The 57671-nt window shown below is 53.2% G+C and carries 56 protein-coding genes, 2 tRNA genes, 1 pseudogene, 1 riboswitch and 1 other annotated feature (1 of these 61 running past the window's edge); of the genes and pseudogenes, 6 read left to right on the top strand and 53 right to left on the bottom strand.

Going from position 1 to position 57671, the window contains the following annotated elements:
- The 3 genes in view from I2G61_RS03865 to I2G61_RS03855 are tightly spaced (at most 59 nt apart) and all read right to left on the bottom strand, a layout consistent with a single transcriptional unit that may run on beyond the window.
- Positions 1–88, bottom strand: the 5' end (the start) of a protein-coding gene (locus I2G61_RS03865) for a CPBP family intramembrane glutamic endopeptidase (RefSeq protein ID WP_083538520.1). 611 nt of this gene lie to the left of the window's left edge; 88 of the gene's 699 nt are visible here — the first part of the coding sequence; the start codon lies at positions 86–88; its stop codon lies beyond the left edge, outside the window.
- Positions 85–1230, bottom strand: a complete 1146-nt coding sequence (mnmA, locus tag I2G61_RS03860; RefSeq protein ID WP_072684473.1) for a tRNA 2-thiouridine(34) synthase MnmA — start codon at positions 1228–1230, stop codon at positions 85–87. The genes I2G61_RS03865 and mnmA overlap by 4 nt, the downstream gene beginning before the upstream one ends.
- A gap of 59 nt (positions 1231–1289) precedes the next feature.
- Positions 1290–1721: a Spx/MgsR family RNA polymerase-binding regulatory protein gene (locus tag I2G61_RS03855; protein WP_039865115.1), complete on the bottom strand. Its 432-nt coding sequence runs from the start codon at positions 1719–1721 to the stop codon at positions 1290–1292.
- 234 nt (positions 1722–1955) lie between these two features.
- Positions 1956–2169 (top strand) — a binding site (T-box leader).
- Positions 2170–2201: 32 nt separating this feature from the next.
- On the opposite strand from I2G61_RS03855, the gene trpS reads away from it, so the two are divergent.
- Entirely contained in the window at positions 2202–3212 is a 1011-nt protein-coding gene (gene trpS / locus I2G61_RS03850; RefSeq protein WP_072684571.1) for a tryptophan--tRNA ligase, read from the top strand.
- A 10-nt stretch (positions 3213–3222) separates the two neighbouring features.
- Here trpS and I2G61_RS03845 read toward each other — a convergent pair whose 3' ends face one another.
- The 7 genes from I2G61_RS03845 to I2G61_RS03815 all read right to left on the bottom strand — a co-directional run bounded on the left by I2G61_RS03845 (position 3223) and on the right by I2G61_RS03815 (position 8452).
- Positions 3223–3399, bottom strand: a complete 177-nt coding sequence (locus I2G61_RS03845; protein WP_195547937.1) for a hypothetical protein — start codon at positions 3397–3399, stop codon at positions 3223–3225.
- A gap of 114 nt (positions 3400–3513) precedes the next feature.
- Positions 3514–4374, bottom strand: coding sequence for a YitT family protein (locus I2G61_RS03840; protein ID WP_072684474.1), 861 nt, complete (start codon positions 4372–4374; stop codon positions 3514–3516).
- A gap of 80 nt (positions 4375–4454) precedes the next feature.
- A complete protein-coding gene (locus I2G61_RS03835) occupies positions 4455–6224 on the bottom strand; it encodes an asparagine synthetase B (RefSeq protein ID WP_195547936.1) in 1770 nt (589 codons plus the stop codon).
- Positions 6225–6271: 47 nt separating this feature from the next.
- Positions 6272–6700: a competence protein ComK gene (locus I2G61_RS03830; RefSeq protein WP_072684476.1), complete on the bottom strand. Its 429-nt coding sequence runs from the start codon at positions 6698–6700 to the stop codon at positions 6272–6274.
- Positions 6701–7051: 351 nt separating this feature from the next.
- On the bottom strand, positions 7052–7534 hold the full coding sequence (locus tag I2G61_RS03825) for a RidA family protein (RefSeq protein ID WP_006060666.1): 483 nt from the start codon (positions 7532–7534) through the stop codon (positions 7052–7054).
- A 51-nt stretch (positions 7535–7585) separates the two neighbouring features.
- The gene (locus tag I2G61_RS03820) at positions 7586–7747 is read right to left on the bottom strand and encodes a hypothetical protein (RefSeq protein ID WP_159432785.1); all 162 of its coding nucleotides are present in this window, start codon (positions 7745–7747) and stop codon (positions 7586–7588) included.
- 39 nt (positions 7748–7786) lie between these two features.
- Entirely contained in the window at positions 7787–8452 is a 666-nt protein-coding gene (locus I2G61_RS03815) for a hypothetical protein (RefSeq protein WP_072684477.1), read from the bottom strand.
- A gap of 61 nt (positions 8453–8513) precedes the next feature.
- Between I2G61_RS03815 and I2G61_RS03810 the strand changes: the two genes are divergently transcribed.
- Positions 8514–8768, top strand: a complete 255-nt coding sequence (locus I2G61_RS03810) for a DUF3892 domain-containing protein (protein WP_020223481.1) — start codon at positions 8514–8516, stop codon at positions 8766–8768.
- 159 nt (positions 8769–8927) lie between these two features.
- On the opposite strand, the gene I2G61_RS03805 is transcribed toward I2G61_RS03810, so the two are convergent.
- The 12 genes from I2G61_RS03805 to I2G61_RS03750 form a co-directional block, all read right to left on the bottom strand.
- A complete protein-coding gene (locus I2G61_RS03805; RefSeq protein ID WP_072684478.1) occupies positions 8928–10073 on the bottom strand; it encodes a VWA domain-containing protein in 1146 nt (381 codons plus the stop codon).
- The gene (locus I2G61_RS03800) at positions 10073–12283 is read right to left on the bottom strand and encodes a DUF5682 family protein (RefSeq protein ID WP_072684479.1); all 2211 of its coding nucleotides are present in this window, start codon (positions 12281–12283) and stop codon (positions 10073–10075) included. Before I2G61_RS03800 ends, I2G61_RS03805 begins: the two co-directional genes overlap by 1 nt.
- Positions 12283–13371 (bottom strand): AAA family ATPase, encoded by a 1089-nt coding sequence (locus I2G61_RS03795; protein WP_195547935.1) that lies wholly within the window; start codon positions 13369–13371, stop codon positions 12283–12285. Before I2G61_RS03795 ends, I2G61_RS03800 begins: the two co-directional genes overlap by 1 nt.
- Positions 13371–15290, bottom strand: coding sequence for a hypothetical protein (locus I2G61_RS03790; protein ID WP_072684481.1), 1920 nt, complete (start codon positions 15288–15290; stop codon positions 13371–13373). Before I2G61_RS03790 ends, I2G61_RS03795 begins: the two co-directional genes overlap by 1 nt.
- Positions 15291–15302: 12 nt before the next feature.
- Positions 15303–16727: an SWIM zinc finger domain-containing protein gene (locus I2G61_RS03785; protein ID WP_072684482.1), complete on the bottom strand. Its 1425-nt coding sequence runs from the start codon at positions 16725–16727 to the stop codon at positions 15303–15305.
- A 252-nt stretch (positions 16728–16979) separates the two neighbouring features.
- Entirely contained in the window at positions 16980–17570 is a 591-nt protein-coding gene (locus tag I2G61_RS03780) for a hypothetical protein (protein WP_159432786.1), read from the bottom strand.
- Positions 17555–18064 carry a tRNA (cytidine(34)-2'-O)-methyltransferase gene (locus tag I2G61_RS03775; RefSeq protein ID WP_006060655.1) on the bottom strand — a complete coding sequence of 170 codons (510 nt, stop codon included), beginning with the start codon at positions 18062–18064 and terminating at the stop codon, positions 17555–17557. The genes I2G61_RS03780 and I2G61_RS03775 overlap by 16 nt, the downstream gene beginning before the upstream one ends.
- Positions 18061–18759, bottom strand: a complete 699-nt coding sequence (locus I2G61_RS03770; RefSeq protein ID WP_072684484.1) for a TIGR01906 family membrane protein — start codon at positions 18757–18759, stop codon at positions 18061–18063. Before I2G61_RS03770 ends, I2G61_RS03775 begins: the two co-directional genes overlap by 4 nt.
- Positions 18746–19336: an XTP/dITP diphosphatase gene (locus I2G61_RS03765; RefSeq protein ID WP_072684485.1), complete on the bottom strand. Its 591-nt coding sequence runs from the start codon at positions 19334–19336 to the stop codon at positions 18746–18748. The genes I2G61_RS03770 and I2G61_RS03765 overlap by 14 nt, the downstream gene beginning before the upstream one ends.
- Positions 19321–20979, bottom strand: a complete 1659-nt coding sequence (locus tag I2G61_RS03760; RefSeq protein WP_195547934.1) for a B12-binding domain-containing radical SAM protein — start codon at positions 20977–20979, stop codon at positions 19321–19323. The genes I2G61_RS03765 and I2G61_RS03760 overlap by 16 nt, the downstream gene beginning before the upstream one ends.
- Before the next feature lie 122 nt (positions 20980–21101).
- Complete coding sequence (locus tag I2G61_RS03755; RefSeq protein WP_072684487.1) at positions 21102–22082, bottom strand: hypothetical protein; 981 nt, start codon at positions 22080–22082, stop codon at positions 21102–21104.
- Positions 22082–23158, bottom strand: coding sequence for a M42 family metallopeptidase (locus tag I2G61_RS03750; protein WP_072684488.1), 1077 nt, complete (start codon positions 23156–23158; stop codon positions 22082–22084). The genes I2G61_RS03755 and I2G61_RS03750 overlap by 1 nt, the downstream gene beginning before the upstream one ends.
- Positions 23159–23300: 142 nt before the next feature.
- Between I2G61_RS03750 and I2G61_RS03745 the strand changes: the two genes are divergently transcribed.
- Positions 23301–23375: transfer RNA gene (locus I2G61_RS03745), tRNA-Gln, on the top strand.
- Between the two features lie 232 nt (positions 23376–23607).
- The gene (locus I2G61_RS03740) at positions 23608–23988 is read left to right on the top strand and encodes a YkvA family protein (protein ID WP_072684572.1); all 381 of its coding nucleotides are present in this window, start codon (positions 23608–23610) and stop codon (positions 23986–23988) included.
- 102 nt (positions 23989–24090) lie between these two features.
- Here the strand turns inward: I2G61_RS03740 and I2G61_RS03735 are convergent.
- Positions 24091–24165 (bottom strand) — tRNA-Gln (locus tag I2G61_RS03735).
- A gap of 518 nt (positions 24166–24683) precedes the next feature.
- On the opposite strand from I2G61_RS03735, the gene gltX reads away from it, so the two are divergent.
- On the top strand, positions 24684–26144 hold the full coding sequence (gltX, locus tag I2G61_RS03730; protein WP_072684489.1) for a glutamate--tRNA ligase: 1461 nt from the start codon (positions 24684–24686) through the stop codon (positions 26142–26144).
- 68 nt (positions 26145–26212) lie between these two features.
- A complete protein-coding gene (locus tag I2G61_RS03725; protein WP_072684490.1) occupies positions 26213–27499 on the top strand; it encodes an adenylosuccinate synthase in 1287 nt (428 codons plus the stop codon).
- A gap of 143 nt (positions 27500–27642) precedes the next feature.
- On the opposite strand, the gene I2G61_RS03720 is transcribed toward I2G61_RS03725, so the two are convergent.
- The 30 genes and pseudogenes from I2G61_RS03720 to I2G61_RS03580 all read right to left on the bottom strand — a co-directional run.
- On the bottom strand, positions 27643–28521 hold the full coding sequence (locus I2G61_RS03720; protein ID WP_072684491.1) for a helix-turn-helix domain-containing protein: 879 nt from the start codon (positions 28519–28521) through the stop codon (positions 27643–27645).
- A 75-nt stretch (positions 28522–28596) separates the two neighbouring features.
- Entirely contained in the window at positions 28597–29280 is a 684-nt protein-coding gene (locus tag I2G61_RS03715) for a hypothetical protein (RefSeq protein ID WP_072684492.1), read from the bottom strand.
- 99 nt (positions 29281–29379) lie between these two features.
- Entirely contained in the window at positions 29380–29979 is a 600-nt protein-coding gene (locus I2G61_RS03710; protein WP_072684493.1) for a hypothetical protein, read from the bottom strand.
- Between the two features lie 141 nt (positions 29980–30120).
- Positions 30121–31014 carry a radical SAM protein gene (locus tag I2G61_RS03705; protein WP_072684573.1) on the bottom strand — a complete coding sequence of 298 codons (894 nt, stop codon included), beginning with the start codon at positions 31012–31014 and terminating at the stop codon, positions 30121–30123.
- A gap of 97 nt (positions 31015–31111) precedes the next feature.
- Positions 31112–32083 (bottom strand): YafY family protein, encoded by a 972-nt coding sequence (locus I2G61_RS03700; protein WP_072684494.1) that lies wholly within the window; start codon positions 32081–32083, stop codon positions 31112–31114.
- A 107-nt stretch (positions 32084–32190) separates the two neighbouring features.
- Entirely contained in the window at positions 32191–33063 is an 873-nt protein-coding gene (locus I2G61_RS03695; RefSeq protein ID WP_072684495.1) for a hypothetical protein, read from the bottom strand.
- Complete coding sequence (locus tag I2G61_RS03690; protein WP_083538521.1) at positions 33063–34493, bottom strand: glycosyltransferase; 1431 nt, start codon at positions 34491–34493, stop codon at positions 33063–33065. Before I2G61_RS03690 ends, I2G61_RS03695 begins: the two co-directional genes overlap by 1 nt.
- Positions 34490–35212, bottom strand: a complete 723-nt coding sequence (locus tag I2G61_RS16735) for a HEAT repeat domain-containing protein (protein WP_195547933.1) — start codon at positions 35210–35212, stop codon at positions 34490–34492. Before I2G61_RS16735 ends, I2G61_RS03690 begins: the two co-directional genes overlap by 4 nt.
- A gap of 80 nt (positions 35213–35292) precedes the next feature.
- Entirely contained in the window at positions 35293–35601 is a 309-nt protein-coding gene (locus I2G61_RS03680; protein WP_195547932.1) for a hypothetical protein, read from the bottom strand.
- A 12-nt stretch (positions 35602–35613) separates the two neighbouring features.
- The gene (locus I2G61_RS03675) at positions 35614–37749 is read right to left on the bottom strand and encodes a hypothetical protein (RefSeq protein ID WP_195547931.1); all 2136 of its coding nucleotides are present in this window, start codon (positions 37747–37749) and stop codon (positions 35614–35616) included.
- Positions 37750–37764: 15 nt separating this feature from the next.
- Positions 37765–39255 (bottom strand): CotH kinase family protein, encoded by a 1491-nt coding sequence (locus I2G61_RS03670; protein ID WP_072684497.1) that lies wholly within the window; start codon positions 39253–39255, stop codon positions 37765–37767.
- 14 nt (positions 39256–39269) lie between these two features.
- Positions 39270–39947 carry a DUF4956 domain-containing protein gene (locus tag I2G61_RS03665; RefSeq protein WP_072684498.1) on the bottom strand — a complete coding sequence of 226 codons (678 nt, stop codon included), beginning with the start codon at positions 39945–39947 and terminating at the stop codon, positions 39270–39272.
- Between the two features lie 25 nt (positions 39948–39972).
- Positions 39973–40668, bottom strand: coding sequence for a polyphosphate polymerase domain-containing protein (locus I2G61_RS03660; protein WP_083538522.1), 696 nt, complete (start codon positions 40666–40668; stop codon positions 39973–39975).
- 268 nt (positions 40669–40936) lie between these two features.
- Positions 40937–42019, bottom strand: a complete 1083-nt coding sequence (locus I2G61_RS03655; RefSeq protein ID WP_072684500.1) for a glycosyltransferase family 2 protein — start codon at positions 42017–42019, stop codon at positions 40937–40939.
- Positions 42020–42121: 102 nt separating this feature from the next.
- Positions 42122–42463 carry a hypothetical protein gene (locus tag I2G61_RS16350; RefSeq protein ID WP_229056866.1) on the bottom strand — a complete coding sequence of 114 codons (342 nt, stop codon included), beginning with the start codon at positions 42461–42463 and terminating at the stop codon, positions 42122–42124.
- Between the two features lie 212 nt (positions 42464–42675).
- The gene (locus I2G61_RS16345) at positions 42676–43383 is read right to left on the bottom strand and encodes a hypothetical protein (protein ID WP_304441005.1); all 708 of its coding nucleotides are present in this window, start codon (positions 43381–43383) and stop codon (positions 42676–42678) included.
- A 224-nt stretch (positions 43384–43607) separates the two neighbouring features.
- Positions 43608–44951, bottom strand: a complete 1344-nt coding sequence (locus I2G61_RS03645) for a collagen-like protein (protein WP_369802555.1) — start codon at positions 44949–44951, stop codon at positions 43608–43610.
- A gap of 986 nt (positions 44952–45937) precedes the next feature.
- The gene (purB, locus tag I2G61_RS03640) at positions 45938–47233 is read right to left on the bottom strand and encodes an adenylosuccinate lyase (protein WP_072684502.1); all 1296 of its coding nucleotides are present in this window, start codon (positions 47231–47233) and stop codon (positions 45938–45940) included.
- Between the two features lie 13 nt (positions 47234–47246).
- Positions 47247–48650, bottom strand: a complete 1404-nt coding sequence (gene purF / locus I2G61_RS03635) for an amidophosphoribosyltransferase (RefSeq protein ID WP_083538524.1) — start codon at positions 48648–48650, stop codon at positions 47247–47249.
- Positions 48647–49369: a phosphoribosylaminoimidazolesuccinocarboxamide synthase gene (gene purC / locus I2G61_RS03630; protein WP_072684503.1), complete on the bottom strand. Its 723-nt coding sequence runs from the start codon at positions 49367–49369 to the stop codon at positions 48647–48649. The genes purF and purC overlap by 4 nt, the downstream gene beginning before the upstream one ends.
- Before the next feature lie 176 nt (positions 49370–49545).
- A riboswitch (purine riboswitch) is annotated at positions 49546–49644 on the bottom strand.
- 74 nt (positions 49645–49718) lie between these two features.
- Positions 49719–51458, bottom strand: coding sequence for an ABC-F family ATP-binding cassette domain-containing protein (locus I2G61_RS03625; RefSeq protein ID WP_072684504.1), 1740 nt, complete (start codon positions 51456–51458; stop codon positions 49719–49721).
- Positions 51459–51476: 18 nt separating this feature from the next.
- On the bottom strand, positions 51477–51689 hold the full coding sequence (locus I2G61_RS03620) for a hypothetical protein (protein ID WP_229100666.1): 213 nt from the start codon (positions 51687–51689) through the stop codon (positions 51477–51479).
- Positions 51655–52530 (bottom strand): GDSL-type esterase/lipase family protein, encoded by an 876-nt coding sequence (locus I2G61_RS03615; RefSeq protein ID WP_072684506.1) that lies wholly within the window; start codon positions 52528–52530, stop codon positions 51655–51657. Before I2G61_RS03615 ends, I2G61_RS03620 begins: the two co-directional genes overlap by 35 nt.
- A 189-nt stretch (positions 52531–52719) precedes the next feature.
- Complete coding sequence (gene scpB / locus I2G61_RS03610; RefSeq protein WP_072684507.1) at positions 52720–53262, bottom strand: SMC-Scp complex subunit ScpB; 543 nt, start codon at positions 53260–53262, stop codon at positions 52720–52722.
- A 2-nt stretch (positions 53263–53264) separates the two neighbouring features.
- A complete protein-coding gene (locus I2G61_RS03605; protein ID WP_072684508.1) occupies positions 53265–53990 on the bottom strand; it encodes a ScpA family protein in 726 nt (241 codons plus the stop codon).
- Positions 53991–54045: 55 nt separating this feature from the next.
- Positions 54046–55410: a spore germination protein gene (locus tag I2G61_RS03600; RefSeq protein ID WP_072684509.1), complete on the bottom strand. Its 1365-nt coding sequence runs from the start codon at positions 55408–55410 to the stop codon at positions 54046–54048.
- Entirely contained in the window at positions 55407–55757 is a 351-nt protein-coding gene (spoVAE, locus tag I2G61_RS03595; RefSeq protein WP_039865245.1) for a stage V sporulation protein AE, read from the bottom strand. Before spoVAE ends, I2G61_RS03600 begins: the two co-directional genes overlap by 4 nt.
- Positions 55757–56755 carry a stage V sporulation protein AD gene (gene spoVAD, locus I2G61_RS03590; RefSeq protein WP_072684510.1) on the bottom strand — a complete coding sequence of 333 codons (999 nt, stop codon included), beginning with the start codon at positions 56753–56755 and terminating at the stop codon, positions 55757–55759. The genes spoVAE and spoVAD overlap by 1 nt, the downstream gene beginning before the upstream one ends.
- Positions 56752–57192, bottom strand: a complete 441-nt coding sequence (locus I2G61_RS03585; protein WP_072684511.1) for a SpoVA/SpoVAEb family sporulation membrane protein — start codon at positions 57190–57192, stop codon at positions 56752–56754. Before I2G61_RS03585 ends, spoVAD begins: the two co-directional genes overlap by 4 nt.
- Positions 57193–57343: 151 nt before the next feature.
- Positions 57344–57671 (bottom strand): annotated as a pseudogene (locus I2G61_RS03580) (hypothetical protein); the annotation flags it as partial.

Here is a 57671-nt window from a genome sequence, read left to right as displayed (position 1 = left end):
TCAACAGGGGATAAAGAAACAGGTAGCCCGCGAAATAATTGAACAGGATGACCTGCACCCGGCGCTTTGACAGCATGACTCGGTTCATGGTTCAAAGCTGCGGATCCGGTCCGTCAGCGATTGTCCGCGATGCCAGACTTCCTCGATCACGCCCCCGCCCAGGCACTGCTCGCCCAGATAGAAGACCGCCTGCTGCCCCGGGGTCACCGAAGCGACCTGTTGGGGATAGGTCAGTCTGACAGTCGTTTCATCGAGAAATTCCAACGTCACCGGATTATCCTTCTGACGATAGCGGAACTTCGCGCAGCAGGACAGCGCGCCCTGCGGTTTTGTCCTGGCCAGCCAGTTGACGCCGCTGACCAGACAGGTATCGCTTAAGAGCCAGTCGTTGCTTTCGCCGCTGGCCACCAGCAGCTCGTTATGGACGACGTCCTTGCCGACGACAAACCACGGTCCGCCCTCACCGCCGATCCCCAAGCCTTTGCGCTGACCGATAGTGTAATACAGCACGCCCTCATGGTCGCCTAAGACGCGGCGGCTGATCACGTCGACGATCTTGCCGGATTTGGCCGGCAGGTAGTTCTTCAGAAATTCCCGAAAGTTGCGCTCGCCGATAAAACAGATTCCGGTCGAATCCTTTTTCTCCGCGATCGACAGCCGCAGTTCCTTCGCGATCCGCCGCACTTCCGGCTTTTCAATTTCGCCTAACGGAAACAACGTATGCCGCAGCGCATCGGACGCAACCTGGCAAAGGAAATAGCTCTGATCCTTATTCAGGTCGTGCGCCTTGTATAAACCGCTGAAGTCTGCTTCGTGCCGCACACGCGCATAATGGCCGGTCGCCAGCGTATCGAAGCCGCGGCTGCGGGCGAAATCGAGAAAGCTGGAAAACTTGATGTATTTGTTGCACAAAATATCGGGATTCGGCGTCCGCCCCTTCTTGTATTCCTGCAGGAAGTTAGAGAAAACGTTATCCCAATATTCCTTGACAAAATCCACGCGCAGCAGTTCTAATCCCAGACTGTCGGCGACGCTTTTAGCGTCCATCCAGTCCTTTTCCTGCGGGCATACGTCGTCGTCCGCATTCGGATTGCCTAAGAAATCATTGTTGGCCATTGAATCCCAGTTGCGCATGAACGCGCAGGTCACGTCCAGCCCCTGTTGTTTTAAAAGATACGCCGCGACGGCGGAATCAACGCCGCCGGACAAACCGACTAAGATTTTCATCATTCATCCTCCCTTTGTTTCTTTTGGATTTGAGGAAAAAAACAAGCATCCGCAGATGCTTGTCAGGCTTCTTCCCGGATCTTGCCGCAGCCGGCGTAATTCGGACAGCTGGCGTTGCAGGACAGCCGGGCCAGAGAGCGCAGCTGCTGCGGGACGAACGCGTCGATCTCCTCCTCGTCGTAGCCGACCTGGAAGTTCCGTTCATTCAGGATGATCGGCCGTTTCAGCACGGATGGATTTTCCTGGATGAAATGCACCAGCTCGCTGATCGTCATGTCGTCCAGGTCGATCGCGTTCTGCTGGATGATTTTTGAGCGCTTGGAGATGATATCCTCCGAGCCGTTTTCACTGCGCATCAACAAATGCCGGATCTCCGTTTCGTTGAGCAGCGTCGTAAAAATGTTCTTTTCTATATACGGCAGATTCCGCTCTTTCAGCCATTGTTTGACCTTTCGGCAGGAAGCACAGCCGGGTGAAGTATACACTACGATCATAAATTGCACCGCCATTTCTATTGCGCACAGCCGGGCTGAAATCAAGCTCAACGCCGTTGTGAGTTCTTTTGAGCTTTTATCATACAATGAAACAGCCGGAAATTCAATCCGGCCCTGCCGATTCTCGGATGAATTTCATGATTTTTTATGACCGTGCAGTTCGCTGCTGCGTCTCGGATTGACAAGATCCAGTCCGATCCGGCTTGCATGTTCGATCGGTTTGTGCTTAAATTAAGAAAAGCAACGAAGAAAAAGCAGTAGCGGGATTTTGTGACATCCAGAGAGATGAGGAACGGTGCGACTCATCCGCAGAAATCTTTCGTGAATTGGGTTTTTGGAGCCTTGGAAAGCGTCAGTTTTCCAACGGAACAGGCCGTTATCCTGCATGAGCGGTTTTTCAGGCGTCTGGAAAACAAGCTGGGTGGTACCACGCGGAAGCGTCCCGGTGATCGGGACGTTTTTATTTTAGGAGGAGAAATGATGGAAAACACTGAAAAAAGAAAAGTCATGCTCAGCGGAATCAAGCCGAGCGGACAGTTGACGCTGGGCAACTATATCGGCGCCCTGCGCAATTTCGTCAAGTATCAGGATGAATACGAAATGCTTGTGTTCATCGCCAACCTGCACTGCATCACGGTTTATCAGGATCCCAAAGAACTGAAAAAGAATCTGAAGGACGCGGTGGCGCTGTATCTGGCGTGCGGTCTGGATCCGCAGCGGGCGACGATTTTCTTACAGTCCGACGTCAAGGAGCATGCGCAGCTGGGCTTTATTATGAACTGCAACAGCTATCAGGGCGAGCTGAACCGGATGACGCAGTATAAGGATAAGGTCGCAAAAGGCGAAACAAACCTGACGGTCGGCCTGTACACTTATCCGTGCTTAATGGCGGCCGATATTCTGATCTATGACGCGGATTACGTTCCCGTCGGCGAGGATCAGAAGCAGCATGTCGAGCTGACCCGCGATATTGCCAACCGCTTCAACAACCGCTATGGCGAAACGTTCCGGATTCCGGAGCCGGTTGTTCCAAAGGTGGGCGCGCGGATCATGTCGCTCAGCGATCCGTCAAAGAAAATGTCCAAATCCGACAAAGGCGACAAGGGCTGCATCTATCTGCTGGAAGATCTCAAATCGGCCCGCAAGAAAATCATGTCGGCCGTGACAGACAACGAAGCGTGTGTGCGCTTTGATCCTGAAAATCAGCCGGGCATCGCCAACCTGCTGACGATTATGTCTTCGCTCTCAGGTGAAGCGATCGAAACGATCGTCGAGCGTTTCGCGGGCAAAGGCTATGGGGAATTCAAAAGCGCCGTGGCGGACGTCGTCTGCGCCGAGCTGGAAAGAATTCAGGCCCGCTACAACGAGATCATCAATTCGACCTTGATCGAGGAAACGCTGGCCGAGGGCGCCGTCAAGGCGCAGCGGCTGGCCAGCCGCAAGCTGGAAAAGGTCCAGCGCAAAATCGGTCTTGAGTTCCGCAAACGATAAACGGACAGCCTCAGCTGTCCGCAGCCTGGGATGATGGTAGTCCCAGGTTTTTTTTATCCGCGTGCTTCCACCCCACGCTTTGCCAGTAGCGCTGCAGCCGGCTTTCCTGGCGGGTTTTCGGCTGGATGACATTGTCCGCCAGATCCAGCTTTCGCTGCAGTTCAGGATCGTTAACCTGATAGTCCATGTGCTTCGCCCCTTCCGTTAAGCTCAGCATACCCGCTTAAAAGCGCAAAGCTTGTTTAACTTCGTCGAAAAGCGGAAAAAAAGACGTTCTGATGAAAGAACGTCTCAGGCTGGGTTAGTCCAGCGGTTTCTGATAATAGTTGCCGATGATTTTATCGGTTTTGGACACGTTGATGAACACCTTCGGATCGACCAGGCGGATTGCTTCGATCAAGCCGTGAACCTGATAGGCGTTGACCGTCATGAACAACAGACACCGCGGCGTATGCGAGAAGCCCCCTTCGCCCCACAGCTTGGTGATGCCGTGACGGCAGTAATGAAACACCGCGTCGCAGACTTCTTCTGGCTTCTCCGTGATGATAAACAAGGAATTCAGCTTGTAGCGCAGATGCATCGTCTGCACGACCTGGGTGCTGCAGAACTGATAAATAATTGAATACAGCGCCTGTTCCCAACCGAACAGAATGCCTGCCAGCACTAACATCGCGGCGTTGAAATACATGACGTAGGACCAGGTCGGCGCGTTGTATTTCGTCGAGGCGTAAATCGCGATGAAATCGGTGCCGCCGCTGCTGGCATCCGCACGCAGCGCGATTGAGATTGCCAGACCGCCCAAGATACCGCCGAACACGGCGATCAAAAGCATGTCGCTGGTGATCGGAAAGGTCGGAAGCAACTCTGTAAACAAGCTGGTTAACGAGTATTGCAGCACGGAAAAGATCGTGAAACGGTGGCCGACATATTTGTAAACTAACAACGTCGGCGGAATGTTCAGCAGGAAGTAGAAGACGCTGAACGGAATCGTAATCCCGCCGAATTTCGACAGCGACATGCTGAACATGCGGGACAGGCCGGCGAAGCCGCCCGGGAACAGATTGCCGGTCTCGACAAAAGCTTTCATCGCCAGCGCGTAGACAAAGGCGGAAATAATGACTGCAATCAGTGTTTTACAGTCTTTTTTGGCTTGGTTTGACATAAAATCTCCTCTTTTTTTCCATTCCTCATTTTATCATCTTTATTTTGTCTTTCAAGCCAAAAAGACAGGAATCTGAAATCTTAGAATTCGATGCGGATCTGGTAGCGGCGCAGCCACAGTTCCAGCTGGATAAAATACGCCAGCAGCTGCGGTCCCATCATCAGCTGACCGAACCACGGTTTGGCAAAACTGCCGCCGTCGGTGTCGATTAATTCCTGCAATCCCGCCGGCTCCAGCAGCTCGCACAAACGACACTCAGGATCGTTGATCAGTGCCTGCAGACGGTCCTTGACACGCTGGGTATATTCCGGATGATAGGTCTTCGGATACGGGTTTTTCTTGCGGTGCGCGACCTTGGCCGGCAGGACGTCTTCAAACGCCAGCCGCAAAAGTCCCTTCTCCTCGCCTTTATAAAATTTCATCGACCACGGCACGTTATACAGATATTGGTAGAGCTTCGCGTCGCAGAACGGCGCCCGCACGGTCAAGCCCGTCAGCGCGGCCATCGCTTCCTGACGCTGCACCAGCGTCTGCATAAACCAATGCACGGTCAGATATGTCATGAGCTTGGCCCGCTGATCCTGTTCGCTGTCAAACGGATCCTTCGGAGCCCGCTGAACGGTCGCCCAGTAAGCGGAACGCATCGCGCCCTCATAGTCCAGTTCGTTCATCGGCGCGCGCAGCAGCTTCACGCGCTGCGGCAGCGACTGCAGCCATGGAAAAGACTTCAGACTGACCAGATCGCTGCGGTAAAACCACGGATACCCGCCGAACAGCTCGTCCGAGCATTCGCCCGTCAGCACCGAACCGTTCTGTTCCCTGACCTTGCCATACATCCATAACAGGCTGGAATCGACATCCGCCATGCCGGGACCATCACGGCCGATCATCGCCGGTTCCAGCAAGTCCGCGCATTTGCGCTGGGCGATGACTAGCGGATGGTGGTCGAACGCATACCGTTCGATCATCGCGTCGATATACTCGTTGTCGCGCGTCGTCTGATACGCGTAGCCCTTGAAATACTGCGCGTTGCCCTCATAATCCAGCGAATACGTCGTTAATGGTCCGCGCTTTGACGCCAGCGCGCACAGAATGCTGCTGTCTAAACCACCGGAAAGAAACGCCGCGTGCACGTCCGAGGCTGCGCACTGGCGGTTCAGCGAATCGCTGACCATCTGCCGGACATGCGCCGCCGTCGCGGCCAGATCCTCGTTGTGCCGGTGCACGTTCAGCTCAAAGTATTCGTGCAGGCTTTCCTTGCGGTCGCGGATCAGCAGCGCATACCCCATCGGCAGCTCCGCGATGTTCTTATAAAACGTCTGCCCTTCGGTATGCGACGGCCCTAACGCAAACAGCTCCAGAAGCGCGGTCCGGTTGACGACCGGCATGCGGCTGCCCTCGGCAAACAACCCTTTGATCTGATCGGAGAACAGCCATTCCCCATCCGGCTTGCGCGTATAATACAACGTTTTCACGCCCATCGGATCGCGCACGATATGCAGCTGATGCCCCTGGACAAACACGATCACGAAACAGCCGTCGAGCTTTTCAAACAGCTTCTCACTTAAAATTTCATACAGCTGCGCCAACATTTTCGCACTGTTGCCTGTGCTTTGCGGCCGGTACTGAGCCCATAACGACCGCAGCTCGTCCTCGTTATCAAGGACGCCCGACCAGAAGCAGCCGCACTTGCGCTGGCTGTCGTAGTAAATTTGATCTGGTTGTGCCGAAGCGAGAAGATGCTCGTCGCTGACGATCGCCAGTTCGTCTTTCAGCCCCATTCGTTCAAGCCGGGACTGTTCTTTTTGAATATTCCGATTTTCGTTGAATATCAGATTGATCTTCGTCATAATTTCCTCCTCATCGTTTCATTCTATGACAAACATCATCGTCTGATTCATCGCAGGCCGTTCAACATTTCCAAATATTGCAGGCTGCGGTTGCGCTGCTGACGCAGACTGCGGGCGCAGACCGGTATCCGGTAAACAACGCCGGTATCAAAACAAACCACGGCGATCCCGTCATCGCTCATAATCTTGCGAATGCGGTCAGCCCGCAGGTAAAGACAGTCATCGCGCTCCATGGACACGGTCGGAATAAAGATCTGGGGCGGATAGCCGCCGATATAAAGCGCCGGTTTCTGGATGATTCCCATTTTCTTACGGTAACCATCCAGCCGCCCTTCCAGGCTGCTTCCCGCCTCGACGCACCAGCGGCGCAGCCATTTTACCGGTTTGTCCGGCAGTGCGCTGATTGTCCCATCGAAATGGACCGCAATCGTGCAGCAGTTTGCTGAATCGTAGTAAAGTAGTAATAAGTCTCTCATAAATTCCCCTTTTTAATGCTTTGGTGAGTGATCCGTCACTAGTAATCATTGCAGAAAATTTAAAAAATCCTGTTTTTTTCTCGTTCTTCGTAAATATTTCTGTTACACACTGGGCAGGCAAATTTTTATTTTATTCGCATAATTCATACAAACCCGTCAGCTCTATTTATACCCGGCTGGCAGTTTTAACATTCTATTTTCAATTTATTCTTACCACTTGAAAAAAACATAAAAAAACTCCCGCAAAGCGAGAGTAAAAACCGGAATTTCTGCTGCAATTTCCCTGTTTTTTGATTGTTCAAAGACAAAACAATCCTTATAGAGAAGCCTCAGTCCAATTTTTGTGTTAGGTTATTCTCCGCAGCAGTCGCCGCCGCAGCAGCCGCCTTCATCCGAGGAGCAGCCCCCGCCGCAGCCTCCGCAGCCGCCCTGCATCTGGCGTTCATAGACGAGCGTGTCGATGACCAGGCATTCGATCTCAACCTTCGCGCCTTTCGGCAGCGCGCCGACCTGCACTGTGGAACGGGCTGGATACGGCCGGTCAAAATACGTAGCGTAAATCTCGTTCATCGCGTTGAATTCGCCCAGGTCGGTCATGAAGACCGTCGTCTTGACGATGTGGCGCATTTCCAGATTCATCTCCGCCAACAGCGCTTCGATATTCTTTAATACCTGGTGAGTCTGTTCCTGGATGCCGCCCGCGACGATTTCGCCGCTGGCCGGATCCACCGGAATCTGGCCGGACATATAAACAAAGTCGCCCAGCTTCACCGCCGGGGTGTACGGGCCAATCGCTTTCGGCGCATTGGCAGATGTAATTTCCTGAATCAGCATGTTTACCTCCTGTACGTTTGCCGTTTTGAGTCTGATTTTATGATCGGATTCCTATTCGTCTTCTTCAAAATCCTGGATATAGTAATCCCGCTCCAGATCCATAATCCGCCGCGCGTGGCGCGAGCTGAAATGCTTGACGACCTGAAACGCCGCAATGATTAAAAGAAGCGCGAGAAAGGCAACAGATAAGAAGTCATTGACGTTTTCGATCATTTTCCATCACCTCTGACGCCTATTATACTGGACTTCAGGTTAATTTTCAAATAGAGAACCCTCGGCGATGAAAAAAACCGGCGTCGTCAGGATCAGCGCCTTCCCCTGCGGCCGGATCCAGAACCGTCCGCCCTCGCACAACGCTAACGCCGGACCGGAAAGCAGTCCGTCTTTCCGCAGGCAGGCATAGGCGCACAGCGCCCCTTCCGCACTGCCGCAGATTCGTCCCTGCACCGGCACGCTGGAATCCAGATAAAAGGACTGCGCGTCGATCAGCCGCCAGCGATGCACCGCATGATCCGGCGGATCCCAGGGCAGAATCCCCTCCCCGCGGCATTCATGCTGACCATAATAGCCGATGAAGTCGTTGGTGGCCTGCGGACGCGGCAGGCACAGCGCGATTCCATTTTTCTCGATAAACCAGCTGATCCAGCGGTCCGGCGTCCGAATCGTGCCCTGAGCTTGATTCTGCATGCGTTTCTGCCAGGCTGCCTTGGCCAGCACCGCGGACAAGAGCGAGGGGCCGTCATTGCCCTGCGCATCGAGCAGAACGCTTCCTTCTTCAGCCTGTTCGCCAACGCCCGCCAGCTGATCGCCGCCGATGCCCAGCCCCCCGCTCAGAATCCGGGACGCCGATTCGGCATGGGGCGGCTGATCGATCAGTACTGTCGACAAATCCGCAGCCGCAAATTTCCAGAATTTCACAATATCACCTCAAGTATATTTATGCTGACCGGGCTCAGAATAATGTCAGGAGGCGATAAATATGGCAAGAAAAAACGAGAAAACTGAATCCGGCAAAGAACGTTTCGTCGCTGTTCGTAAGAACAACGAAGGAAACCTGTGTGAATTCAAGTCCAACACAGGCAAGGTCTATGACTATGAGATGGCGATCGAAGCTATCGAACAGGGCAAGATCGAAGGCGCGATGCTGTTTACAGGCCGTGACGGAAAGCAGCACATCCGTTCTAAGAACGATGGCGATCCGAACACGAAGTTCTCTAACCTGAAAGAGTTCTAAGTTTTCCTCCTTAACTCTAAATCAGGACTGCCGGATTCTCTCCGGTACTGAAAAAAGCAGGGAAAAATCCCTGCTTTTTTCTATTTTTCCACGCAGAACAAAATTAATCACCAATGCCGCGGAAAGGATCGTCGCCAACCTTGCCGCTTTTTAAGTGAATCAGCCGAACCGGGCCAGATCCTGTTTCTGGAAAACCGCCTGAAGCAGCTCCGGCAGCCGCTGGGGCGTGCAGGCAAAACAGGGAATCGCGAGATTGGCCACGCGCTGCGCCATATCCTGGCTGTAATACGGCTTGCCGCCATCCTGAATCGCCAACAGGCAGATCACGGTCACACCGCTTTCCTTCATCGCCTGCAGCCGGTGAAGCAGTCCGGCGTGATTGCCGCCTTCATCCAGATCGGAAATCAAGAAAAAAATTGTTTTGTTCGGCTCCTCAATCAGCTGTTCACAATATTTTACCGATTTATGGATATCGGTTCCCCCGCCCAGCTGGAAACCGTAAAGCAGCTCGACCGGATCGCTGCACAGCTCGCTGAGATCCACAATCGTCGTATCGAATGCCACGACGTGCGTGCGCACTGCGTTCATACTCGCCAAGATGCAGGCTGTGACGGAGGAATAGAGGATCGAGCTGGACATGGAACCGCTCTGATCAATATCCAGAATCACATGCCAGCGGTTGCTTTTCTGCTTGCGGTCAAAAAAATAGACGCGTTCCGGTACGATCGTCTGCAGCGCAGGCGAATAGTGCTTCAGATTTTTGCGCACGGTATAAGGAAAATCAATCGCCGCGGCGCTGGGCAGCGGGGAATGCTCCTGCTTCGCCAGGGCGGCATGCACGCACCGCTGCAGCTGTGAGGCCAGCTGACGGTTGATCAGTTCGACAATTTTACGGATGTAGGCGCGCGCCTGATCCTTCGACTTCGCCGGGATCAGATCTTTTAACGTAAGCAATACGCTGGCCATTTCCAAATCCGGTTCCAGCTGTTCCAGCAGCTCCGGCTCCATCAACAGCTGCTTCCAGCCTTTCCGTTCGATCGCATCCTGCTGAATGACTTTGACCAGATCCGGATCAAACAGCGAGCGGATGTCTTTGAGCCACTTTGTAATCTGCGGATGGCTGGGGCCCAGGCCGGCTCCGCCGCCCGCAGCTTCCCCGATTCCGCCATACACCGCCGCCAGCGCGGCATCCAGCGCCAGACCGCGGCGGTCCAGCTTAAAATCGGGATCCAGCTTCTGAAATTCAGACTCTGTTTGAGCGCCGAGGATTAACCGCCAGCGCGTTAGTTTTTGTTGAGTATCCATCAGAATTCACCAAAATCAAAATCTTCCAGTTCGCTCAGAAGATCTTGTTCCTCTTGTTTTAACTCGTCGTTGAGCACTTCCGCAACGCTGTCTTCATCCAGCTGCCACAGACTGCCCAGATTCTGCGCGACCGCTTGCTTTTCCGCGGCGCTGTATGTGCCGAACGCCCGCCGCAAAACCAGCAGAATACGCTGGAAATCGGGATCGGGCAGACTGGCGATGTATTCGTCGAGCTGCCGCCACAGATACGCGCGGGCGATCAGGGCGTAGTGATTGCGCAGCATCAGGCCCTCAAAGCTGGCCGCCGCGATTTCCGCGGGCACCCCCGGCGACAGCCGGTAGCTTATCCACTGCTCCAACTCCGCTTCCGCTAACAGTCCCCGTTCCAGCCGGATCGCCGCCGCATAGCCGCCTAACAGCGGATGGACGTCGTCGCGGCCGGACAATTCCGTTAAGACGTCCAGCCAGGTTTCCTCCATGTAATGGTCGTGCAGGATCGACAGCTCATTGATGGAACCCAGCGCTTCCATTACGCCGCGGGCGGCTTTGCCATCGCACTGGCAGCTGCCCGGACAGAGCAGCAGCGCGCGGTAAAACAGCTGGTGAAACAACGGCTCAATCGCCGTACTGTCCATCCGCCGCAGCGAACCAAACCGCAGCAGCGTGCTCAGCCGGCGCGCCGTCCTGACGATTTCCTCCAGCGCTGAGGAATCGATCGCCAGCGCCTGCACCGCTTTTAACGCATCGTCAAGACTTTCCTGCAAGCCGCAGAGAAACGCTTCTTCCATGACCGCCGCGCATTCGCTGAGCTGCTGCGCCTGAGTCAATTGCCGGCGCAGCACAAACTGAGCGGCGGAGGCGACGCTGTCGCCGGAAAGCGATGCTTCAATCAACGTGATCTCCGCCGTGCTGCTCCACTTCAAATCCCAGCTTTCCTTCCAATCGCCGCGGGCCTGAGTTCCCGGCCGCAGCGTGCCAAACGGAACGCCGAGTATCCGCAGCCGATGCAGAAACATCGACCGGCGCAGATCGAGAAACGCGGACGCTTCCGTCTTCACCGTGGTCTTCTCCCGCAGATCCAGCTCCAGTAAATTCGCCGTCAGCGTGTTGTAGCGCTGCAGCTTCAACGTCCGCAGCGCATGATAAAAATCATTCTGAATCGCCGTCTGCGACAGACCCTGAGGCAGACTTCCGATCGCTGTGCCGATCTCCGTATCGACAAACGCTTCCATTAAAACCGCCGGCCGGCCCTCACCCATACAGGCCATCGCGGCATCCTTTAAATCCTGCAAAGAAGGCGTCGCTTCCTGCCGCAGCGCGGCCAGACTCTGGGCCAGCTGCAGCGCTTCGATGACCTGGGCGGTGGAACAAGGATAGCCATGTTTACGTTGATAAAACGATAATTGCGACAAGTAAGCCGCGGCCGCCTGATCAGGGTGCCCCTTGCGTCCATACTGCCAGAGTTGTTCATAGTAGGCCGGCGCTTTGTTGCCGGCGCCATACCCTGAGAGCGAGGCCAGCCGGAAATAGGAATACGGCATGAGCGTTCGCCGGACGGACAGCGCTGGAAGCTTTTCTGCTTGTTCTGAGGCCGCCGGTGTTTCAAGACCTTCGCCATGGTACGCGCCGCAGATCACCGCAATTCGTTCTTCGTCGATTCCGCTTTCAATATAATGATCAATGACCCCGCGCATAAACGCCTCACGGCGCAGCGTCAGCGCAACCGGCGGCTGAAGCTGGCGCAGATGATGCGCGAACAGCGCCAGCGCTTCGGCAAACTTCGCCCCGTCCGTTTCATGCTCAAACATCCGTTCCCAACGATCCTCTTCATCCAGCTTCAAATCCATGGCCTGATCCTGCGCCTGATCGTTTTCCTGCGGTTTGTCCGGCGTATCATTCTCCAGAAACGCCGCGGCAGGCAGATCCATAAATGCGCACGGTACCTGATGGGCATGCGCCCATTGCATCGCGACATACTCTGGCGAATAGCACGCAAACGGATATAAAACCGAGCGGACCGGCGTTGAGTCGGTATACGCCATGATCGCAAACGGCGGCGTCAGTTCGGCGCTGACGATCGCTTCGATGAAATCGCTGCAGTCACTCGGACCTTCGATCAGGACGACCTGGGGCTGAAGCTGATCAAGAAACGCGCTGAGATGGAGCGAACAGGCCGGCGAGAGATGACGGACGCCGAAAACCGCAGCCATTATTTATTCAGCTCCATGCATGCGTGATAGAGCTCATAATAGGCCAGGCCTTTCTTCTTCAGAATATTTTCCAGATAGTCCTTCCACGCCACGCCGTCTTTCGCTTCATCCTTGACGATCGCTCCCTGCAAGCCCGCGGCCACATCCGCGGCGCGGATTTTTCCATCCCCAAAGCTCGCCGCCAGCGCCATACTGTTCGCCAAGAGCGAAATCGCCTCGGCAGAGGACAAGACACCGGAGGTCGTTTTCACCTTCAGCTTACCATCCAGCGTCGCCCCGCCCCGCAGCTCGCGGAAGATCGTGACGACCTGTTCGACAATGTCCTGATCCGGCATTTTCGCCTGCAGGCCCAGCGATCCCGACAGCTGGCCAACCCGCTGGGTGACGATGTCCATCTCCGTCTTCAAATCGCCCGGCGCCGGCAGCACAACGATGTTAAACCGCCGTTTTAAAGCCGCTGACATCTCGTTGACGCCCTTATCGCGGGTATTCGCGGTGGCGATCAAAGAGAACCCTTTCTGCGCCGGAATTTCCAGATTCAGCTCCGGCACCGACACCCGTTTTTCCGACAGGATCGAGATCAGCGCATCCTGGACCTCGCTGGCGCAGCGGCTGATTTCCTCAAAGCGCACAAGACTGCCGCTTTCCATCGCGTGCAGCAGTGGACTTTTGACCAGGGCTTCCTCGCTGGGACCCTTGGCGATCAGCATCGCGTAGTTCCACGAATAGCGGATTGCTTCCTCGCTGGTGCCGGCGGTGCCCTGGATCACCTTTGTCGAATCGCCGTTGATCGCCGCGCACAGATGCTCGCTTAACCACGACTTCGCCGTGCCCGGCTCGCCGATCAAAAGCAGCGCCCGGTCGGTGACCAGCGTCGCAATCGCGATTTCGACTAAGCGCGGATTGCCGATATATTTCGGCGTGATCTCGAGCTTGCCGCTGCGCCCGCCGCAGATATAGGTGAAGACGGAACGGGGCGACATGTTCCAGCCGGGCGGAACCGGGTATTGTTCGTTGGCGATTAACGTATCCAGTTCCGTTTGATACAAGATCTCGGCCGGCAGCCGTTGAAATTTCTGATTTTCCATTATTCATCCTCGCTTTCTTCACATTGCGTGATCGCACTTTCCAGCACGTAGAACTCCCACAACTGGGCGTTCGGCCGTTTCTTCTTCCAATAGTCCTGCAGCTCGTTTAAGACCGGAATTGCTTCGCGCGGGCGGCAGAAAGCACGCGTCATCATCGCCATCTGTCCCGGGCCGAAAGCGCTGTGTTTTAAATAGGCAAGCAGCTCTTCCTGCAGCGGCAGTCCGTAAACTTGTTTAAAATACAAGTGCCCTGCCGTCTGGCGGCGTTGATCAAAATAATCGAAAAGCTTCTGCTTCAGGAGGGCATTTTCCGGATCGGCCAGATGCACCAGCACACTGCTGCCTAACGGATCCTCCGCCCCGTAAACCGTGGCCATGGTTTTCTTGAACAGTCCCTTCTCCACGTTCCGCTGTCCCGTTAACAGGTCGATCCAGCGCAGATCGAATGTCTTCCCTAACGGAATAACTGCCGTGTCTTCCTGAAGTGGATTGGCGATCAAGGCGCTGCGGTAAACGTATTGCTTTAAAGCCTCATCGTATTCCACACAGGCCCAGAGCTGATTGAAAAAGGAACGCGGCTGACCGGCAAACGCTTCCGTCAATTCCTCGTATGCCTGCTCAAAGTTCTGAATCAGACGCATCCGGGCGTACAGCGCGGCGGTTTTGTCCGGCCAGCGCTGAACAAGCGTCTTGATCAATGCTTCGGCCGCGTCGTTTTGATCCGCCAGCCAGCTGGTGAACACGATTTCCAAAACGGTTTCACTCAACGTCCGCTCGCAGCTGCCGGCGACCAGATAGGCTAACGGCTTGACCCGCGCAAAGCGGATATGCGTGCGGAATGGCTTTTTTTGATGATCGCGGACCGCGCTGAACGCAGCGTCCTGATCGAGAATCCAGCTCACCAGCTCCGTGATGGCCGGATCGGTTTTATAGGCGAGAAGCTTCAAGGATTCGATCAGCGCCTTTTCCGCATCGAGCGTAGGCAGCGCCTGAGCTTCCAGCACAGACTGCAGCTGTTCCTTCACGCTGGCGCAGACCAGCGCGGTGATCTCAGGATCGTTGGTATAGCCGGCATAGTGCAGAAAACGGCTGTTTTTACGGATCTTTTCCAACAAAAACGCGTCGACCTTCGGATCGCGGATGCGTGTCAGGGCGTACAGCGCAGTTTCTTTCAGCTTCCCCTTTTCGTTATTGGCAATCTGCATCAACAGATCACAGTTGTCCGGATCGCAGGCCAGTCCCCGGATGATTTCCTTCAAAATCGCCGGCTGGGCCAGCGGAACCATCGTCCGGTAGAATGCATTTTCCCGGTTTCCCGCCAGATCGACGATCAGCCGGATCCGCCGCAGCATCGCCTTCTTGCCGGCGGGATCGAAGCCTTCCTTTAAAAACGGAACGATCCCCGCCCCGCAAGAACGCAGAATCTGTTCGTTAAGTTCAGCCAGTTCGCCATACGCGTCGTCCAGGTCCGCGATCAGCGCCGGCAGCACGCGGTAGTCCGCGAACCGTTCAGGATGATGCTGATACGTTTTTTCAATAATTTCGTAGCGTCCGCTTCCGGTTGTCGTCAAAGCCTGAATCAACGGTTTCAGCTGGGAATAGCGGATGTCGGTATAGGCTTTTTCTGCCGGCAGAACGATCGCTTCACCGGCGGCTTCCGTTTTCCAATCCGCCTGGGTGATCAGCAGCGCTTCCAACAGCGACAACGTTTCCAACAGCCGGTCCGCGAACAACTCGGGATCGTCCGCCAGACTTTGAAGCAAATTGTAAAGCCGCTGGAACACTGGGGATTTCGCGGCGAGCACGCCGACCTTTTTCTGTAATTCTGGCAGCCGCGGGTCGCTGAGCAGAATCATGCCGCCCGCCGCCAGTCCCGTCCGCAGCCGGGTTTGCAGATCAAATAAAAGTTGCAGAATCATTTCCGCCACCTCCTAGTACAACAGCCGGACGATGTGTTCGGCGCTGATTAAACTCATCGGCTTCGCGATGAGCCGGTGGGTTTGGGCTTCGTAGGAAAACAAGAGAAGCGCGCATTGGTCTGCCAACAATTTCTGTTCAGGCAGTGCCGTCAGCGCCATCAACGACATTCCCTCCAGCGGCGAAAGCGCAAGCGCCTCGCCCTGCCGGTCCAACATCACAAACTCCTCGTCCTGGCGGCGGATCTCGGCATACGCGACAAGCGCCGCGACTTCATTTTTAACGAAGGGGTTTTTCAGCTTGTTTTTAACGTCCTTGATCACCGTTTCCAGCGTTTCGCCGGCGGCTTGCCGGATCCGGGCATAATCGTCCCCGTTCAGCGGCTCGGTTGTCCTTGTTTCTTCATAGCGCAGCCGGCGGTTGCCGGCGCCGGGGTACAGGTAGACCGTGGGCGCCTTGATTTTCATCAATACGCTGTCTTCTTCCCGGATGTATTTCTCCGCCTTTTTCGGCCGGATATGAATTGTTTTATGAATTTCATTGAGCGGATGGACAAACCAGAACCCTTCCTCCACGGTTTCCAGATGCGCTGAATCATAACGCACGCGGAAGCCGAGCTGAATCAGAGACTGTTCCCCAATCTCAAAGCCTTGTTCCTTCAAGTCGCTGAGATTCCAAATCGTGCCGAGTCCCTCTTCTATTCCCTTTTCTTCGGGAGTCACCGGCTGATCCTGAAGCTTCTTGTTCAGATACTGCCGGCCCTGCTTTACCGTCTGATTCAGCCGCAAAAGTTCGGTAAACACCGCGTCGTAAGTTCCCTCTGAAGTCTGAGCGGTGCGCGCTGCCGCGATCAGCGTCACAAGCTGGCGCTGAATGCCGGGCAGATAATAATCGTTCATCTGCTTCGCCAGCGCTTCGTAATCCTTAAGCGAATTGTTGACAAACGCGCTTACGCCGCTGCGCACGAGATCCCGCAGCATTCTGTCGCAGACGTCCAGTCCCTCCATCTGCTTCAGCCAGCGTTTTTTATTCGCCGTCTTCTTCGTTTTCTTCGGCTTTGCCTGCGGCGGCTCGGCATCCGTTTCCGGCTGGGTGCTCCGCTTCGCCAGCCGCTCGCGCTTTCTGAGGATATCCTCCGGAATCGCGCACGTTTCAAACGCCGCTTTCTGGGCTATCGCGTACAACAAGCCGAGGCTGTGCTTGCACGGAAACTGCCGGCTCGGACAGCTGCACCGGAATACCGGATGCGCCGGGTCCAGAAAATCGGCGGACGTCGTATAATTAGAGCTGCCGCTGCCCTGGCATTCTCCCCTATAAAAAGTATCGTCCTCGCTGCGAACCAGCCTGACAAATTTGCCGCTCTGAACAAGCGCTTTCGCATTCTTCAGTGCGTTCGCGTTGACAGCCTGTTCCGCGATCCAGCTTTCTTTGATCTCCATACCGTTCCTCCTGACTTTGTGATGCTTTAATTTTACCATAGATGAGGAAGAACGCAGTAAGAGATCGTCCGATTTACGAAATTCTTCATCGTTAGAATCCCGCCCCAGTTTCCCCCGCCCTGCTCAACGATTGCCGGATACGGAGATTGTAGGATAAAGAATAAAAAAAAGCCCGAAAGCAAAGCAGCGAACCGGCTTAAGGACTTCTTGAATTTCTTATGATCTATGCGAATTGTTTTTCGCTGGAACTCACTATGACTTCACATTCTCCGGCGCCAGAAAATCGCGGTAGAGCGCTAAGGGAATCTGAATCAGCGCCAGCATCAGCTGCAGCGTTGCCAACGACCCCACGGCGATTCCGGCATAGGCAAACTGCTGGATCGCTTTGAGCGTAGTGAGGGAAAAATAGCTGCGCGTTACAAAAAAACCGCCGGCGATCACCATGACCAGCTCGCATCCGATCAAGCAGCCTAAGCCCCTACGTTTACGTCGGAGATTCTTATCCTTGCCGCGCTGGGTGAAAAACATCGCGGCGACCAGGAGAAAGCCGATCTGCGGCCAGGCCAGCGCCGTTACCGCACTGCTCAGCCAGTCGGAAAAGGCCAGCGGCGTCGCCAACAGATTCAGGATCGTCCGCCCCAGCCACGTTCCCTCTACCCAGGGATGGTGCGTCAGCGCCAGCACATCCTCAATGCTGCGCAGCTGGACTAACAAATACCCCATCCGGGCGTTGGCGAAGGCAAACACAGCCGCGCACGCACAGCCGGTGCAGAACAAAATACAGATCCGGCGTTTTTCGGTTTGAAGCAGACGGTTGAACAACGTGATCATACCAACAGCCAATCCTCTCCCTTGATGTGCTCCGTTTTGCTTAAGCCCGGATAATCGAGCTGGCGCAGCACTTCATAAACGCAGATCGCGACGCAGTTGCTTAAGTTCAGGCTGCGGGCGTCGGCAACCATCGGCAGCCGCGCGCAGCGGTCGAGATGATCGCGCAGGATCGCCTTGGGAATACCTGTGCTTTCGCGGCCGAACACCAGATAAATATCCTTTTCCGTCCGGGTATAGTCGAAACTGGCCGGCGGCTGCTTGCCATAGCGGGTTAAGAAGTAAAACTCCCCGTCCGGATTTTGCGCGCAGAACGCCGCCCAATCCGGATAGACGCTCATCTGCAGCTTTTCCCGGTAATCCATCCCGGAACGGCGGATCTTCTGTTCGTCTAACGAAAAACCCAGCGGCTCGATTAAATGCAGCCGGCAGTTCGCCGCGACGCAGGTCCGCATGATATTGCCGGTATTCTGCGGAATCTCCGGCTCATATAAAACAACGTGAATCACGCTTGAACACCTCCTTTGCTTTCAAACCAGGCCAAGCCCAGGCAGACCAGATAGCCCAGCCCGAACCCGCCGAGAATCCGGAATACCAGATTGAAGAAAAAGGTTTCCGGAACCATCATGATCAAGACGTCGGTATTGGGATCGAGCAGCCACAGGTCATTGCGGAAAAAGATATGATGGAACATCGTCCAGAATTCATTGAAATCGAGAAACGCGTAAAACGCCAGCGCCCCCGCCAGGCCCATCAGCACCGCCGAGGTTTTTAAAAACATCTTCGCCGTCTGCCGCCGCAGCGCCTTATCCTTTTTCATCACCAACAGACCCAATCCCACGATCACGATCGCCGCCGCCAAGTTCCGCACGCTCATCGCGTTGAGATAGAGTGCCTGAACGTCGACCATGTGGTCTTTTTCCCGCTGATTGAAAACCTCCTGCACCTGACCGTTGATGACAGCCTGCACGTCGAGATTTTCACGCTTGCCCTGGGTGTAGTCCAACAGCACGTCGGTCGTTAAATCTAGATCTTCCTCGCTCATGCCGATCGTCTGCGCGGTGTTCAGCTGGCGGTATTGATCGGCGTAAAACGGCCGGCTGAAGCAGTTGAGATCAACCGACGTCAAAATCAGCACGGCGATGAGTGCCACCGACCAGACCGCCTGCAGCGCCTTGACGAGAAACGAATCAGTTTTCTTCATGATGTAAATACTCCATTAACAAGCGCATCGCCTTGCCGCGGTGACTGACCTGATTCTTTTCTTCCTCACTTGCCTCAGCAAGTGTTTTGCACAGCGGCGGATAATAGAAAATCGGATCGTAGCCAAAGCCCTTACCCCCGGCGGGCTGGAACGCAACCGTTCCTTCGACCGTCCCCTCAAACACCTCGGTCGGCCTGTCCGGGCGCGCCAAGGCGATCGCGCAGACAAACCGGCAGGTGCGGTCCGCCTGGCCGCTGACGCGCTCGATCAGATTCCGGTTCTTGATTTCATAGCTTGTATCATGGCCCAAATATCGGGCTGAATACACGCCGGGTTCCTTGTTTAACGCGTCGATTTCCAATCCGGAATCATCGGAAATCACAGTGCAGCCCAGCTGCGCGCACAGCGCTTCGGCTTTGATTACGGCGTTGGCCGCAAATGTCGTTCCGGTTTCCTCCGGCTCGGCAAACGTGCCGCATTCCTTCATGCCGATCACGGTGATCCCCAGCGGCGCAAACAGCGTGCGGAATTCCTCAATCTTATGTTGATTGCCCGACGCAATTACGATTTTATCCATTCTTGTTGTTCCTCCTCACTGAGCCAGATCCGCCGCACCGGCTGTCCGGGAACGGCCAGCACGATCTGAATCTGAATCCCGCCGGCCTGCCAGCCGACGTCAATTTGGGTATAATTATAAACCTGCTGCTCGTCAAAATCCATCCGCTGAACTAAATTCCTGCGGATTTCCTTGCGCTCCTCGGCGCTGAGATGCCGGATCGCCAGCGGCTTCTGGCGATGGGCAGACTGCATCAGATAATCGGTATTGACCCGCGCCTGCGCTTCCGATTCTCCCAGCAGCGGCGTTAACACCTCGATCAGCAGCTCATAGAGATCTTTCAGCTGATACGGATGGGGCAGCGCTTGCAGCCGCGCCCCGGCCTGCGCCATCAGGGCATAAGCGCTCAACTGGGGATGCTCCGCAAAGACGCTCTGTAAACAAGCCCGGCAGCGGCCGCTGTTGAGCAGCTTTTCCGTCGCCAGATGCACCCGCTCCACTTCCGCCAGATCCGCTTCGCTCAGCCACGCTGTCTTCGTCACGGTATACGGCGTCTGCGCTTCAAATTCCATACCCCAGCCCGGCGCGCGTGCGATCATCGCGGTCCCCTTTAATAATTTCAGGATGCCGACCTGCAGCTCGCTGGGACACACGGCGAACAACCCGTTGTAGGATTGTTCAAAACTGGCCCGATCCTCATACGGCAGCCCCGCGATCAGATCCAGATGACAGATGTAGCCGCGCTTTAACAGCCGGCTTGTGACCTCAAGCAGACGCTGGTTGTCCTGCCGCCGGTCCACCGCTTCCAGGGTTTTGGAATTCAGCGACTGCACGCCGATTTCAAAGCGGTAGCGGGCCGGATCGGCTTCCTGTTCAAAAAAATCCAGCATCGCTTCGCTGATCGTATCGGCGACGACCTCAAACTGGAAATTGATCGAAGGCGGCAGCGTTTCAATAAACCGCGCAATCCGCAGCGCCCGCTCGGGCATCACGTTGTACGTCCGGTCTAAAAACTTCACCTGCTTGACTGCCCGCTTGGCCAGCGGCGCCAGCTGCCGCAGGACATACGCTTCCGAGAACATCCGCACACGGTTGTCCGCCGAGGACAGGCAGTACGCGCAATGATACGGACAACCCCGCGAGGTTTCAAGATAGAGGTAGCGATGCGCCATTGCTTCCTCGTCCATCGCCAGCCAGTAAGGACTTTCCAACGTTTCCAGCCAGTTCAGGTCCACTCGTGCGTAAGCAACCGGACTGACGTAATCGCGGCTGACTAACCCGTCGATATCCGCTTCCCGGCGCACCGCCTGCCAGAACGTCTTCTCGCCCTCGCCCCGCAGCACCGCTTCAATCCCGGTGTCCAGCCAGTCTTCGCATTGATAGGAAACCTCCGGCCCGCCGATCAGAATTCGGACATGGGGCAGCTTGCGCTTGAGAATCGCAATCCATTTCCGGGTCAAATCCGCATTCCAGATATAGACCGAAATTCCGATCACCTCCGGCTGCCGCGAAGCGATCAGATCGCTGATCCGTTCCAGATCATCCTTGATCACAAACTCCATCAGCTCGACATCCGCCTCCGGAATCCGGCTGACATACAGCCAGCGCAGCGCCAGATTTTTATGGATATATTTGGCGTTGAGCGTGGTTAGCACAACTTTCATGTTTTATCACCTTTGCTATTCTAGCAGAAATCCCCTCGCTTTTCTATCCCCGGATCCCGCCGCAAACCGGTTTCGACAGAAAAAAAACTTTCCTTATGCCCAAGCCTAAGGAAAGTGCAATTTCAAGCGTTCAGTTCTTCTTCAATCCATTGAATCGCCGGGTTTTCGCTCAGTATCTGATCGATCAGCCGGTTCATCTCGTCGACGCTGCGGCCGCTGTTGTGCGCGGAAACCAACGTGACCCAGCGGTCCGGTTCGTCACTGCGCTGCGCCTGCAGCAGCATCATCGGCATCTGGAAACTCTCAAACCGACGCCGGCAGCGCAGCCGCAGGATCGGCGCCAACGTCTGGAAATGGAGCGTTTTCCCGGTCTCCAGCAGCACGCCGTGATGGACGATCAGCTTGAACGAAGGATAATAAGCCGCCTGTTCAAAGTCGTCCGCCAGGCGATCGTACAGGCCTTTTTCTTCGGCTTCTTCCAGCTGCTGACGAGCGGTTTTCTTGTTATAGCGGCCGCTTAAGATCAGCAGCACGCCGGCCCCGCCCAGACCGATCAAGATCAGAACGTTAGCTAAGGGAAAGGAATGCTGCGCACCCTCGACTAACATCAGCGAACCGATTTCATCCTGCAGCGTCGTCGGATCAGCGTTCTCGTCGATCAGTATCTGCACGACTTCCAGCGCATATTCCTGCAGCTGTTCGGGAATCGCCGCGCTTAAGCCTTCGACCACTAACGGCAGCGGCGCAATGTCCGTATCACCGTAGCTGTAATCGATGATCGGCCCGCAGCGCTTCGCCGTCGCTTCGCTCAGCATCACAATCCGCCAGGATAACCCGTCGGACGCTAAATAATAATGATTGGTCTTGTAGCCGTCGCTGCTGCTGGCAAACTCCTCGGTGCACAGCTGGATCTCATATTTCGCCTGTTCGTTGATCAGCGACGTTTCCGTTAACGGCTTCGGCCCGGAGGGCTTAAATATCGTATTGATGAGGATCGGATAAAGCACCGCGCCCGCAAGCAGAACCGCGCCCAGAAGCATCCGCAGATGATTGCGCTTAAAGACCGCGTCGACCGGTCCCAGCGTTCTCCATGGGGATTCCATTACAAACCGTCCACGTCAGCCGCGCTTACGGTATCGACAACGGCTTTCGCTAACGCCACTGCGGCTTCCACATCCGCCAGACAGGCGATGCCGTGATGTGAATGAATGTAGCGGACCGGAATCCCCAAGACGACCGTCGGAATGCCGCGCTGACTTAACTGAATCATCGCGCCGTTATTTCCGCCGCCGCTGCGTACCGATTCCTGAACCGGAATACCGCGGTCATGAGCCAAGTTCAAAACCTGGCGCATCCAGCGGGGATTGGCAATGATCGAGCGATCCATGTGCCGCAGCATCGGCCCTTTTCCCATCGCCGTCTGGCAGAGCCAGTCTTCCGTAAACGTATCGTCCGCCGGACAGCCCTCGAACACGATCGCTACGTCCGCCTCCAGCTGATGCAGCGCCGTCTGGATACCGCGGTCGCCGACTTCCTCCTGACTAGACAGACAGGCTGCGACATGATTGCGGTGAACGGCTGGATCGATTTGATCCAGCGTTTCCAATAGCGCCGCCACGCCGATCCGGCAGTCCAGCGCCTTGCCGATAATCAAGCCCTTCTCCCTCTGGATTTCGCATGTCACATCCGGCACGACCGGCGCACCGATATCAATTTGAAATACATCGCGGGTTTCTTCCAGCGAATGCGATCCGACGTCGATCACCATCGCACTGATCTCAGACGGCGCCCGCCGCTCGCTCTCGCTCATAAAATGCACCGGCTTGGCCGCGACCACGCCGCTGATATACTCTCCCCTGCGGTTTCTGACCTTAACCTTATGCGCCGGCACGGTATTCGCCGCCCAGCCGCCTAAGGGCAGAAACGTCAGCGTGCCATTCGGTTTGATCGCCTGGACCATAAACCCCAGCTCGTCGCTGTGAGCGTCCAGCAGGATCCGGACTTCCCCATCCGCCGCCTTGGGCTGGATGATCAAATTGCGCATGTGATCCTCGCATACCGCATAGCGTGTTTCGTCGATCCAGCGCCGGGCTTCCGCCGCCGCCAGATCCTCAAAGCCGGACACGCCGTAAGCGTCGCTGAGCCGCCGGATCATCGTCAGCCGTTGTTCTGTATTCATAAAATCCCCTCACTTCTTTATCCATTGTAATCAGGAAGCGAATTTTTTGTCAATCAGGGATTCTAAAACTTTCCAGAAAAAGAAAAATTTTCAGGGTTGACTTTCTTTGAAAAAAGGGTAGAATATAAAAGCACCAAGTCATTGGGATGTAGCCAAGCGGTAAGGCTGTGGACTCTGAATCCACCATGCAAAGGTTCGAATCCTTTCATCCCAGCCATAAAAAATAGAAACCATCCAGCCGGATGGTTTTTTTGTCGCTGATGGAAAAGCTGACTGAGGAAAGGATTGACCCGCAGTTTGGCTTCTCTTTATAATAAATAAACAGAAGATAAATAACCAAACGATAAATAAACAGAAGAAAAAATGATGAATCCGATAAAACAGAAGCAATCCCTGCCTCTCTTCTTCAGGGGTTAAAAAGAATGCGAAAAGACCGGGAGGATGAACTGATGAATAAAGAAGAACGCCAACGCCGCATGAAAGATCGAATCCGTTCCTGCAAATCAGCCCTTCCCGTGCTGGCTCAGGCACTCAAAGATCCGAACACACCGAAGCGGGCGCGGTGGCTTTGCGCTCTGGCCGTCGGCTATGCCTTGTCTCCCCTTGATCTGATCCCCGATTTTATTCCCGTTTTGGGCGCGTTGGACGATCTGTTTCTGCTGCTGCCGCTCATCACGCTGGCAGTCAAATGTATTCCTGCCGAGGTCTGGCAGAAATGTCAGGCGCAGGCCCAGGCTCTGCCGCCCAAAGACGGGCGCTATGCTTTAGGCGTCGTGTTGTTTTGGCTTATTATTTTATTGTTGATTTTGAAAGGAATCGATTTGCTTTAGCCAAGCGGTTCATCTTGAATGCCCCTTCATCTCCAGCCCTCCTCGTTTTACTATAACAAGACATAAAAAAACTCATCTTTTACAGATGAGAAGTTTGTTTTATGGCTGGGATGAAAGGATTCGAACCTTTGCATGGTGGATTCAGAGTCCACAGCCTTACCGCTTGGCTACATCCCAATTTGGCTTGCTCTTATATTCTACGCTTTTTCATAAAAAAGTCAACCAGAATTTTCAAAATTTTATCAGATTTCCTTCCCCAGCGATCACGAAGTTCTCCCTTTTGATCCTTCATTTTATGTGCGTTCCGCTTTGTCGCTTCTTTTCTTATTTTGTTCGGATTCAGATTGAATGATCCCATTGAATGATCGCACGTGCTGTTCCTCATTTTATCTGACTAAGCCTCACTGGCAAAAATCCCTGCTTTACTTTTTGTACGGAAATTCTGGATCAAATCCAAACCGGGATGATGTTTATTCAGAACTGCTGCCAGCGGATTCTGCGTAAGGAATCCTGTTTGGAAATTGAAAAAAGGTTCATTTTTCAGTTTCGTTCCTCCCATAATCCCCGAAGCGTGTCCAACGCAGAAAATTCGACTGAAAAGTGTGCTAAAAAACGCCGTTTTCTGGAAAGATAAAATTGCACTTAGGGTTAACTTAAGGTACAATAAGAAAGGTTTTAGAAAAGGAAGCGTGAAAATGGAAAAAGTTAGAACTAGATTTGCACCCAGCCCAACCGGCTACATGCATATCGGAAATCTTCGCACAGCTCTTTACGAATATCTGGTCGCAAAAAAGGATGACGGAACCTTCATCCTGCGGATTGAAGACACCGACCAGGAACGTCTTGTCGAAGGTGCTGTCGATCTGATTTACACGACATTAAAGGAATGTGGTCTGGACCATGACGAAGGACCGGACGTCGGCGGCGATTATGGCTCGTATGTCCAGTCGGAACGCATGGCTTCCGGTATTTATAAAGAATATGCGGAAAAGCTGATCGAACTGGGCGGCGCGCATTACTGCTTCTGCAGCGAGGACGATATTCATCGTCAGAAGGAAGAAGCCGAAGCCAAAGGCGTCTCCTTCAAGTACAATGATCCCTGCCACAATATGACGCTGGAAGAAGCGCGGCAGCGGATTGCCAATGGCGAGAAATACGTTGTCCGGCAGAACATCCCGCTGACCGGCACCACTTCGTTTGACGATGAAGTTTACGGTCACATCGAAGTTGAAAACAGCATTCTGGATGAAAGCATCCTGTTAAAATCCGACGGATTCCCAACGTACAACTTCGCCAACATCATCGACGATCACATGATGAACATCACCCACGTCGTGCGCGGCAATGAGTATCTGTCGTCGACGCCGAAGTACAATCTGGTCTACCAGGCGTTTGGCTGGAACATCCCGAAATACATCCACCTGCCGCCGGTCATGAAAGATGAGCATCACAAATTAAGCAAGCGCAACGGCGACGCGTCGTTTCAGGATCTGGTAGCCAAAGGCTATCTGCCGGCCGCGATCCTCAACTACATCGCGCTGTTGGGCTGGTCGCCGGAAACGGAACAGGAAATCTACACCCTGGATGAATTGAAAAAAGCGTTCTCCGTCGAGCGCATCAGCAAATCGCCGGCGATCTTCGATATTGAAAAGCTGACGTGGATGAACGGCATGTACATCCGCAATCTGACGCTGGAGCAGTTCCATCAGCTGGCGCTGCCGCATCTGAAGAACGCCGTCAAGGGCGACTTTGACCTCGTAGAGATCAGCAAGATCCTGCAGCCGCGGGTGTCCACGCTCAATGAGATTGACGAAATGGTCGATTTCTTCAACGTTCTGCCGGAATATGACATCGCGATGTACACGCACAAAAAGATGAAGACCAATGCTGAAATTGCTCTGACTTCCCTGAAGCAGGCCCGCGAAGTGCTGGCAGCGCTGCCGCAGTGGAGCGAAGAAGCAATTCACGATTCCCTGATGAATCTGATTCAGGAATTGGGCATTAAGAATGGTCAGATGCTGTGGCCGGTTCGCACGGCCGTCAGCGGCAAGCAGTTCACCCCGGGCGGGGCGATTGAAATTGCTCACATTCTGGGCCAGGCGGAAACACTGCGCCGGATTGACACCGGCATTGCCAAACTGAGCGAACAGGCATAAGCCTTGTTTGTCTCTCCCCTGCCGCATCATAACCAAATCCCATAGTAAAGAAAGGTTGGAATACAATTATGGCTGGATATGTCGTCGTCGGATCCCAATGGGGTGATGAAGGAAAAGGAAAAATCGTTGACGTTTTGGGAGATAAAATGGACATGGTCGTCCGCTTCCAGGGCGGCAACAATGCCGGACACACCGTGGTCGTCGAAGGCGAGAAAACGGTTCTGCACTTACTGCCCTCGGGCGTTCTGCATCAGGACGCGCTGTGCGTCATCGGCCCGGGCGTCGTTGTCGATCCGTTTGTACTGCTGAAAGAGATCGACGAACTGGAGTCCCGCGGCGTAAACACGGAGCACGTGAAGATCAGCGGCCGCGCGCATCTGATCATGCCGTATCACGTCAAGCTGGACGAGCTGCAGGAAACGCGGCTGGCCGGCAACAAAATCGGCACGACCAAGCGCGGCATCGGTCCTTGCTACGCGGACAAATACACCCGCATCGGCTTACGTGCCTGCGATCTCGTTGATTTCGATAACTTCAAATCCAAGCTGGCTACGACCCTTTCGATCAAAAACGAACAGATCGTCAAGCTGTACGAGGAAGAACCGTTTGATTACGACGCGCTGGTTGAACAGTTCCGGGAAGTTCGGGAACGCCTGCTTCCGCGGATCATCGACGCGGTCACCACGGTCAACGACGCTTTGGATCAGAACCAGAATGTTCTGTTTGAAGGCGCTCAGGCGAACATGCTCGATATCAACTACGGTACCTACCCGTATGTCACTTCCTCCAGCCCGACAGCCGCGGGTGTTTGTGAAGGCGCCGGCGTCAGCCCGTTCAAGCTGGATCATGTCATCGGTGTTGTCAAAGCGTACTCGACCCGCGTAGGCGAAGGCCCGTTTGTCACCGAGCTGCTCGATGAAGTCGGCGAAGAACTGCGTCAGGCCGGCAACGAATACGGCGCGACAACGGGGCGTCCGCGCCGCTGCGGCTGGCTCGATCTGTGCGTCGTCAAACAGGCGGCCCGGATCAATGGATTAACGGATCTCGTTATCACAAAAATTGACGTGCTGTCCCAATTTAAAACGCTGCCAGTCTGTGTCGGCTATGAGCTGGATGGCAAGGTTACCACTTCCATTCCGGCATCGCTGGAAGAATACGCAAAAGCCAAACCGGTCTACCGCATGATGGATGGCTGGGAAGAAGATATCACCGGCATCCGCCAGTTTGAAGAACTGCCGGAGAACTGCCGCAAGTATCTCGCCCTGATCGAAGAAATCACCGGTACCCGGATCTCGCTGGTTTCCGTCGGACCGGATCGTGAAAATAACATCATTATCCACGATCTGACAAAATAACAAAATTCGATACAACAAATAAGCTCAGTCCGCATCAAGCAGGCTGAGCCTTTTTTATTCTGTTTCCGACCTTCGCTTATTCCCGATGCCGTTTGTTTTTGTTGACCGTCCTTTCCTTACTCCTGTTGAGAAACTATTGGCGGTTAAAGAATTGGAATTCCTATCTGGATATCGCTTAGTCCTTGATCGTTGGTAGATTCGCCATATCGGACAAGATCATACCGCGCATTTTCATTCAGCTGACACGAAGCTGAGGGAAACCATTGATTATAGATCAACTCGATTACCGGCTCCAGAGAATCCTGGCATCGGCCTTGATATTCAAATACCACGTAGCGGCTGGCCGGCAGCGTTAGCCGGCGCATGCCCTTGGGGACAGACTGAGCTTGATCAGCCAGAAGTTCCACCTGAGCCCCAGCCCAATAGGTAAACATCGGCCCCTTTTGGGAATTTGAGAACTCCGTATAATCATGAACGCCGATCAGGAAATCCGGATCGCAGCGTCCGGGGATTGAAGATTTATTTTGATGCAGTTTCCGCCAGGTCCGACCGATCACCCCAAATCCATGCCGGAGTTCGGCACAGTAACCGACAAGCGCTATCGCGCCTTCATCCCGAATTTGAATTTTGAAATTGCGCAGCGCATCCGGTTGACTATTCTGCAATTCCAATCGGGGCTGCAGCGGCAGGTACAGCTTTCTGCGCCAATACGTTTTTGGGCTGCAGTGATAAACCGCCTGAAACTGGCGGGAAAATGAACGCTGCGTCTGATAACCCGAATCCAATGCGATCCTCAGGATCGGATCAGCAGTAAACACAAGCCGCCGCGCCGCTTCACTCATCCGCCGGCGCTGAATATAACGATGCACCGGCACGCCGGTCAATGCGGTAAACAACCGGTGCCAGTGATATTTGGAATAGCCGACGGCAGCGGTCACCGCGTTGAGATCCAGGGTTTCATCCTGCAGATGCGCCTCAATGTAATCGACAGCACGGCTAATTTGTTCTCGATTGTCATTCATGCTTTCGCCTCCTGGTTCAAGCATACCCGAATCTGATTTCAGTTTTATCACCATTCTTGCGGCATTGGGAAATTGTCACGATTTTCCTGACTCTCCCTCGAAGCTCTGTGTTTTATCCCCCTGGCTTTCTTCTCCCTCCTCTTCACGGTTTAAGCGTTCGGAAGGCATCGGAATATAACGCTTGAGGAAAGCTTCCAGAATCAGCGCCACGATCAGCAGCAGACCCCAGTCGAGCAGCGGCAGCGAAGGAAATTCAAACTTCAGATTGATTGACGAGAAGGCCAGCGCGTCAATTTCCGTAATTGGAAAGAACTGGATCGCCGCCGCCTGAATCAACGGTTCGATCAGCCGCACAGCGCAGAAACCGGCCAACAGCCGATTCCCCCGACAGCATTGTTTAACGAGGTCCGGCGATCGATCTCCGCGGACTGCCAACCCCAGCAGTTGTCGGTAACAAAAACCGAAACCCAATAACAAAGCCATTTCCAAGACGCTCATTAGGCCGATAACAACCAAATTTACCACGAACAGCCGGGAATGGCTTAACCCAAACTGCTGCATCGTAAACAACAGGCCGGCGATCATAACGACGTTAACGGCGATCACCGCAGCCATTCCCCAGCTCAATAACCGTGCCAAGAGCAGCATTCGTCCGCGGCTATCTTTACGATAATAAATCACAGCCAGCACAATCACCAGGCCTGCCAATAAAACCTGCATCCCCAAACCAGCCCGAAACCAGACCATAGCCTCTTGCATCCTTGATTTCCTCCTTTATTCATCCCACAAATCCAGCCGCAGCAGATAAGCATAATTTTCAAATGACCGCGGCGTCAGCTCTGCAAACCCCAGCTTCAGCTAGACCGCAGGTTTTTCCAGAATCATCCGGATCAGGAAATGATACGCATCATCCGCCGGAGCCTCCATTTCCACAATGTAATAACCAAATAGGGTCTTCCGGCTCCAATATTGCGCCAAAGGCAGCTGCACGCGCTGGCAGTTGCTCCACATACTCGTCGTATCCAGCTGAGAATTGCCTGGATAAGTGGTATTCAGAGGATCCAGTGAATAGGCTGAGGCGTTTTTAGTCTGATAAAAATGCTTCTGTTCCACCAGCTGCATCGCGTAAGTTGGAGAAGGCTTCTTTTTTGCGCTGTCCTCATCAAACAGATACAACCTCCGGCTGACAGCAGCTACCGCATCCTGCTGAACATAGTTAACGAAAAGCGTCAGTTTCCCCTGCGGATTTTTAAACAGCCGGGCAATCGCGAAATGATCTTTTGTGCGATCTGAACCGCTGGTCAGATAGTGGAGCTGGTGTTCTTTAACATACTGATTTTGTTCTTCCGTCAAATTCATCGGATTAACTGAAACTGTTTCTCCTTTTGTACGGCTTTGACTTACGCTGCATGTCAGCAGCACGCCCAGAATGATCAGTACTGCAAATCCGCGTTTCATCGTTTCATCCCCTTTTTTAATTATTTCCCCTGCGCTGCCAGAAAAGCCCCAGCGCTATGCTTATTTCTATTATAAAAGAAGCGGGGCTGAAAAACCAACACCGCGTCAAGAATGTCATGAATTTGTAAGAGATGAGGATCGTCAGAATAATGAAATCTGCTGCGGCCCACGGCTGAAGCGATAAGCCTCAATGATCGCTTTCATCTGGGTTAAAAGTCCCAGCTGCCGGCATTCCGTTTCGATCATCGCCTTCAGCTCAACCGGTTTGCGGCAGGCACAGCTGTATCGGTTGCCATAACGACGAACATACTTTTCTTTTAATCCCGGAAACTGTTCGTCCAGGCATTGATAGTAATACTCCCGCTGGCGATCCCGCATCGTCATGCCATAGCTGCAGTAAACAAACTGTGCCCCAGCTTCCTTCGCGCGGATCAAAATCTGACGGATGTTTTCCCGATCGTCCGTGATTCCCGGCAAAACCGGCATTAACAGAACACCGGTAAACAACCCCGCCTTCGACAGCTTTGCCATCGCTTCAAATCGCCGGGTACTCGACGGAGCATGAGGTTCAATTTTTCTTGCCAGCGCATCGTCCGCCGCCGTGATCGTAAACTTGCACAACACTGGCGAATGCTGATGAATCCGGCATAACAGGTCGATATCTCTTACCGCCAGAATTCCCTTGGTCGCAAACCCGACGCCGAAGCCATACCGATCCAGTAAGGCTAACGATCCACGCGTCACTTCCAGCTGTTTTTCAAAGGGATTGTACGGATCGGTCATCGCGCCGTTCATGACGACGCCGGTGCGTCGTTTGCTTTTTAATTCTTTTTCTAGCAGCATCAGCACGTCTTTTTTCACCATCACCGTGTCAAACTGGTCATTGCCATAGCATTCGCTGCGCGAATCACAGTAAATGCAGCCATGGCAACAACCACGATATAAATTCATATTGTAATCTCCGCCAAACCACCATTGGGCGTTTTTCATCGGGGTTAACAGCGTCCTGGCGCTGATTTCAGGTACAATGCTCATCGACTGCTCCCTGCTTTCTGCTTGTTTATCTTGCTTTTCCACCCTTTTGCCTCCATCCTTTATCCATCAAATTACCACAATGACGGGTTTGGATTTTTTATTGATCCGCTGTTATTTTACCAGGGATTACCTGACAACAGGATGTCAGGTTCTGCGTATTTGTTTCTCTGTTATTGTATAGCTCAGCCAAAACATTGATCCGCTGCCGCATTTTCTCCCGCAGGTCGGCAGGCGCCAGCACCTCAGTGCAATCGGCCATCGACAACAGATAACTCAGCAGCCATTCACCATCGGGGCAGGTAAACTGGACCGTCGTCATTTCCGGCGTCTGCTTCAATTCTATCTGCTGAAAATCATCCATCAGCCGCGCGATCCCCTGCGGCTGGACCTTCATCGTAATCGTCACGCATCTCTCGCTGACCGGCAGCGGCATCAGGATCTTTTCCGGCAGCGGGCGCGGCTCAAAGCTCTCGTCCAGTTCCGTCACTTCGCGCATCCGCACGATTTTAAAAAAGCGTTCTTCTTCCCGCAGCGCGCACCAGCCATAACAATACCACGCCTGCGCTTTAAACACCAGCCGCAGCGGTTCAACGATACGATGCGTCGCCTCCCGGTTCAGTCCGTAATAATCAAATTGGATACGTTTGCGGTTTAAAATCGCATGGCGCAGAAGACTGAATAAATCCGGCTGCTCAGCCGTCTTGGACCACAGTGAAAAATCCGCTTCGATCCAGGCCTGCCGCGGTTGTCCCAGCAAGGCAGATACTTTTTGCAAGACCTGTGTTTCTTCCTGCACGCCGGTGGACCGCAAACCTTCCAGCAACGCCGTCAGCTCCTGCTTTTCCGCTTCTGAGAAAACGGTCTTATTCAAGACAAACGTATCCCACAGTTCGATCCCGCCGTCCTTTCCCCTGCGGGCATAAATCGGAATTCCCGCCCGGGAGAGAAAATCAAGATCCCGATAGATCGTCCGTACGGACACCTCGAAACGGTCCGCCAGTTCCTGAGCCGTGATTTTCCTGCGTTCTAAAAGCAGGTAAACAATTTCAAAGCATCGGTTCATCTGCATTATCGAATCCTCGCTTTCCTGCAAATCTGAAGTCTCTGTTCTGATTATAACAGAACCAGACTTGCGCGCAAACAGAAAAACAATGCCGTCTGGGCATTGTGATTGAATTACTGACGTTGTAAAAAAGCCTGAACTTCTTCAAGGTAATGATAGCCTGGATAAATCTTTCCCTGAGGAAATTGTTCCTGCAGTCCGGCCCAGGCTTGACGAAGCTCATCCAGCGACGCATCATGATAGGTGTTGTTGGATTCCAGACCATGCTTACCCGGAGCGATAAATTCATAAATGGCAATCAACGTTTTGTGGCTGTGTTGGGTATATTCCACTTCCCTGGCCAGCTGGCCGGCTTCGTCATGGCGGTTGTAATTCATGATTGCCGCCTGGTCGCAGGCCTCGCTGATCAACTGTTCAAGCGGTTCGGCATAGTCTTGATCATACCAGTATGGCAGGCAGATCACAACCTCCAGATTCAGCGCCTTCGCCTGCTTGTAATAAATCACCATCTGATCGGCATAGTCCTGCAATAAAGTCAGCCGGTCTTCCGTGTCCCATTGCGGCAGAAGATAGGGCTCAATATCCAGCACCACGCCGCGCAGCCGCTGAGATGCGGAACTTGTTTCATTGTAATCAGCGACTAAGGTAAGCCGTGACAACACCTCCTCTGCCTGTTCGTGCAGTGCCCATGTGGCATCCCCCATCAATGCGTAACAGTCGATCCCCTGGGTGTGCAGCTGGCTGACAAAGCGCTGGACTTCGGTTTTCTCACGCAGCATTTCCAACGGAAATTCCTGAAACAGCTGAGTCAGCGGAAGCTGCTCGTTAACCGTCAGCACCGCCTCGATTCCTTCTGCACTCACAGCCGTGCGGTTCCAGGAGAATAAGCTGCCGGCCTTGGGGCGAGTATGCGATGATTGCAGTCCCAAGGCCGCCAGAGTAAGCGCCAGTCCTGCAACTAACAATATTCCTGTTTTCCGTTTCATTATTTTTCGCTGCCTTCCTTGACGGTGACGGCCGGATTATTCGCAGTCCGGGTAATTGCTTCCCAATGATTCTTTCGCTTGCGGTAGCTGAATAAGGCCAGCATCCGCACAGTTGACAAATACAGGCGTAAGAAAATGATTTCAAACAAGCATAAGCCGATCGCTTTGATCACGTCCAAAAGCGAAATTGTTAAATTTTGCGTATGAATCCGACTGAAAAATGCCACCAGCGTCAAGACGCCGCTGAAGCAGGCGTAGACGAGATAAAAATAAACGACAAAGGGATAATTGATCAGATTGGTGACCCATGCCAAAGCGATCGTCAACAAACCGAACAGCTCGATATAAGGTGAAAACAATTCGTAAAGCAGATAGTAGAAATAGGAAATCAAGCTGACAAAACCATATTTGACATTCAGGAACAGCCGGCGATATTTTGTCAGGCTCTGGAACAGACCAATATGCCAGCGGCGGCGCTGCTTCGTCAGATCGAGCAGGGTCGAAGGCGCCTGGCTCCAGCAGATCGCATCCGGCGCATAGCGAATTGCGTAGGGAATATCATGTGCCCGGCAGAACACATGCAGCTTGGTCACCAATTCCATATCCTCCCCCATCGTATTCCGGTCATAGCCGCCGACCGTGATGACCAGATCTTTCTTAAATAAACCAAACGCACCGGAGATGATCAAATTTCCGTTGTATTGATCCATCAGGATCCGGGAAGTCAGAAATGACCGGTCATACTCCAGAATTTGCATGCATATCAGCGGATTGGACGGCAGGTGATAATGTTTTACCTTGCCATTTTCCAGCGTTACGCCGTTGGAAATACGCACCAGTCCGCCGACGGCGATCACCTCGTCGCTTTCCAGCAACGGCCGCACCGCATATTCCAGGGAATCTCGCTGAAGCATCGAATCGGCGTCCATACAGACAAAATACGGGAAACGGGAGGCGTTGATGCCCATGTTCAGCGCATCAGCCTTGCCGCCGTTTTCCTTGACGATCAGAGTCACGCGAATGCCGTGGATTTCCCGTTCGTAGATTGCTTTCTGTTTCTTGCAAGGCACCTGACGACGGATTGGGCGTTGGGTTTCGATTAAATTAAAGGCTTCAATCAGCCGCTGGCTTGTCTGGTCGGTCGACCCGTCGTCAACGACTAAAACTTCATATAACTTATAATCCAGCTGCAGCAGGGAACACACCGTATCGACGACTGTGACTTCCTCGTTGTGCGCCGGAACGATTACGGATACCGGCACATAATAATCGTGCTTCAGCTCGTTTTTCATTTTTTCTAGATAGCGGTTGCGGTAAAGCACGCTGGCGCCAACGACTACGGAGATAAACAGGAAGGTGCTGTAGCCGATCAGATAGAACACGAAGAAGAATTCGACGTTCGCAAGAAAATCTTTAATCAGATCCATCATCCGGCAGTGCCCTCCCTTCCTTCATTTTCTTTCAGCTTGTATTCGAGAATCTCACGCGCATACCGATCCGGGCCCGTCAGGATATCCTGCATCTGCGCTAACGGCACATGCAGATTCAGCAGGGCCTGAGCGCTGTTATACCGGACATGCCAGAAACGTGAATGCAGCCCCTGCTTTAAACATTCGATCGTCTGTGAGCCGGGATAGCTGTCCAGCGCCGAGGCGGCCAGAGCTGCGTATTCCCAACTCCGGCTTTCATCCTGCAGCAATTCCAGGAGCAGCGGATACGCCTGGGGATCCGGCCAGCGGCGCAGATAACGCAGTACGGCGAAATGAATTTCCGGATCTTGACGCGGATCGTTCAGCCGGGCGAACAAGAGCTCGGCAAATTGCGGACCGACCATTCGAAAATAATTGATCAGCGCGCATTGATAGACCGGCGTCAGCTCATCCATGCGCTGCCAAAGCTGCTGAGCAAGCGCGTTCTGGTCGCCTGGAAACCGCAGCAGATCATCGCTGATCAACTTCTGGCTGTGCTGGATTTCATTGCGCGAAAGCAAAAGTACAGCCTGCGTTACCGATTGCGGATTGCCCGAAGCCACCAATGCCTGAAAGGCATTCTCCCGGCAATACACTGAATTGTGCAGCAGAATTTGTAAAACCAGCCGCGTCAGCTCGTCTTCAAAGCCGGCGTTAAGCAAACGAAACTGTCCGATCACATATACCACATAAGCTTGCGTTACCAGGTCTTTGCGGGTTAACTGAAACGCGACTTGGACAAAACAATCGCGATATTGTTTTAATACGCGTAAAGTTCCTCCGGCTGATGGACTTGCAGCTCGGCGGCTGCTTGTTGATAGGCGATCAGCTCGACCAGATAACGCAGCTTCCGGTTCAACAGCCGGCGATGCTGTTCCTTTTTTTCCCGGGAACAATCCTGACAGGCCAGCTGTTGTTCAATGCGTGTCAGCCATTGCCGGCGGCACTTTTCAATGAATCGCTCCCGCACATGATTCTTACCGATCGCGAATAAATTGAAGAGCAATATGCTGAAGCAGATGACCATATAAACAAAGACCAGCGCTTCTGCCCGAATATGAATTCTCATGGTATCCGCTCCTTACTTCGACGCCCAGACCTGCTGCATCCGCCAGTATGCTTCTTTTAATCGTTCGTGACAGGTCACCTTGCGGCCCCATCCTTTTAACGGGATTCTACCCATTGCAACTTCTCCCTGATATTTTGTCGTCGCACCGATCTGGATCGAGGAAATCGTCAGATTTTCGACGCCGTATTTCTCGTAGTAATCATCGTGAATCTGCATTTCGCTCGGATTGGAAAAATTCAACAGCTCCCACGGAAGCCGCAGTTCCACCGCGTGTTCCGCAAAGCAATAATCTGTCAGGGAATTAAAATCCGCAGCTTCCGGATTGCCGTTGCCGCGCTTCAAAATTCCCGTTGGATCGGTTGCCGGCATTTCCCGGACCTTGCTTAAGCCAAGTTGATAGCGGGATACATCCTGCAGAATAAGCTGGATCGGCTTAAAAACCGGACTGTCCTTAGCCGGCGGGTCCAGAAACGGATCTTCCCCATAAACCAGGGATCCAGAAACAGCGTTGAGGACTTCATAGCGTTCCTGAACCTGAATCTCGGCCTGATCTCCCCGGATCATCAGATAAAAATCAATCGGCTGATCAAAGTTCAGCGCTGTGCCAAGCACAGTGGAACTGCCGGATTTCGGCGTAATATCCAATCCCAGCGATAACCGGTCTGCGACGGGGTTATAATTTTCACCTTCGATCATCAGATACAAATACTTTTCATCATATTGCGCGTACAGCCGCAGCGCATCTGCTTCCAAAACGGGCTCCATGTCCTGCCATTCTTCCAGATCGCCATCCGGATAACTGACGCTGCGCTCCTTCCCCGGATCAAACGCCAACAGGCCGAAAAACTGTTCGTTCGTCTGAACATCGCTCCAGAATGGCGTTTTTGTCAGATCGACATGCGCCATGGTGTTCCAGGTCCGCTTGAACCATTCATCCTGCCAGCTGAATACAATCGAGCCGGCACAGCCGGAAGCCATGATATCTTCATAGCATGAAACCAGAGCTTCCGCCTGTTCTGTTTCATTCAGTCCGCCCTGACTGCGGCTCCGGCTTTCTTTTTTTGCCTGCCCCCGCGAGCTGGGAACGCCGAACTCGGCAATGACCACCGGCATCGTATGATAGTCCGCCAGCTGTTTTAAATAAGCATAATAAGAATTTTGTTCACCCCTTTGGTCCGTGATATCCATGGCGTCGCCGATTTCATAGCGGTTCATCACGCCCAGGTAATCCGGAAAGTAGGGATAGACATGATAGGAAGCGAATTGTCCGGCCTGAAAGGCAGGCTGGACCGCAATGTGTTCGACGTTGACCGAAGCAAATTTCTCAAACATTTTCTTCATCAGATCCGGATAGTCAAAGGGATCGGTCGTCGGCCAGTTGGAAAACGCGATCATCTTCTGACAATGGAAGCGCTGATCCTCATAGCGGGCCAGCGTATCGCCGACCTGCGCCAGCATTGCTTCAAACGCGTTTGCTTCAGGCGTTGTGCTGAAATATTCTCCATGATAAGCCATATCCGGATACCGCTGGTTTGTAAACGCCACGGTTGTAGGCTCCCATTCCACCCCGAGGATATAGCCGATCACCCAGGGCGAAACATCATGATGATAAGAACCGGAACCCGTGCCATATCCCAGAGAGAACATCTGCCTGCCATGCAGGATATTGATCAAAGTTCGGGCATCTTCTAAAAAGGTTCCTAAAAAAGCCTGATCATAAGCATCCCGGTGAGAAAATTGCACATAATCATTGACCCACAGTCCGTGAATCAGATATAACGGTTCTTCCCGCCCCTGATTGTATTCATAGAACGCGTTGTAGAAATCGGAATTCAGGATTGTATAAACCCGGATCGTATTGGCGCCCATCTGCTGAATTAAATCAAACCAGCGCAGATAGGTTTCCTTATCTACCTTGTAATCCGTTGCAAAATAACCGGGAATTCCCGCACCCAGGTCAACGCCGCGAATCTCAAATGGCTCATATCCTTCCGATTCCCGGATTAAAATCTGCCGCCCCGCCGTCTTCGCTATAATCTCAGCCGGCCGCTCTGAGGTTTGCCAGTTCAACCCGTAACGGTAATCGAACCATTGGAAAGCCAGAAACAGACAAAGCAGGACGCTGACGGTAATAATAAACTTTTTCATCGGACAGCCTCCTTTTTAATGGTTGTATTTTTTATTGACGGATTCATGCGCATAATGACGCAGACTGTCGATATGTTCGTCCAGCCATGTTCCTCTTGCGATTAAATAAGCTTTCATATGCGCGACAGCTTCTTCGTAGTCATGTGGATTCCGTAACAACGGACGCAGATAATTGCGGTCGATCTCATTCAGAATCGCGCCTGCCTGATCGCCGGTCTGCCAATTTTGATCCGCTTCCAACTGATGCGGACGGTCAAACGTATAACCCCAGACTTCAAAATTTCGATCAATCGCCGGGCCCAGATATTGCTGCGTTTCGTCGATGAACGTCAATAACGATTCTTCACTTAACACCGACTGCCGCAGCAGTTTATACCGCTGAATCACACGCTCAATAAAATCCTCATCCTTGCACAGCATAAAAAACCAGGTCTTATCCGGCATGGAAAAACCGTCGACAGGCAATTCGATATCCTGATAATTATCCAGCATGTTGTTGAAATCCCAGACGCAGATTCCTACCTTGCCGCCCAGACTGCGATACAAATACGTCGAATAACTGCCGGCGTCGATATTGCGGAAAAATTCGTTGATGATGAAATAATCGACAAATGAATCTACGTCCAATAATTGCCGATAGCCAAATTCCCGGGAATCGTAATCAAACGAATACAACGCTTTTTCGACTTCCCCGAGATCCCGCTCAATATAAGCTCTCAACGGTTCTGTCAGTTTTCCGATACCGGGATATTTCACGTCCATCGCCTGGCTGATGTCCAGAATATAGGTATAATCAGTAAACACGTCAAGCTGCTTCGGATCCGCATTTTCACGGTCCAGCCGCACGATATACCCTGTTTTCTGCAATTTTTCATTGATTTCTGTCACATTAATCCGATCTTTCGAGCGGCTGATTTGTTCCATCAAGAGATAGACGCCCTGATACTCATCGTCAACGAACAACTCGCAATAACGGACGTTAGGCGCATAGTCCATAATCTGTCCGGCAATGTTCATCGCAATATAATTGCGCATCAGCGTCTTGTCCAGAAACGGACCGTTCAGCACCCATTCCTGGTCCGCCGCCATGCCTAAGAGCGAACGTTTCTTCTTTTTGCTATCGTCGTTCATGGTGACGATGGAATAAGACTTTTTATCAAAATGCAAACTGGAATTGCCGCGGTAACGAATCGCTGCCAGGGTTGACAACGTCGGCTCGTCGCTCAGCCGGTTACCGTCGCTTCCATCCCAGACTGTCAGTTCCGCCAGAATCCGTTCATGACTGTGATCTTCCCCTGGAACCGCCTGCGCCCGCGTGCTTAACTTCAGTATTGGCAAATGCGTACAAAACTCCGTGGATGCGGTTCCTTCGCACACCTGGGAGGAAGCCGCAGACTGGCGGTGCTGTATAATTCGGACCTTATTTTCCGGCGTCAGCGTCTGCACCGTTAAGGCAACCGCGACGATCAGAAAACACAATCCCAGCAGGAATAATTTCCGCTTCATCGCTGAGGCCTCGGCTAACTGCTGATATCGTCATCCTGAGCGACGACGTTCACATATTCAATGTGTTCAACCTGATACAGAGCGTCAGTCACACTGATCTCTTTTTTCAACGATTGCCGGTAACTGCTGCGCGGCAGTTCATAGATCAATTCCAGCGTATCCGGTGTTGTGTTTTTAACCCGCAGAATTGCTTTCTGATTAAAGTAGTTAAAAACCACGCCTTCGATCTGCCGTTCTGTTGAACGCGCACCGCGGATGATCAAAAGCATCCGGTTGTCATTTTTAATCCGGCCCAGCGCTAAAAGCACGATGAAAACAATCGCGCTGCCGATCGCACTGGTTACATAATCGCCCACGCCGCAGCCCAATCCTGCGACAATCGTCCAGAAAATGTAGACCGTATCGCGGCTGTCCTTGATCGCAGTTCTGAAACGCACGATTGACAATGCACCGACCATCCCTAACGACAACGCGATGTTGTTGCCAATGATCGCCATGACGGTCGCCGTCAGGATTGTCAGCGTTACTAACGAAACGTTGAATTTTTTACTGTAAATCGTTCCTGTGTGCGACAGCCAGTAGGACAGATAGATCACCAGGCCGATCAGCGCGCTCATCGCAATATGTAGAAACAACGCAAACAGACTGATCTGATCCACCTGTGAAATCAGGTCGTACAAAAACTGATTCATAAACTCTCCCCTTTTCTTTTGTTGACTAAAAAACGACGGAATGGCTGATTCGCCGGGCCAGCGCATACTTGCTGACGGCCAGTTCGCTGCGATCGCAGACCTGGATCACCCGTTGAATATAGGAGGGAAGAAAGTGATTAAATTTCACCTCCAGCACCGCCTGCGCCATCGGAAAAACCGGAACCAGGCTCAGCTTTGGATCAAACAGATGGAAACATCCTTCCGTTGCCCGAATCTGATGGTCAAAAGTAATCCGGATATTGTTCTCCGAACCAATCAACGCCAGCCGCTGATATTCAACGATCGTCTTCGGCCGATAAAGCTGAACCCGGATCATTCCATAGCACTCCGCGGCAAAAGGATCGGAACATGCCAACAACGCTTCCGGATACCCCTGGATCAAAGCTTCGGCCTGGCTTCGCGTCAGCTTCATCGAGCGTTTGCGTTGGTAAGCGCCTTCCTTCTGCTTGATTTCCAGCAATGCAAAATCTCCTTGAGGATCGTAAACACGTAAGCGCAGCTTCCGCCGCCGTTCCACGCCATCCTCTTTTTCCTGAAAATCACGGTCGTTAAGCGTGTCAAAATACAGCGAACGCACCCGGTAGCCTTCTGTCCCGTTATGCGGATCGGGTTTGATCATCGCGCTGAACTGATGCTGCAGTTGGATCCGCTGACTCTGCGTGATCAGATATTTTTTCTCCTGCCGGATAACTTCTGCCATTGATTCGCCCCTCCTGTCATCCTTATATTTAAAACAGCCAAGGTTTATTATAGTCATTTACGCGTTCAATTTCTACTCTCTTTTCTTAATCTTCCGAACAATTTCGGTAACTTTTACTTACCTTGCGCAGATATAGCGCAGACTTTCACAAGTTGAAAGCTGTGGAATAATAAAACGACTGCACCGAAGAGATTTTTTGTGTTTCGCAAGAAAAACCTCCGTTCACAAAAGAACCGAGGTTGATCTAAAATTGATTTCCCGCTGACTTTCAGGATTGGCCCATTCCCCGCTTATGATTCAGGTAGGCGCGATTATGCAGATAAGAAGCGTCGGCTGGCTTCAGGGCGCCCGCCTTCTCGTTAGCCTGCCAGGCTTCATCCCATTTCTGCATCTGATCATAGCAGCAGCACAGCCAGATCCAGGGAATATAGCCATAGCAGTCGAGATTCACAAAACCACCCCGATCCAAGGGCAAAGGTAGTGTTGTTGCCAGCTTGTACCAGAAAACAGCACATTCCCAATTTTTTTCCAGATAGAAATAACGTCCCAGTCCGCAGCAGATTTCTCCGCGCGGAGGTGCATAACGCAGGGCCTGGATCAGACTTGAAAATTCTTTTTGCCTTTGCTTTAAGGCGTGCCAGCAGCGGGCCATGCTCAAACAGGCGTCAATCTTATTTTCTGACCAGCCGGCAGGATCGTTCAGGAACATTTCGTATTCTGCCAAAGCTTCTTCATAGCGCTGATGATCAGCCAGTTCCCGCGCGTAATAGTACCGCTGGCGGATATCCAACGTGCCCGCCTGTTTTAATTTTTCCAAAATCCGCAGATTACGCTGCGGATCTGCACAATGCACCTTATGATGTTCGATGGCGATATCACTGACATAACGACGAGGAACAAAGGGGATTGTTTCATGCACCGCGCCTTGCCAACGCAGATGTGCACCGCGCCGGATCAGGCGTTCCCGAGGAAAGCTGAACGTGGGCCGGCCTTCGCTGTCAAAGGCTGTCCGATACTGCATGACGACCATATCGCAGCGCTCGTCTAGCGTTTGTTTCAGCGCAAGCAGTTTTTCAAGCTGATCCGCAGGCACGATGTCATCCGCATCCAGCCAGAGAATAAAATCCTGACTGGCCTGATCAAAGGAATAATTCCGGGCTGCCGCAAAATCATCTATCCAGGGAAAATCATAAATTTCTGCCTGATGACGAGCGGCAATCGCACGGGTTTGATCGGTCGAGCCTGTATCCACAATAATCATTTCATCCACGGCTTTTGCAACGCTGCTTAAACAGCGATCCAAAACGTCTTCTTCATTTTTAACGATCATACACAAACTGATTGTAATCATACCTGATCTCCTTTTCTATCCTCACTCTCCTACCCCATGTCATTCGCAGCGCGTTGTGGTTCAACATGAACGCAACGGACAAGGGGTGTCGGCCTTTGTGCGTCAGCTTTGAGTTCTGCGTAATTTTACAATGGTCATTGTCAGCGTGCATTCCGTGACGGTTTGGGCAGCGTTGAACGTCAGCGTAAATGAAGTTGAGGCCGGGACGTCGATGATCATGGATACCGCGCCGAAAGCACTGGATCGTTCGAGGGCCGTCATAAAATAAATACCGAATTCAATGTGTGCCGCATTGTTATAAAACGGAGTTACCTGGATAAAAGTCGGCGCCATCGTCAACGCTGAAACTTGATAATCAATTTTATAAAAACCGGCGGCCAGCGTCACCCGTGTCGGTTCGCTCAACGTAATGTTGCCGGTCGGATCCGCGATCGACTGACTCATTGGAATCAGCGCACCGTTAGCAAACTGCGCACCGAAGTTTACAAACGAAGCAAAAATATCATCGGGAATAGGCCCTGCCGGACCAGTAGGGCCGGGATTTCCGGTTGCGCCAGTTTCGCCGGGAGCCCCTGTTGGTCCTGTGGGACCTGGTATTCCCTGAGGACCTGTCGGCCCCGTCGCTCCCGTTACTCCGGAGAGACCTTGCGGACCCGTTATTCCAGGATTGCCCATCGGTCCCTGAATACCCTGAGGACCGGCAGGACCCGTTGGGCCGGGTAGACCGACAGGCCCTGGATTGCCTTGAGGACCCGTCGGGCCTGTATTTCCCATTGCACCGGCTGGGCCAGGAATTCCCTGCGGTCCGGGATTCCCTGTTGGTCCTGTTGCCCCGGTAAGTCCTTGTATCCCCTGAGGACCCGTTGGGCTGGGTAGACCGACAGGCCCTGGATTGCCTTGAGGACCCGTCGGGCCTGTATTTCCCATTGCACCGGCTTGGCCAGGAATTCCCTGCGGTCCGGGATTCCCTGTTGGTCCTGTTGCCCCGGTAAGTCCTTGTATCCCTTGAGGGCCTGTCGGGCCAGGAATTCCCTGCGGTCCGGGATTGCCAGTCGGTCCTGTTGCCCCGATAAGCCCTTGTATCCCCTGAGGGCCTGTCGGGCCGGGAATACCCTGTGGGCCAAGAGGGCCTTGAGGACCTGCAGGTCCCGGTCTTCCCGGAATACCTTGTTCTCCCTGCGGACCGGCTGGACCTCTTTCTCCTTCCGGTCCCGGCATTCCCGGATATCCCTGCGGTCCACGTTCACCGCGCGGACCGACGGGACCCGGACATCCCCGCGGCCCCCTAGGTCCTCGAGGCCCCGGGCAGCAGCCGGAACATTCGCAAGAATGATTCTGATTATCCCAATCCAGAGATGAAGCATAATCTCTGTTTTTCATTTGCGTCACCTTCTTTCGATCACCGTCATTCTATGTTTTTAATGCGGAACCGGCTTTGTGTCAGCCTAACACAAATCTGTTTTTTCAAAAAAACAGCCGGCTGTCAGTGAAGGCTGACAGACCGGTTGTTTATAAAGCACCTGAAATCAAATTTATCTTCCCGTTTTATTCTTCAAGCAAAAGCTTAACGATACTCAAAACTTATTATTTATTCTTCTTCTACAAAGTCCAAATCCAGTTTCTTTACGGTTAACGTCGCCGCTACGCCAACGCCCAGCGTCAAATTTAAAGCATAAGGCGCATAAACGATCAGTTCCAGGACATCCCCGGCAAACAGTTGCTCAATGACGCTGCCAGAATAAATGGATTCTACCCCAACAGCCAATAAATGCGTTACCTCCGTACTGTCAATCGGAGCTCCATTTCGTCTTACTTCAAGCGAAACTTCAGTACCTAAAGAAGAAGAGCCATTGAACATATAGTTGATCTCATAAATACCTGAATGTTCGATTGTTAAGCTATCCGCCATTCCGGTTCCCACACCATTGATCGGCATCAGCAGAGGGAGCGGAATTCTTTCAGGCACATTCGGATTTAAGAATAATGTCTGTTCCGTCTTGTTATAGCGTCCGCCATAATAAAGCAGACCGCCGCCCCCGCCTGCACCGGTGGCACCCGTTGGACCGGTTGGACCCATTTCCCCATCGGCCCCAGTTGGACCGGTTGGACCCATCGCCCCATCTGCGCCCGTTGGACCGATTGGACCAGGTTCTCCTGCTAATCCCTGAGCACCATCAGCGCCAGTTGCACCGGTAGCTCCAGTTGCGCCTGTAGCTCCCGTAGCGCCAGTCGGACCCGTTGGACCCGTCGCACCGGTTGGACCTGTAGGGCCGATTGGACCCGTAGCGCCTGTCGCACCGCCGGCTCCGATATTGCCAGTGGCCCCAGTTGGACCGATTGGGCCCGTCGGACCGGTGATGCCTTGAATACCTGAAGGACCCGTAGCACCTGTGGCTCCCGTAGCACCGGTCGGACCCGTTGGGCCGATTGGACCGGTTGGTCCCGTCGGCCCTGTAATACCTTGAATACCAGAAGGACCTGTCACGCCAGTAGCTCCCGTAGCGCCAGTCGGACCCGTTGGGCCGATTGGACCGATCGGACCGGTGACGCCAATAAATCCTTGTGGTCCCTGCGGACCGGTGGCGCCAACAGGACCTGCGACGCCTTGCGGACCCGTGGCACCGGTAACGCCGGCAAACCCTTGCGGACCTTGCGGACCGGTTGCCCCCGTCGGGCCGATTGGGCCGGTTGGACCTGTCGCACCGGTAACGCCTGCGAGACCCTGAGGACCTTGTGGTCCTTGCGGGCCTTGAGCTCCGGTATTTCCCATCGGGCCTTGAATTCCCTGCGGGCCTTGCGGACCCGTGGCTCCGGCGGCTCCGGTTGGACCGGTTGGACCCACAGGCCCCTGAATTCCCGGATTTCCCATTGGACCTTGCGGCCCTGTCGGACCGGTTGCCCCGGTAAATCCTCGCGGACCCTGAGGACCCATGGGGCCAGTTGCCCCCGTATCCCCAGGAATTCCCTGCGGACCTTGGGCGCCGATCGGGCCCTGAGCTCCTGTCGATCCCCGCGATCCTGTCGGGCCTGGAATTCCCTGGAATCCCCGTGGACCCTGAGGACCGGTTGCTCCTGTATTGCCAGGGCGTCCCATCGGTCCCGGCTCTCCCTGCGGACCCTGAGGACCCGGATATCCCCGCGGACCGATCGGACCTCGGGCTCCGGTTACCCCTTGAGGACCGATTGGCCCAGGTTCACCTTGCGGACCTTCTGGTCCCCGGCAGCCACGAGGGCCCTGCGGACCCTGGGGACCCGGACAGCCCCGCGGACCCATCGGGCCCTGTTCGCCACGACAGCCTCGCGGACCTTGCGGACCGGTTGGGCCGGTGCAGCAGCACCCCGGACGCGGCGGACGGCAGGAACGAGCATCTTCTTCCTCCTGCCAGTCGATTGGGCTTGAGGCATAATGTCTTCGATCATCGTTCATCATCTTCACCTGCTTTCAGAATGAGAGTTCTCATTCAACCCATACTATGGCAATTCTTTCCCGTTCCTTTGACGCCGGCCCAGCCGAAGCTGGAAATTCGATATCTTTTTTCTAACAGTGTGCCGATTTAGGCTAAAAACGCAGGTTCATTCCCTATGAAAAATATTCAGTTTATTTCGCAGACATAACCACATGCTTATAAGCTTTCCTGCATCCACCTTCAGTTTGTTGCGGGTAAATCTGCTTGATATTTTAAAACGATAAGGATGGAATTTACTTTTTCCATGTTGTCTACAATAAACGGCTTCCGTCATTGATCTGACAATTTTTTCTCTATATTGCCGCTGGCTGTCGGGCCTCCTTTCTATATTGGAGAGGATTTACCAACACTTTAAACTCTGCAGCTGCGCGCAGGGGACAGAGTATAAAAAAACCTGGATTCTCTGTTTTCAAGATCCAGGTTTCAAATTCAATTCATTTTCACTACAAGCTTAAAGCAGACCGACACGTTTGAAAATATCATCGACATGTTTCAGATGATAGGCCGGATTGAAGCAGTCGTCAATTTCAGCCTTGCTTAACAACGCCGTTACCCGCGGTTCCGCTTCCATTAACGAACGAAAATCAATTTTCTCATTCCAGGATTTATTCGCGTTCGGCTGGACCAGGTCATAAGCCTCCTCCCGCGACATTCCCTTTTCAATCAACGTCAGCATAAACCGCTGTGAGAAGATCACGCCGTAGGTCTTATAAATGTTCTCGCGCATGTTGTCTTCAAACACCGTCAGCGTGTCAATGATCCGCGTAAACCGGTTGAGCATGTAGTCGAGCAGTTCCGTTGCATCCGGCGCGATGATCCGCTCGGCGCTGGAATGCGAGATATCCCGCTCATGCCACAATGCGACATCCTCGTAGCTGCTGATCATGTAACCGCGTAAAATCCGGGCACAGCCGCACATGTTTTCCGAACCGATCGGATTGTGCTTATGCGGCATCGCACTGGAGCCCTTCTGTCCCTTGTTGAAGTATTCCTCCACTTCACGGACTTCCGTGCGCTGCAAATGCCGGATCTCCGTCGCCATTTTCTCGATCGAGGTTGCGATCAGAGCCAGCGTCGCAAAATACTGCGCATGCCGATCGCGCTGCAGCACCTGTGTCGAAATTTTCGCCGAATGAATCCCCAGCTTTTCACAGACATAATCCTGAACAAACGGCGGGGTGTTGGCAAACGTACCGACGGCGCCGGAAATCTTCCCGGTTTCCACCATTGCCGCCGCTTCCTCAAACCGCTGCAGGTTGCGGTTCATTTCTTCAAACCAGAGCGCGAATTTCAAGCCGAAAGTCGTAATTTCCGCATGGACGCCATGGGTTCGGCCCATCATGATCGTATCCTTATATCGCAGCGCTTTTTCCTTCAGAACATCCTGAAACCGATGCAGATCTTTCCGCAGAATTTCATTGGCCTGTTTATACAGATAGCCATAAGCGGTGTCGACGACGTCGGTGGAGGTCAGCCCGTAATGTACCCACTTCCGTTCCTCACCCAGCGATTCGGAAACCGCCCGAGTAAACGCCACGACGTCATGTTTGGTTTCACTTTCAATTTCATAGATCCGGTCGATGTCAAACGAGGCGTTCTGCCACAGCTTCGCCACGTCCTCCGCCGGGATTTCACCCAGCTGACTCCAGGCCTCGCATGCCAGCAGCTCGACTTTCAGCCACGCGCCGAACTTGCTCTCCTCATTCCAGATCGCCCGCATTTCAGGACGGGAATAACGGTCTAACATAACACTCCTCCTTTTATTTCTGCTTAATCACTTTTTGGAAACTGAACAGCGCGGTCGGATACTGGCCGCTGAAGCATGAGACGCACAGATCCCGCGTCGGGATGGCCTCGCGCATCTGTTCAATCGTCATGAATTTCAGCGAATCGGCATTGATGTAAGTACACAGCTCGTCCACATTCATCCGCGCGCTGATCAATTCTTCATACGTCGAAGTGTCGACGCCGTAGAAGCATGGACTGCTGAAAGGCGCGGAGGCGATCCGCACATGCACTTCCGTTGCCCCGGCATCCTTTAACAGCTGGACAATCCGGCGGGATGTCGTACCGCGCACGATCGAATCGTCGACCATGACGACACGCTTGCCGCTGACGATGCTGCTGATCGCACTCAGCTTCATGCGCACGCCGCGTTCACGCTGTTTCTGGGTCGGCTGAATGAAGGTCCGGCCAACATACCGGTTTTTGATCAAACCGATTTCATACGGCAGACCGCTGGCTTCGCTGTAGCCGATCGCGGCCGAGAGGCTGGAATCCGGCACACCGATGACGATATCCGCTTCGACGTCATCGCTCTTGGCCAGAAGCATCCCCGCGTGACGGCGGCTGGTATGGACGTTGATGCCCTCGATGCTGCTGTCCGGACGGGCGAAATAAATGTATTCCATCGCGCACATTTTGTGCTGAACTTGATCTGTATAATGAAAGCTCTTAACGCCGTCGCTGGCGATTCTTACGACTTCGCCCGGTTCGATATCGCGGATGAATTTCGCGCCGACGATATCAAATGCGCAGGTTTCCGAGCTGATGCAGTAGCCATCCTCAAGGAATGCCAGCGACAGCGGCCGCAGACCGTTCTTGTCGCGGACCGCATACATGCAGTCCTTGGTCATGATGATGAACGCGAACGCCCCTTCCATCTTGCGGCAGGCGCCCATGATCTTCTCAACGAACGTTCCCGCTTCCCGCTGGATCAGATGCAGCATGATCTCGCTGTCGCTGCTGCCCTGGAAGATGCTGCCCAGATTTTCCAGTTCTTCTTTCAATTCGCTGGCGTTGACAATCTGCCCGTTATGCACGGCCCCGAAATGCCCGGTATGTGCGCGGACCATGATCGGCTGCACGTTTTCGATCTCATTGCCGCCGTCGGTCGAATACCGGACATGGCCGATCGCATGGATGCCGTCCATCTTGTTGATCGTTTCAGTGTTGAACACTTCCGTGATCAGGCCCTTGCCCTTGATGCACTTGATGTTCTGTCCGTCGCTGGTCGCAATCCCGGCCGCTTCCTGACCGCGATGCTGCAGCGCGTGCAGGCCAAAGTAGGACAGCGAGGCGGCCGAGCTGACATGATATACGCCGAACACGCCGCATTCCTCATGGATCTTACCGTTTAAAAAATATTCGTTTTCCATTTTCATTTTGTCTTCACCCACTGGCTCAAACGGCCGTATATCTCCTCATAAGCGCCGATGACGTCGCCCATATCTCTTCTGAAACGATCCTTATCCAGTTTTCTGTCCGTGCCTTTTTCCCAGAACCGGCAGGTATCCGGCGAAATTTCATCCGCCAGCAATATCCGTCCTTCGCTGTCCTTGCCGAATTCCAGTTTGAAGTCGATCAAGCGGACGTTGATCTGATCGAAAATTTCTTTCAGAACTTCGTTGACCTGCGCGGTGATCGCATAGATCTGGTCCAGCTCCCCGCGCGTCGCAAAACCCAGACCGACGGCATGGGTATCGTTGATCATCGGATCACCCAGCTCGTCGTTTTTATAACAGATTTCATAGACCGGCGTTTTCAGCACAGTCCCCTCTTCAATTCCAAATTTCTTTGCCATACTTCCGGCAACGACGTTGCGGACGATGACTTCCAGCGGAACGATACTGACTTTCTTACACAGCTGATCCCGATCGTTCAGCGTTTCTACCCAATGCGTCGCAATTCCACGGTGATTCAGTTCGCGAAACAAGATCGTCGTGATTTTGTTGTTGAGCACGCCTTTGTTGCTGATGCTGTCCTTCTTCAATCCGTTAAACGCTGTCGCGTCATCCTTGTAATGGATGATCACCCGCTCTGGATCATCGGTAGCATAGACCTGCTTGGCCTTGCCTTCGTACATCATTTCCTGCTTTTCCATGCAATATCCTTCCTTTTCTCTCAATTACCCTCGCCAAAATAAAAAACATATTGTATCCACAATATGCACTGAAAAACTCCTAAAATGAAGTCTGCGCCTGATTCGGTCCTTTCTTCATAAAGAGTTCCTCCTTTAGGGTCAACCTCGGCATTCACCTTGACTGCTCATTTATAAAAATGGGGGAAAAGGTTACTTGTAGTCCACACATAGGCCAGTGGGTAGATACGTGTCAGCCGAAATTTGACACCTATACAAGTAATGCAAACCTGACTGCTATCAGATTTACAGGTATATAATACACTTCTTCCCCTTGCTTGACAATGATTTTTTAAGCTTTTTTTTAAGGATTTCAGGATAGTTTTTCACTCAGCTCCATCCACCGCTCAGTTTTGCTTTCCAGCTCGCTTTCCGCCGCCTCCCGCTGCTCGCCCAACGTCTTGAGCTGAGCATAGTCTGCCGTCTGCCCCAGCTTGACGTCCAGCGCCTGAATTTCCTGTTCCAGCACCGGCAGCCGGGCTTCAATTTCCTCCAGCTCTTTCTTTTCCATATAGGTCAGCCGGTTGACTTTCGGCTTGACGCGGACCGTCGTTTCCCGCGGCTTAGCCTGTTCCGCTTCCGTCTGCTGCTCCAGATAATCGGTATAGCTCAGGTTGCTGAAGCTCAGCCGTCCCTGGCCTTCGTAGATCAACAACCGGTCGCAGGTGCGGTCGAGGAAATAGCGATCATGACTGACGGAAAGCACCGCCCCGCCGAAATCGTCGAGATATTCTTCCAGAAGCATCAGTGTCGGAATATCCAGATCGTTAGTCGGTTCGTCCAAAAGCAGAACGTTCGGCGCTTTCATCAGAATCCCCAATAAGCCCAGCCGGCGTTTCTGACCGCCGGAGCATTTGCCGATCGGCTGCCATTGCTGCTTCGGATCAAATAAGAATCGCTGCAGCATCTGCGAAGCGCTCACCTGCCCGTCCGGCGTGTCGATCACCTCGCCGATCGAACGGACATAATCAATGATCCGCTGATCGGGATCCATTTCCTCCAGCTCCTGGGAAAAATAGCCGATCCGCACTGTTTCGCCGACGATGATTTTCCCGGCGTCGGGCTGCAGCTGACCTGCAAGCAGCTTCATCAGCGTGCTTTTTCCGCAGCCGTTAGGGCCGATAATGCCTAAGCGCTCATGCCGGCGGACAATGTAGCTGAAATCCGTGATCAGCGGCTGACCATTGATCGCCTTGGACAGATTGCAGATCTCGATCGTCGTATTGCCCAATCGGGAACTCAGCGAGCCGAGCTTGAGCTGATCAGGATCCTGAATCCGTTCAATCGCGCTAAGCTTTTCAAAACGTTCGATACGCTCCCGGCTTTTGGTTGAACGGGCCATCGCCCCGCGCTGAATCCACTGGGCTTCTTTGCGCAGATACGCCAGCCGCTTGCGCTCGCTGGCCCGGGCCATTTCCTCACGCTGCGCTTTCAGCTGCAGAAAGCCGGAATAATTTGTCTGATAGGCATAAACATGTCCAGCCTCCACCTCCAAGATCGCATTGGTGACACGGTCGAGGAAATAACGGTCATGCGTGACCATCAGCATCGCTTTATTCGACTTGATCAGCCGCTTTTCCAGCCACAGAATCATCTGTTGATCAAGATGGTTGGTCGGCTCGTCCAGGATCAACAGGTCGCACGGCCGGATCAAGGCGCAGGCCAGCGCCACACGGCGGCGCTGACCGCCGGAACACGTGCCCACCTTCTGACTCATGTCGTTCATTTTTAACTGGGTCAGGATCGACTTGGCTTCATATTCCTGAACCTCATCTTTTTTCTCCGCGCTCTCCAGCACGGTTTCCAAGACGGTTTTCTCCGGATCCAGCTGCGGCTGCTGTACCAGACAGGAAATCCTTTTGCCCGGCACCAGCGTGACCGTTCCGTCATCCGGCGCTTCCAGCCCGGCGATCAAACGCAGCAGCGTTGATTTCCCAGCCCCGTTAACACCAACGATGCCCCATTTTTCTTTTTCATTGATAACCAGGCTGACATGATCCAGAACCGGATCCGCGCCGTAATTTTTAACCAGATTGTCTGCCGAACAAATCAATCGCTCCGCCTCCCTTCTTTATTCCAGACCTGCGCTGCACACCGCATCAGCCTGTTCGCCGACGACGACCGCAAACACCGCGATCTGATCAGCGCGGGTATCCGCCGCCATTTTCATCTTTTGATCGAGCACTTCGTCCGGAGCGAAGAAATAAAACGCGTCGATCTGATCGGCGTCGACGTCGACCAGCGTTTGTTCAGGATCCGCTTTCCGGCTCAGCTGTTCCATCACTTCCGCCACGCTCTTCGCGTTCGGCTTGGCCGGGCTTTGACAGCCTGTGATCATCAGCGCCGTCAAGATCAATACACTCCATTTTTTCATTGTTCTTTCCTTCCTCCACATGCGTTTTCATATAGTCCTTATAGATGGCGAACCCTTCGGTGTTCAAATGCACGCCGTCGGCCGTCAGTTCTTCCCGCAGCTCGCCGTTTTCATCCATCAGCAGCGGGGCCGGATCAAGCAGATAGATCTGCTTTTCCTGTGCCAGCTCAGTGAAGATCGCGTTATATTCGGCGATTCTTTCGGGCGCGACGTCTTTTTCCCGGGCATAGCCCTTGGCGCTGCAGGGATAAATTTTCTGAAGCAGCAGCGTAGCGTCCGGCTGGACTTCGCGCAATCCGTCGATCAAACTGCCCAGTTTCTGTTTAAAAACCGAGCTGTATTCCCACCCCAGTTCATTGTAGCCGACGATCAGAACCAACCGCCGGTAAGTTTTATTCTCCAGAGCCTCCCATACGGTCTGTTTCTCTTTTCCTTCCCCGATCACCTTTTTGATCTGCCACTGATTGATCGACAAGCCGATCGACGCCAGCACGTCCGACTGCGGAAAAACCTCGTAGTCAAAAACGCCGACAGCCCGCGAATCGCCTAAAAACGCAGTGTCGGAAAAGAAGTCGTCCGAGACCGGCGCGGTTTCAGCCAGTGGCTGGCTGTAATCAAAATCCGTGATGGTTCTATAACAAAGACACCCTTTCGGCGTCGTGTTTTCCTTCATAAGGGCGGAAGAATCCACCGGCTGCCCAGCGCAGCCGGCCAAACACAACGACAGGAGCAAACCTAAGCTTTTTTTCATCGCATTCACCTGCCTTCTTTATTTTACAACCTTTTGACCGAAGTGCAATTCCTCTTTCATGAAAGAATGTTGAATTCGCCTGATTTTCCCAAAAGGAAAGATTTTCCGAGGTGATTTTCCGGCAGTTTAATTTCAAGCTGCGAAAACGGCACGGTTTAAACTAAAAAGGTTTAAAGATGAAAAAAGGATCTATTCAAACAGATCCTCGCTTTCGCTTTCCGTATAATCCGGCAGTTCCGGCAGCTCGTTCAGACTGACCAGCTTGAAGCTGTCCATAAATTCCTCCGTTACCTCAAACAAAATCGGCCGTCCCGGAGCTTCCGAACGTCCCGCTTCCCGAATCAGCCCCCGCGCCTGCAGCTTGCGCAGCATCATATCGCAGCCCACGCCGCGGATTTCTTCAATTTCCACGCGGGTGATCGGCTGCTTGTAGGCAACGATTGCCAGGGTTTCCAGCGCTGATTGAGAAAGGGCCGTACTCTTGGCATTCGCAAACAGCTTCTGCGCATAGGGATGAATCGAAGCTTTGGAGACAAATTTGAACACTCCGCCATAATCGACAACCTCAATCCCCCGCTGATCATCCGCATACATCCGCTGCAAATCCTCCAGCACCAGCCGCGCCTCGCTTTCGCTGACATCCAGCACCGCCGCGCACTGCGGCAGCGTCAGCCCTTCGTCGCCAACGATAAACAACAAGCCCTCGACGATTGTCATCGCCTGATTTTCCATGATTAAGCCCCCCTCCTAAACCAGATCGTATCCGCATCATCCACTGTAAAATACAACTGATGCGAATGCGCCATATCCAGAATCGCCAGAAATGTGACGATCGTTTCATGAATTTCATGACAGTCTTCCAGCAAGCGTTCAAAGCTGAACGTTTCCGGCAAATCCGCCAGCCGCGCCGTGATCTGCAGGATCCGGTCCTCAACGGAAATTTCCTTCGCCGTATATTTCGTTTCAATCGGCCTTAACAGCTGCATCCGCCGTAGACATCGCGTCATCGCTTTTGCCAGCTCATACGGACTGCCTTGAACCGGTTGATTGTCGTTGGCTTTGATCCATTCCTCCGATTCGATCGAGACCGGCTTGCTTAGCTGACACTGACGGTCCAGATACAGCTGCTTCAGCTGCTCGCTGATTTCCTTAAACTGTTGATATTCCAATAACCGGCGGACCAGACGGTCCTTCGGATCTTCCTCATAGGCGTCGTTAAGTTCCGCTTCCTGCTTCGGCAAAAGCTTCTTGCTTTTGTATTCGATCAGCGTCGCCAGTTCGACAAGATATTCGCTGCACACTTCCAAATGCATTTCTTCCATCTTATTCAGATACAAAAGATACTGTTCCGTCAGGACATGGATATCCAGATCAAACAGATCCAGCTCCTTCTCCTTGATCAGATGCAGCATCAGATCGAGCGGTCCCTCAAACTGATTCACAGCGACTGTAAACGACACAAAAAACCACCTCTTGTTTCTCATTATAACAAAAAGTGGCTTTCAGCACTAGATTTTATTTCTTATCCATCGTGAAGTTGCCGAAGAACAGCCGTTTGAATTCCCTGGCGTTAAACGGAATGAGCGGATAGAGATAAGGAAACGGGCCGACCTGGGTTTGTAAAAGCAGAATCAGATGAATCAGGATCCCGATTAGAAAACCCGGATAACCGCCGATCACAACCAGCACGATCAGCGCCAGGCGCACGATCTTATTCGCCATCGACAGCTCATAGCCGGCGGTCACAAAATTACCGATGTTGACGATTGCCGTCATAATCAGGATCTCCTGCGTATAGGCGCCATACGCAATCGGCGCGTCGCCCAGCACAAACACCGCGACGATGCCCAGAAGACTGGAAAGCATCAACGGCGAATGAATCAGGGAGAGCCGGATCCACTCGATCAAAAGATCCGCGATCAAGACCTGCACGCCAAACGTAATCGGTCCGGGGATTTCCGGCAGCGGCAGGTTCAGGCGCGTCGGATTGTGCTGCATGACCAGCACCATCCACAACGGCAGCAGATAGATCGAACAGAACACCCCGGCCAGCCGGATCGCCCGCATGACCAGCGAGATCACAGGTGTCTGGGTGTATTCCTCGATCTGCTTGGTCTGTTCAAAAAAGGTCGTCGGCATGATAACCGCCGAAGGACAGTTATCGACCAGCACGATCAACGAACCCTGAAGCAGATGGATCGCCGCGATATCCGGACGCTCGGTATAGCGCACGTGCGGATAAGGATTCCACGTCTGGCCATACATCAGCTCACACAGCTGGCGTTCGCTGGTCACCTCCGCGTTGGTCGGCAGATGGTCGATCCGATTCTGGAAATCGTGCAGGATCGAGGGATGAATCAGATCGCTGATGTATAAGACAAAGATATCGGTCTTCGTCCGGCTGCCCTTCTGATAAGCCTTTGTCACCAGCTTGGGATCGCGGATCCGCCGGCGCACCATGCCCAAATCCAGCATGATATGTTCAATGAAGCCATCGCGCGCGCCGCGGATACTTTTCTCGACCGTCGGCTCGCTCGGCCCGCGGGTTGGGTAGGAGCGGGTATCGACGATAAACGCATAGGCACTGCCTTCCAGAATGACCAAAGTCTGGCCTTGCAGGATCTTGTCGAGCGCATCCTCCAGACTGCCCGCCTGCGTCACCGTGGCTGGAAAGAATGCCAGATTGCCTTTGTCGAAGACCAGACTTTCAACGATCGGTTCGATTGAAGTCGTACCGGTAACCCCGCCGACAAACACCAGCAGGCATTGCCGGTCGTTGACGTTGACTGAACGGATCGTCAGGTCGAAGCAGTCGGTCGCCTGCCGCAGCCAGTCAACGTTCTTCCAGGCTTCCGCTGAAAACGGGGTCTTCTCGGTCATAGCTTCGGCTTAAAGATCAGCGCCGCTAAAAACGCAAAGTAGATCGCGCTGGTAATCCCGGCTGCCGTCAGATCCAGCATCCCCAGCGGAATCCCTAATAAGCCTTGCTGCGCCACTCCGTCCATAACGGAATGCATCAGCGAATGGCCAAAGCTGGTGATCGGCAGCAGCGCGCCGGCATGGCCGAATTCGACCAGCTTGTCATAGAGATTGAAAAAGTCAAGGAACGCACCGAGCACAACGAACAAGCTTGTAATGTGCCCGGGCGTCAGATTGGTATTATCATAAATCAGCTGTCCGGCCAGACAAATTAAGCCGCACACAACAAACGCGCCAAAATATTCCATCATTCACCGACCGTCCCTTCATATACAACCGCATGCGCAATGCACGGGATCGATTCCTTCTGCTGCACGATCACCGTCGAAAGCAGCGCGCCGGTCGCGACGACCATGATCTTATGCAGCGCTTTGGTTCTTAACAGATCGAACAAATACGCGATCGTCACCACCGCGCTGCAGGCGCAGCCGCTGCCGCCGGCGAACACTTCCTGATGTTCGCGGTCATAGATCAGAAGTCCGCAGTCGATCAGCTTGTCGTGCGGATCCATGCCCTTTTGCTTGAACAGATCGATCAGCATGCTTCGGCCGATTTTGGATAAATCCCCGGTGACGATCAGATCGTAGTCGTCAAAACTCGTCCCGGTGTTCTCAAAATGCCGGCAAATCGTATCGAAAGCCGCCGGAGCCATCGCGCTGCCCATGTCATTGGGATTGGTGAACTGCCAGTCGAGAATCCGGCCCAGCGTGGCCTGTGTCAAACGGATCGGCGTCTTTTCATGTTGGAAGATCATCGCGCCCGCCCCCGTAACCGTGTAGGTCGTTGTTTCCGGCTTCTGTACGCCATATTCATTCGGATAGCGGAACTGCCGTTCCGCCGTCGCGTTGTGCGAGCTGGTTAGACCCAGCACCCGTTCGGCGTGACCGCTGTCGATCCACATCGCAGCATTGGCGGCGATCAGCGTGGAATTGGAACAGGCGCCATACAAACCGATAAACGGAATATCAAGATCGCGCGCGAAATAGTGGCTGGTCCCCAGCTGGTTGAGCAGATCACCGCCCAGGATCAGATCGAGATCGCTGGTTTTGCATCCCTGCGCGCGCAGCGCATGATCGCAGGCTTCGGACATCAGCCGCCGCTCTGCCTGTTCATAGGTTTTCTCTTCGCAATAAATGTCGTCGAACAGCTTGTCAATTTTATCCTTTAACGGACCCTGAGCTTCCATCGGACCCGCCGCCGTCCCGCAGCCGCCGACAAAGACGGATTGAAAATGCAGCGTCTTCATAGCAGCGACACCACCCATCGCAGCAGGCCCAGCGTATACGCCGCGGCGATGCCATAGGTTAAAACAGATCCCGCCAGCTTGAACATTGTGCTGCCGATTCCGTAAATTGGTCCTTCGCTGCGGCCTTCCATTGCGCAGGCTGTCAGCGAGTTGGCGAAGCCGGAAATTGGAATGAACAGCCCGGCTCCGCATTTCTGCGCAAGCTTATCATAAATGCCCAGTCCTGTCAGCAGCGCCGTGACAAACACGACGGTGATGACCATCGGACCCGCTGCGGCCTTAGCGTCTAAGCCCAGCAGCTGTTGATACATCGTCAAAAGACCCTGACCGATGATTCCCATCACCCCGCCGCTGACAAACGCCCACAACGCCTTGCCTAACGTTCCCTTTTTGGGCGCGGTCCGCTTGGACGCTTCTTTATAGCCTTGTGTACTCATCACGATTCCTCCTGTCTATCCGCTAGTATGGACAGGATTTTCCCGAACAAACATCAAGACCGCAAAAACCCGACAGACTTCTTTATTCAGCTAAAAACGAGGAAAAGATAGAAAAGGCGGCAAACGCCGCCATATTTTCTTTTCGATGATATCAGTCGCTTGCAAGGTGCGATTGCTCTGAGTAGTCCTCAGTCTGGCTGAAACCGGAAACGATTTCCTTTTTTAACTGTTCCAGTTGTTGAAGACTGATCTTGGTGCAGAGCTGGATGAGCTGATCATTACAATGATTTCTTAGCATTTCCTTTGCGGTTTCTAATCGTTGCTTTTCGATGCCTTGCTCAACACCTTGTTTGATGCCTTTCTCAATGCCTTCTGCCAAGCCTTCCCGTTTACCCTCATAGCGCAGCTGCGCCATGTCCATCATCCGCCGGTTATGCTCAAACGCCGCATCCCGCATTGCCGGATCACTGCTCATTCTC

Origin of the sequence: Holdemania sp. 1001095H_141210_F2 (assembly GCF_015558105.1) — a bacterium.
Taxonomy (GTDB): Bacteria; Bacillota_I; Bacilli_A; order Erysipelotrichales; family Erysipelotrichaceae; genus Holdemania.
This window is presented reverse-complemented; position numbering and strand designations above follow the sequence as displayed.

Bases quoted from the DNA above. Each gene is read 5' to 3' on its own strand.
- mnmA (WP_072684473.1), bottom strand. From the start codon at position 1,230: ATGATGAAAATCTTAGTCGGTTTGTCCGGCGGCGTTGATTCCGCCGTC.
- I2G61_RS03855 (WP_039865115.1), bottom strand. From the start codon at position 1,721: ATGATCGTAGTGTATACTTCACCCGGCTGTGCTTCCTGCCGAAAGGTC.
- trpS (WP_072684571.1), top strand. From the start codon at position 2,202: ATGGAAAACACTGAAAAAAGAAAAGTCATGCTCAGCGGAATCAAGCCG.
- I2G61_RS03845 (WP_195547937.1), bottom strand. From the start codon at position 3,399: ATGGACTATCAGGTTAACGATCCTGAACTGCAGCGAAAGCTGGATCTG.
- I2G61_RS03840 (WP_072684474.1), bottom strand. From the start codon at position 4,374: ATGTCAAACCAAGCCAAAAAAGACTGTAAAACACTGATTGCAGTCATT.
- I2G61_RS03835 (WP_195547936.1), bottom strand. From the start codon at position 6,224: ATGACGAAGATCAATCTGATATTCAACGAAAATCGGAATATTCAAAAA.
- I2G61_RS03830 (WP_072684476.1), bottom strand. From the start codon at position 6,700: ATGAGAGACTTATTACTACTTTACTACGATTCAGCAAACTGCTGCACG.
- I2G61_RS03825 (WP_006060666.1), bottom strand. From the start codon at position 7,534: ATGCTGATTCAGGAAATTACATCTGCCAATGCGCCGAAAGCGATTGGC.
- I2G61_RS03820 (WP_159432785.1), bottom strand. From the start codon at position 7,747: ATGATCGAAAACGTCAATGACTTCTTATCTGTTGCCTTTCTCGCGCTT.
- I2G61_RS03810 (WP_020223481.1), top strand. From the start codon at position 8,514: ATGGCAAGAAAAAACGAGAAAACTGAATCCGGCAAAGAACGTTTCGTC.
- I2G61_RS03805 (WP_072684478.1), bottom strand. From the start codon at position 10,073: ATGGATACTCAACAAAAACTAACGCGCTGGCGGTTAATCCTCGGCGCT.
- I2G61_RS03800 (WP_072684479.1), bottom strand. From the start codon at position 12,283: ATGGCTGCGGTTTTCGGCGTCCGTCATCTCTCGCCGGCCTGTTCGCTC.
- I2G61_RS03795 (WP_195547935.1), bottom strand. From the start codon at position 13,371: ATGGAAAATCAGAAATTTCAACGGCTGCCGGCCGAGATCTTGTATCAA.
- I2G61_RS03790 (WP_072684481.1), bottom strand. From the start codon at position 15,290: ATGATTCTGCAACTTTTATTTGATCTGCAAACCCGGCTGCGGACGGGA.
- I2G61_RS03785 (WP_072684482.1), bottom strand. From the start codon at position 16,727: ATGGAGATCAAAGAAAGCTGGATCGCGGAACAGGCTGTCAACGCGAAC.
- I2G61_RS03770 (WP_072684484.1), bottom strand. From the start codon at position 18,759: ATGAAGAAAACTGATTCGTTTCTCGTCAAGGCGCTGCAGGCGGTCTGG.
- I2G61_RS03765 (WP_072684485.1), bottom strand. From the start codon at position 19,336: ATGGATAAAATCGTAATTGCGTCGGGCAATCAACATAAGATTGAGGAA.
- I2G61_RS03760 (WP_195547934.1), bottom strand. From the start codon at position 20,979: ATGAAAGTTGTGCTAACCACGCTCAACGCCAAATATATCCATAAAAAT.
- I2G61_RS03755 (WP_072684487.1), bottom strand. From the start codon at position 22,082: ATGGAATCCCCATGGAGAACGCTGGGACCGGTCGACGCGGTCTTTAAG.
- I2G61_RS03750 (WP_072684488.1), bottom strand. From the start codon at position 23,158: ATGAATACAGAACAACGGCTGACGATGATCCGGCGGCTCAGCGACGCT.
- I2G61_RS03740 (WP_072684572.1), top strand. From the start codon at position 23,608: ATGAATAAAGAAGAACGCCAACGCCGCATGAAAGATCGAATCCGTTCC.
- gltX (WP_072684489.1), top strand. From the start codon at position 24,684: ATGGAAAAAGTTAGAACTAGATTTGCACCCAGCCCAACCGGCTACATG.
- I2G61_RS03725 (WP_072684490.1), top strand. From the start codon at position 26,213: ATGGCTGGATATGTCGTCGTCGGATCCCAATGGGGTGATGAAGGAAAA.
- I2G61_RS03720 (WP_072684491.1), bottom strand. From the start codon at position 28,521: ATGAATGACAATCGAGAACAAATTAGCCGTGCTGTCGATTACATTGAG.
- I2G61_RS03715 (WP_072684492.1), bottom strand. From the start codon at position 29,280: ATGCAAGAGGCTATGGTCTGGTTTCGGGCTGGTTTGGGGATGCAGGTT.
- I2G61_RS03710 (WP_072684493.1), bottom strand. From the start codon at position 29,979: ATGAAACGCGGATTTGCAGTACTGATCATTCTGGGCGTGCTGCTGACA.
- I2G61_RS03705 (WP_072684573.1), bottom strand. From the start codon at position 31,014: ATGAGCATTGTACCTGAAATCAGCGCCAGGACGCTGTTAACCCCGATG.
- I2G61_RS03700 (WP_072684494.1), bottom strand. From the start codon at position 32,083: ATGCAGATGAACCGATGCTTTGAAATTGTTTACCTGCTTTTAGAACGC.
- I2G61_RS03695 (WP_072684495.1), bottom strand. From the start codon at position 33,063: ATGAAACGGAAAACAGGAATATTGTTAGTTGCAGGACTGGCGCTTACT.
- I2G61_RS03690 (WP_083538521.1), bottom strand. From the start codon at position 34,493: ATGATGGATCTGATTAAAGATTTTCTTGCGAACGTCGAATTCTTCTTC.
- I2G61_RS03680 (WP_195547932.1), bottom strand. From the start codon at position 35,601: ATGAGAATTCATATTCGGGCAGAAGCGCTGGTCTTTGTTTATATGGTC.
- I2G61_RS03675 (WP_195547931.1), bottom strand. From the start codon at position 37,749: ATGAAAAAGTTTATTATTACCGTCAGCGTCCTGCTTTGTCTGTTTCTG.
- I2G61_RS03670 (WP_072684497.1), bottom strand. From the start codon at position 39,255: ATGAAGCGGAAATTATTCCTGCTGGGATTGTGTTTTCTGATCGTCGCG.
- I2G61_RS03665 (WP_072684498.1), bottom strand. From the start codon at position 39,947: ATGAATCAGTTTTTGTACGACCTGATTTCACAGGTGGATCAGATCAGT.
- I2G61_RS03660 (WP_083538522.1), bottom strand. From the start codon at position 40,668: ATGGCAGAAGTTATCCGGCAGGAGAAAAAATATCTGATCACGCAGAGT.
- I2G61_RS03655 (WP_072684500.1), bottom strand. From the start codon at position 42,019: ATGATTACAATCAGTTTGTGTATGATCGTTAAAAATGAAGAAGACGTT.
- I2G61_RS16350 (WP_229056866.1), bottom strand. From the start codon at position 42,463: ATGAGTCAGTCGATCGCGGATCCGACCGGCAACATTACGTTGAGCGAA.
- I2G61_RS16345 (WP_304441005.1), bottom strand. From the start codon at position 43,383: ATGCTTCATCTCTGGATTGGGATAATCAGAATCATTCTTGCGAATGTT.
- I2G61_RS03645 (WP_369802555.1), bottom strand. From the start codon at position 44,951: ATGGGTCCTCAGGGTCCGCGAGGATTTACCGGGGCAACCGGTCCGACA.
- purB (WP_072684502.1), bottom strand. From the start codon at position 47,233: ATGTTAGACCGTTATTCCCGTCCTGAAATGCGGGCGATCTGGAATGAG.
- purF (WP_083538524.1), bottom strand. From the start codon at position 48,650: ATGAAAATGGAAAACGAATATTTTTTAAACGGTAAGATCCATGAGGAA.
- purC (WP_072684503.1), bottom strand. From the start codon at position 49,369: ATGGAAAAGCAGGAAATGATGTACGAAGGCAAGGCCAAGCAGGTCTAT.
- I2G61_RS03615 (WP_072684506.1), bottom strand. From the start codon at position 52,530: ATGAAAAAAAGCTTAGGTTTGCTCCTGTCGTTGTGTTTGGCCGGCTGC.
- scpB (WP_072684507.1), bottom strand. From the start codon at position 53,262: ATGGAAAATCAGGCGATGACAATCGTCGAGGGCTTGTTGTTTATCGTT.
- I2G61_RS03600 (WP_072684509.1), bottom strand. From the start codon at position 55,410: ATGACCGAGAAGACCCCGTTTTCAGCGGAAGCCTGGAAGAACGTTGAC.
- spoVAE (WP_039865245.1), bottom strand. From the start codon at position 55,757: ATGGAATATTTTGGCGCGTTTGTTGTGTGCGGCTTAATTTGTCTGGCC.
- spoVAD (WP_072684510.1), bottom strand. From the start codon at position 56,755: ATGAAGACGCTGCATTTTCAATCCGTCTTTGTCGGCGGCTGCGGGACG.
- I2G61_RS03585 (WP_072684511.1), bottom strand. From the start codon at position 57,192: ATGAGTACACAAGGCTATAAAGAAGCGTCCAAGCGGACCGCGCCCAAA.